Here is a 44,419-nt window from a genome sequence, read left to right as displayed (position 1 = left end):
CGGTCCCCAACCCGAGACGGTTCACCGGCCTGCCGTCTTGATACGAGCGACGTGTGACACAGGCGTGATACAGAACCGCTCACCAGTTCGGCCGGAGCGCTCCACCGCAGGTCAGAGGCCTAGCCCGGGGTGCTCCGGCCAGCTCTGTAAATCCGTCGCGTGAGCTACGAAGGTTCGAATCCTTCACCTGCCACCACAAGCACAAAATGGCCCCTGACCAGCGGATAAGCTGGCAGGGGCCTTTTCTTCGCCGTGTCAGACGCTTGCCGTGAATGGCCGTCGATTACCGGCCTTCCGTCCGCTCAGCCTTCCGAGCGCAGGGCGCCGTAGTAGCGCATACCCATGCCTTGGAGCGGGCGCAGGCCCAGGCGTTCGTAGTAGGGCCGAAGCTCGGGATCACAGGCGAGGTCGACGGAGTAGAACCCGGCGGCTTTGGCATGCGCGAGGATGCGGCGCATCAGCTCCGTGCCGATGCCCTGGCCCTGGTAATCCGGGAGCACTTCTAGCCACGGGACGAAAGCCGTCAGCACTCCGTCGCTGATCAGGTTGACGAAACCGACGACCCGCCCGGTGACGGAGTCGCGCGCGAGCACGGCTTGGTGGCTGCCGCGCAGAGCCGCCAGGTGCTGCGCCGCGCTTGGAGGTGTGGGCCAGCCGACGAAGAAGCCCTGCAGCGAAGAGACGTCCAGACCGACGAGATCGGAGTCGTAGGCGATCACGGCGACATCATGTCACCCGCCCGCGCTCTACCTCTCCTGTGCAGCTGCACCAAGATCGGTGACAAGGGAGCGACCTAAGGATTTTCGCGAACCTCGTCAGGTCGAGGGCGCGGTGATCGGATCGGGTCTATGCGTGCGGCGGCATATTCAACCTCACGGGCGGTAGATGCCCACGACGTTGCCGATCGGGATGGCGCCCTGGTTCGGGTCCTCGAGGTGGTAGCGGCAGTCGATCGCGATATCGCGATGATCGCCGAGCAGCCAGAGGCAGTCTGCCGGGACCTTCACGTCGAACGGGAGCTGGCTGGAGGCGTCGCCCTTGTGCAGGTACGGCTCCTCTAGGGCGACACCGTTGAGCATCAGCGGACCGTAGTGGCAGGACACTGCGTCGCCTGGTATGCCGATGACCCGGCGGATCATCAGTTGTGTCTGTTGCATCCCTTGATACTCGACAGTCGGGTGGACGGCCACGATGTCTTGGCGGCGCGGCTTGTAGGTCCCAGGGATCACCTCGTCGACGGTGATCACCTGCCCCGTGACCATCGTCGGGGCCATCGAGTCGGAGCGGACGTTCAGCCGGCGAGTCATTGCGGAACCGGCGGTGGCCTCGGGCTTGGCCGCGGAACAACCCGCAAGGGGAACGCTCAGCAGCATCGAGGCCGCAGCTGTGAAGGCTGCGCGCCGCGTCACACCGATTGTCCCGGCGCACGCGCTGCGACCTTGCTTGGTCAAGTTCGCCTGCGCCGCTGAAGCGCATGCGGCCAATGGAGGAAAGCTATCCACCGCCGCATGATCGCAGTCGCGATATCGCGCGTCTAGCGGCGTCCTAATCGTCAGATGCGCTTGGCTGAGCGCAGATCGCGGGCGTAGAGGCCGCTGCCGGACAGGACGCTGCGGCCCCAGGCGTCGCCGAAGGTCGGGCCATTCGCGCCCATCCGGCTGGACAGGAACCGCGGATTGCCGCTCTGGTCCAGGCCGAGGTAGATCCCCGCGTGATCGATCGTGCCCGGGGTCGACTTGCCCTCCGCGAAGAAGAGCAGATCGCCTGGCTGGAGGCGGTCCAGATCGGCGGTCTGCGGTTGCTGCGCGCCCGCGTTGAAGATCTGGACGCCCGGGCCGAGCGTGGCCATCCCCCAGGAGTGCCGGGGGAGGGCAGTTGCGGAGCGCTCGTCGCCCTTGAGCAGCGGAAAGCCCATCCGGTAGCCGAACAGGATTCTGATGAAGCCGGTGCAGTCGAGATCCCCGTACCAGGCCGGGTTGGGCTTCGCGGTGCCGTCCTGGAACGTGTAGCTGGTGCCGAGGTAGTCGTAGAAGTCGGCCCGGTCGTCGCGCTCGCCGAGCGGGTTCTGGTAGGCGGCTGTACTCGAGGTGACCGGGCCGAACTTCGCCTCACCGGCGAAGCGGACTCCTGATGAGTTCTGCTCGTTCGGCGCTCCGGCCATGTATTGAGTGGCGAGCGCGAACAGGTCCGGTGTCGTGGATCCAACCTGCTTCGGGAACCAGCTCTGGAACCAGGCCTGCGTCTGCGCGCCAGCCGTCCAGGCGTGCGGCGCCAGCCGGACCCACACTGATGTCGTCACGGTCGCGGCGGTCGTGGCCGGCTCTGAGAACGTGCGCTTCGGGCCGGTGATCTGGACCGTGCGCGCGCCGTCGGTGAAGACCGCGACGAGTGCGTTCGATGCGCTGAAAACCTCGGTGCGGCTTGGTTGGGTGGCCCGCTTGTAGGTGTAGGGGCCTTCGAGCGAGCCGGGTGAGATGGGGACGGTCGATGCGGAACCGCCGGGCGCGGCGCTGCCGGAGGGGGCTTGGACGACCGGGGAGTTCGTCGTGCCCGCCGCCGCGGCTTGCGCGGGGCCGGGTTGCTCGGCGCGCCAGATCGCGAGTCCGGCGGCCGCGACGACGATCGCTCCCACGACGCTTCCGACGATGACGCTGGTGTTGGACCAGTGTCGGACGTCTCGTTGGCGCACCGCGGCCTCCTTCGGGTTATTGCGTGCTCGCTTTGCCGAATCCTCGACTCAGTTCGTGGGCAGGGCGCCCAGCAGTATTCCGCTCGCCAGAACTACGTAGTTCAGGCCGGTCACCGCCGTGATGGCGATGACCGTGGCCCGCACCGGCTGCCGCAACAGCTGATACGCGATCAGGCCCGGCACCACGAAGCCGAGCGTCTGTGCGGTGAACAGGAATGGATAATCCTGCTGGATCAGGATGTACACCGTAGCGCTCAGCAGCACGCCCAGCAGCACCACCGCCGCGAAAAGCCGCTTGCCGTAAAGGATCACGAACCGCTGCAGGATCTTGACGCCGAAGAAGGTGGCCACCGTCACCGCGGCGACGATAGCCGCGTGCCGGATGTCCTGCACCAGGATCAGCGCGAGCCAGCCGGGGGTGATCATGCCGCCCGGCGAGAGGTTCGTGGTCAGGTAGCACACCAGCGAGAAAGCCAGGCCGATGGCCAGGCCGAGCGTGGCGACCTGCGAGGTCAGGGTGGTGGTGCTGATCAACGGTGGCTCCTCGCCGCGCTCGGCTGCGTGCGCTGTGCGGGCACCGCGCGGGACATTGCTTCCAGGTGTTCCAACAGCCGCTCGCCTTGGCCGTGAATGTTGCCGATGGCCACCAGCGCGCCGCCGGCCGCCGCGCTCGCGATGCGGTGCGCGATCTCCTCGACGGGTCGTTTGTCGCCGCCGAGGTCGACGATTTCGCCGCGCCAGGACTCGGGAATCGCGTCGATCGCGCTCTTGGACGGCTCACCGATCACGAACACGGTCTCCGGGTCGATGCTCGGGATGATCTGGCCCATTTGACCGTTGCGCTCGACGCGGTCCGGGCGGCAGTTGATCACCACGTGCAGCGGTCGCTCGATGGCGCCCCGCGAAAGCAGCTGCTCGACGTTCATCAGGGTCGAGTTCGGGTCGTTGGCGGCGAATACGTTGGCGAGCGCGATCTTGCCCTGCGGGAGGGAGTATTTCTCTACGGACAGCACGCCGGGATCGGGTGGGGCCTCGTACATGCCGCGCAGCGCGTTGGCGCGGCTGATCCCGAGCAGGTCGGCCACGGCGAGCGCGATCGCGACGTTCTCCTTGAAGGTGATGAAGGAGAATCCGAGCATCTCCTCATCGCTCACCGACTCGGGATCGACCACGACCAGCAGGCAGTTGCGCTTCGCCGCCTCCTCGCGCAGGATGTGCGCACGCTCGTGCTCCGCCGTCACGCAAATTCCGTCCAGCGGCATCGAGCGCGACAGTGAGCGGGCCACGTCGTCCAGCGTTGGGCCCATCTCGGCGAGGTGGTCCTCGCGCACGTTGCACAGCACGCCGATGGTCGACCGGATCAGCTTGTTCTGGTTGATCTCCTGCAGCGCCGGCATGACCGCCATGCACTCGATCACGAGGGCGTCCGGCCGGTATTCGGCCGCGCGCGCGACGATGCCGATCTGCTCGACGACGTTGGCGATGCCGAACTTCCGGTACACCGGATCCTCACTCGCGTCCGGTGCGATGAAGCGCGCCGCGGTGCCCGTGGTCTTGGCGACGGTGACCAATCCGCCACCGCGCAGCGCCCCCGCGGTAAGGCGGGTGATCGATGACTTACCGCGGATGCCGTTGACCAGCACACGCACCTGAATGCGGTCCAGATTCGCGAAGTGCCGTCGCTGCTCGATCACGCCTGCCGCGAGCAGCGAGGCGCAGATGATCAGCAGCACGAAGAAGAGAAAAAGCATCCCGGCCCCTCTACCGCCGCTGTCGCATGTGGTCGGTGTCGTCCGGCTTCGGCTCGCGCAACACGGGCATGATCCACGTCTCGTCCCACGCGGACGGGCGGGCCGTGTCGGCCTGCGTAAGCCGTTGCCTGCCTTCGGTCATCGCTTGCCGCAGCAGGTCGAGGCTTCGGGCGATCGCTCCGATCTCGTCCTGACGGCGGGCCAGGATCGGGGTGTCGTGGTCCCCGGCGGCGAATCGGCGCGCCTCGGCGGCCACCAAACGCAGCGGCATGAGGAGCATCAGCCAGATCCAGCCGCCGAGCAGCACCGCCCCGGTGACGCCGAGCATGCCGAGCAGTTGAGCGCGGTGGCGAAGCTCGGTGCCAGGCAGGTCGAGGGTGTCGGTGGACCGGACGCTCGTCACCGAAAGCGTGAGCCGGCCGTGGCCGCTGCCCGCGTGCACAGTCGAAGCCTCAATCAGCATGCTGCCACTGTCGGCGGACCCTGATTTCGCGGACAGCGCGGCGTCCGGTCCTGCGGGAAGCGGGTCGAACGCGGTGAAACTGCCGGTGGCGGCGAGAATCCGGCGTCGGAAGTCGGCCAGGCACACCGTCCCGAGGCCGGATCTGCTGATCGACGAGATCAGATATCTCGAGTCGAACTCGGCGATCACGGCGCCGCCGTCAGGGAACGGCATCGAGCCATAGAGCACCGCCTTGGTGCCGCTGTCGGCGCCCAGCGCGATCGTCGGAGTCTTCGGGGCCGAGCCGAAATGTGCCTTGGGCTGCGCGCCTGCCCCAGCGATACGCGTTCCGTGCGCGTTGACCACGTACACGGCAGCGAACTGCGGATGCGTCTGCACGATCGCGTGCAGCAGGCTCTGCAGATGCTCGGCGACCGTGTCAGGGAGCATCTTCGATGTCGGGCCGGGTGTGCCGGAAGGCCGCGCGGCGCTCGGAGAGGGCGTGCCCGCATGCGCCGGGGTGGGGCTCGCCTTCGCGGTCGGCTTGGCGGTCCCTGTCGGTTTGGCGGAGCCGGTCGGTTTCGCCGTCGCGCTGCGCTTAGGCGAGGGTGTGGCTTGCGCGAAGCCGACGACGCTCGCCAACGTGGAACTCGCCGCGGAGCCCTTCATATCCATGTTCACGGGCGTGGCCGCGAGCGCCGCCATCGGGGCGAGCGCGTCGAACGAAGCTTCCAGGCGCGCGGCGGTGGCCTGCGCGACGGCGCTGGTGCGCGCCTTTTCGTCCGTGTTCACCTGAAGCGGCACGATCACCGGCGCCGATCGGTCAACGGCGAAAGGCGTGGCCGCCGACCACAACAGCACGCCGCTCATCGCGAAGCCGAGCATCACGGGGGTGGAGATCTGTATCGGGTGCCGTCGTTTGCGTGGCTGTGGCGACTCGGTCAGTGTGAGCACCGAGGTATGTACGATCTCGCCGATGCGATGGCACTCGGCGGAGTGCCGCGGGATGTCCATCGCGGTGCGGAACCCACCACGGGCGGCCTCGCGACAGGTGCGGGCGAGGCGGGTGATCGGTCCGACGATGCCGAAGTACAGCAGCAGCCCGTCCGCGAGCGCTATCGCCGCCATCGCCACGCCCGCGAGCAGGGCCAGATGTAGCTGCTCTGCGCTAGAGACCACGGTGGTGGCCTGCGGTACGACCGCGCGCTCCACCGCGATCGCCAGGTGCAGCGAAGGCAGCGTGTCCGGCTCGATGACCGGTGCGTACGAGGCGACCACCGGGGCGCGCTCGTTCTGATCGTCGACCATCGCGCCAGCGGTCTGCGACGCGGCGGCGGAGACGATCCGGGCGCGCGGTGACTGCATCGCTCCGGGCGCCGTGCCGTCCGTGGCCAGGACCGTCCCGTCGCCGTTGACGAGCAACGCGAGGGTGCCCTTGGCCGCGGCGAAGCCTAGCGACACGTCGCCGATCAGGAACTGGGCTGTGTTGGGTACCGGTGCCAGCACGCGTATTCGGATCGGAGAACCGATGATCAGATCCCGGGTCACCCGGCTCGGCCTAGTCTGGCCGGCAACGGCTGCGGGCAGGGCCGGGCCCGCTGCGGCGAGCTTGACCTTGTTGGTCGCGTCGACGAGCACCAGCGAAGACCAGACGTGTGGCGCCGAGCTGAGCCGGGTGAAGTAGGCCTGGGCGGAGACATCCGGGGTCTCGCCGAGTTGCTGGGCTATCTCATCGACGTCTGCGGCGGCTTCTGCCATCCGGTCACCGATACCCAGTGCCGCGTCACGAGTCAGGTCGCGTTGCGAGTTGACCACTGCCGTCGGCACCCGGCTCGCCGAGAGCGGCCGTCCTAGCGCTGCCAACGCGCCGAGCGAGAGTAACGCGAGATAAACGACGGCGGCTATCCAGGGCGCGCGCACGCCACCGAGGACCTTGGCCGGCGGTGGCGCGGGCTGGGTCCTGACGGGCCTGGATTGGGGCGGCACGATGCTCCGGGGCGTGTGGGCGGGTAAGGCTGTGGTTTGGGTCGGATGGATAGGGTCGGCGCAGGCGCGGATGCGTTACGACGTAGTCGGCCGGCAGTCGTAGAGCTGGAGCATCACGTCGGTCTGCTCGCGGTAGAAGTGCGGATCCACATGGATGCAGTTGGACTTGATCCAGCCGACCGCCGCGTTCGCGCGCTTGTTCTTGGCGAGCAGGGCGAAGCGCACCTCGCCGTCCGCGACGAGGGAGGCGAACTGCGGGCTGGTCGGGAACGGGGTGAGTCCGGTGAATCCGCCCATGATCAGAATCGATCCGGCGGCGTCGCGCAAGAGCGGTTCGGCGGGTTCCGCGCTCTGGGTCGCTACCAGGTACTTCTCGGTGCCGTGGTGCTCGCGCAGGTAGGTGAGCAGCTTGCCGGAGCGCCCGGACAAGTGATTGAAGTTGATCGGCGCTGGAAGCTTTTGATGCTTGAGTACGACCGACCGGTACACGGCGCTGACCGGGCCGGCCAGCGGGACTCCGCCGCTCGATGCGTACGCCGGATTCAGTGAGCTGATACCCCAAGCCGCGGGGGAGAGCAGCAGCGCGACGCACGCGACGGCCATCGCGGTCAGGACGCTGATTCCGGCGCGTATCCCAGGCCGGGTGCGTTCTTCCGCTATGACCGCGTTCTCGATGCCGCCCCGCCCCGAGGCGGACATGCCGCGCCGGCCGACTAACAGCATGATCGCCGCGCCGAGGCCGAGCACGACGACCAGCGGCGGCAGCCACGGCAGGAAGCCGCGATAGCGCAGACCCAGATAGACGGCCCACCCCGTGCTCACCGCGATCGCGGCCGGCAGGAGCCACCAGGCGTAGCGGCTGTTCGCATAGATGGTCCACAAATGGACGACGCCGGCGCCGGTAAGCGCGGCGATCGCGGGTGCCAGGGCCGCGGTGTAGTAGCCGTGGAAGGTGCCGGTGGTGGAGAAGAGCACCAAGTAGACCAGCAGCCAGACGCCCCACAACACGTAGCCCGCGCGCACCTGGCTGGTGCGCGGCAGGCGCGTGCGCTGCTGGATCCCGGTCACCAGGGCGATCAACGCGAAGGGCAGGAGCCAGGTGATCTGCGGTGCGTAGGAAATGGAAAGCAGGGTGCGCCAACCCAGTCCGTCGGCCGGCGCGCCCGCGGTGATGATGGCCGCCTCGCTGCCCCCGGCCGAACCGAATCGGCCGAAACCGTTATAGACCAACACCATCTGGAACGGGTTGTTGTCTACCGTCGCGTCCGTGTAGGGCCGGTCCGCGACCGGAGTGAGCCACACCATGAGCGTCCAGCTCAGCGATATCGCGAGCGCCGACAAGGTCGTCAGGCCGACGTGCGCCCATCGCTTGGCGGCCGTGAGCGGCGCCGCGATTAGGTAGGGCAGCAGGAAGGCGGGCAGCAGGAGCCACGCTTGCACCATCTTTGCCTGGAAGGCCAGGCCCACCCACACACCGCAGAGCAGAAGCGTCCGCAGCTGGCCAGTACGCATGGCCTTCAACGCGGCCTCGGCGGCGAGTACCAGAAGGAGAATCAGCAGCGTGTCAGGCAGGTCATCCCGGTTGAGCACGACGACGATCGGTGTCAGCGCGAAAGCCAGCGCGGCGATGGTGGCCGCCGCGTAGCCGATCCATTCGCGCACCAGCCGGTAGAGGACGAGTACCGTGCACACGCCCTCGATCACCTGCGGCAGCTCCGCGGCCCACACGTGCACCCCGAACAGTCTCAGCGCGAGCGCCTGGAGCCAGAACGAGCCGGGGATCTTGTCCATGGATATGGAGCCCGAGGGGTCGATCCCGCCGAAGATGAAGGCACGCCAGCTGCCGGCCATGGAGCGCACCGCGGCCGAGTAGTAGGGCTGGAGCGCGCCGTGCCGCATGCCCCAGCCGTAGAGCACCGCCGCGATGATCGCGATCGTGGTGGGCACGGCGCGACGGCGCGACTCGCGGGTGGCGGCACCGGACGCCTGGCCTGTGGCAAGGGCGAGCCGCGGTCGCATCGTGGCGGGCGCCATGCCTCGGACTCCCTCCTCGGAGCAGCGCGAGCGCCCGCTCTACGGACGTCCTTCGACACCGGCAGATCAATAACCATACGAAAGCGTGCGGTAATGCCACTGAACCATAACGCATGAATCGAGCCGGTACTCGATAACCCGGAATTCCTCGAACAGGCGCTCGACTGCTCGCACATTCAGTAATCGACGACGGTCAAATGAGTGACGTAGCCGATGGCGGATAGCTCCGATGTATCGCAGTAATGTGCGATCGGCAACGCAGCGAGCCTCTGACGCGGACAGTGCGTCAGAGGCTCTGGTGCAGGTGTGATTGGCGTGTGCCGGATCAATCCATCGCGACGAGGACCGACTTCGTCTGGAGGTATTCGTCCAAGCCCTCGGGACCGCCTTCGCGACCGTAGCCCGACTGGTGCACTCCGCCGAAGGGCATCGCCGCGTCGAGCAGCGCCCAGCCGTTGACCCACACGATTCCGGCGCGCAGCCGGTCGGCGACGCGGTGGGCGCGGGCGATGTTCGTGGTCTGCAATCCAGCGGCCAAACCGTACGCGGTGCCGTTGGCGAGCCGGATCGCGTCCTCTTCGGTGTCGAAGGGCTGAACGGTCAGCACCGGCCCGAAGATCTCCTCCTGTACGAACGCGGAGTCCTGATCGACGTCGGCGAGGAGGGTCGGGGCGGTCCAGAAGCCGCCGGACAGGTCCGTCGACAGCTGCGGCTCGCCGGCGCAGATGGCCTTGGCCCCGGCTCCGGAGCGGTCCACCTGATCCAGGAACGAGCGCACCTTGGCCAGGTGGCGAGGACCGGTCATCGGCCCGATCACCGTGCTCTCGTCGAAGGGATCGCCGAGCGGGACGTGGCCGATGGCGCCGGACAGCGCGCCGAGTACGTCCTCGTAGACCGGGCGCTGCACGAGAAGCCGGGTGCCAGCCATGCAGAACTGGCCGGTGTTGAAGACGAAACCGGCGATCGCCGTGCCGATCGCCTTCTCGATGTCCGCGTCCGCGAAGACGATGTTCGCGCTCTTGCCGCCGAGTTCGACCGTCACGTGCTTGAGCGTCTGCGCGGCGCTCGCGGCGATCGCGCGGCCGATCGCCGTCGAGCCGGTGAACGCCACCTTGTCAACGCGCGGGTCGCGCACCAGGGCCTCGCCGACCTCGCCGCCGCCCGGCAGCACGTTGAACACGCCGTCCGGAACCCCAGCCTCCTGCAGGACTTCCGCGATGCGCAGCGCCGTCAGCGGCGTTTCCTCGGCCGGCTTGTGGATGACGGTGTTCCCGGCCGCGAGCGCCGGGGCGATCTTGATCGAGGAGAGGATCAGCGGGAAGTTGAACGGGGTGATCGCCGCGACCACGCCGAGCGGCTCCCGGCGCGTGTAGGCGAATGCCGGGGCGCCGGTGCGTCGCGTCGCGCCTTCGATGCCCGCCGCCAGCGCGCCGTAGTACTCGATCTGGTCGATGGTCGTGGCCACGTCGACCATGCGGCTGAAGGTGATCGGCTTGCCGGTGTTGAGCGATTCGAGCCGGGCGAACTCTTCGGCGCGCCCACGCAGGATCTCGGCCGCCCGTAGCAGGATCCTGCCACGCTCGCGCGGCGCCATCGTGCTCCACGGCCCCTCGTCGAAAGCCCGGCGCGCGGCGGCGATCGCGCGGTCGGTTTCGGCCGGACCGGCTTGGGCGACCGCCGTAATGACCGCGCCGGTTGACGGGTCCAGGATTTCCCGGTGGTCAGCCGCGGAATCAATCCAGGCGCCATTGATGAACAGCTCGCCGGACGGCGGGTTTATCTCAGTTCTGATAGCGGACAACGGCTTTTCCTCTTCCTGCGAAGCGACGCGCGAATCAGGCGTAGTGGCGGTAGACCGCCTGGGCGACGCAGGCCGGTTTCGGTGCGCCCTCGATTTCGACGGTGAAGGTGAGCTGCATCTGCACGCCGTCTCCGGCGACCGGCTCGACCGAGTCCACGGTCCCGAGCAGCCGGATCTTCGCGCCGACCCGCACCGGGCTCGGGAAGCGCACCCGATCGAGGCCGTAGTTGAGGCTCATCGAGGTGCCGGTGATCTCAAGCAGCTGGTTGAACAGCGGGATGATCAGCGACAAGGTCAGATAGCCGTGCGCGATGGTGCCGCCGAACGGACCGGTCGCGGCGCGCTCAGGATCGACGTGTATCCACTGGTGGTCGTCGGTGGCGTCGGCGAAGGTGTCCACCCGGTCCTGCGTGATCTCAAGCCAATCGGTGTGGCCGAGGTCGGTGCCGGCCAGGGCGCGAAGCTCGTCGAGTCCGTTTGCGGTGCGGGGCATGGGGTGGGGCCTTCCTGGGGATCGAGTGAGCCGGGGTGCGGCGGCTCGTCGTGGGGTGGTGGCGGTGACTAGGCGGCGCCGTGCGTCTCGCGGAGCCGGGCCTTGATGACCTTGCCGGCGCCGGTACGCGGCAGGGACTGCGTGAAGACCACTGACTTGGGGATCTTGTACTTCGCCAGCCGGCCGACGAGGTGGTCGAGCAGCTCCTTGGCGGTCGTCTCGTCTCCCGGTACGCCTTCGCGCAGCACGACGATCGCCCGGCCGACCTCGCCCCAACGCTCGTCCGGAACGCCGATCACCGCGCACTCGGCGACGGCGTCGTGACTGTAGAAGACCTCTTCGACCTCGGCCGGGTACACGTTCTCGCCGCCAGAGATGATCATGTCCTTGACGCGGTCGACGACCTTGACGTACCCGTCGCCGTCTACGATCGCCACATCTCCGGTGCGCAGCCAGCCGTCGCGCAGCGCCTGCGCCGTGGACTCGGGATTACCCCAATAGCCGCGCATCACGTTCGGGCCCTGTACCTCGATCTCGCCGCGCTCGCCGGCCTCAGCTGGCTCGCCAGTCAGGGCACTGACCCGGACGTCGGTGAAGAAATGCGGCACGCCCGCGGTGCCGGCTTTGGACAAGGCATGGTCACCGTCGAGCAGCAGCACACCCGGAGATGCCTCGGTAGCGCCGTAGCCCTGGATGAACGACAGCCCGCGGTCCAGATACGTACGGATGAGCGGTTCGGGGACCGGTGCGCCGCCGCATAGAAGGCTTCTGACACTGGACAGATCCGCGGTGGCGAAGGCGGGGTCCGCGGCCACGGACTGGTACATGGCCGGCACGCCGAACATGACGGTCACCCGGTGCCGCTCGACCAATTCCAGCGTGCGCGCCGGATCGAACGCCGCCTCCACGACCACCGTGCCGCCCTTGAGCAGCGTCGGCAGGCAGGTCATGTTGAGCGCAGCGGTGTGGAACAGCGGCGCCGTCACCAGCGTGACCTCGTCGTGCGCGAAGTCGGTGTCTACCAGGACGTTGATGCTGTTCCAGGTGATGTTGCCGTGAGTGAGCTGCGCGCCCTTCGCCCGGCCGGTGGTGCCCGAGGTGTACATGATCAGGCACGTGTCCTCGAGCGAGATCGGCTCGTCGATCGGCTCCGGCCGCGAGCCAGCGCCGACGACACGCTCGTAGTCCTCGTCGATCGGGATCGTCACTCGCAGCGTCGGGACCTGGCCCGGCGCGACGGAGGTACACGAGGCGCTGTGGATCAGGATGCTGGCTCCGCTGTCGGAGACGCAGTGGTCAAGTTCACGCGGGCTGAGCCGGGTGTTGAGTGGCACGAACACGGCACCGAGCTGGCCGGCGGCGAACAAGGCTTCCAGGAAGGCCGGATGGTTCGGCGCGATGAACGCGACCCGGTCGCCGCGGCGGATCCCGAGCGCACGCAGGTGATGGGCGAGGCGGGTTGCCCGCTCGTGCAGCTGCGCGTAGGTGTATCGGGTCTCCTCATGGACGACGGCCAGCGCGCCGGGGGTCTTGCGCGCGCGCCGCGCCGTCCAGGAGCCGAGTCCTTGGTTCCGCATGGTGATGGGCTCCTTCGCTCATCTGCGCGGGCGACGGGAGGTCGCAGTGATCAGGGCTTTGCGAGACCGAGCAGCCGGGCGGCGTTCTGCTTGAGGATCAGTGGTCGCACTTCGTCCTTGATCGGCAGCTTGGCGAAGTCGGCCAGCCACCGGTCCGGGGTCAGCAGCGGATAGTCGGTACCGAACAGCACCTTCTCCTTGAGCAGCGTGTTGGCGTATTGGACCAGCTGCGGCGGGAAGTACTTCGGCGACCAGCCGGACAGGTCGATGTAGACCTGCGGCTTGTGCGTGGCTACCGCCAGCGCCTCGTCCTGCCACGGGAAGGACGGGTGCGCCAGGATGATCGGCAGATCCGGGAAGTCCGCGGCGACATCGTCCACGAACAACGGGTTCGAATACTTCAACCGGATGCCGCCGCCGCCCGCGGCGCCGGCGCCGATCCCGGTCTGCCCGGTGTGGAAGACCGCGATCGCCCCGGCCGCCTCGATCGCTTCGTAGAGCACGTACGCGTCACGGTCGTTCGGGTAGAACGCCTGGACGTTCGGGTGGAACTTGAAGCCGCGCACGCCGTACTCCTCGACCAGGCGCCGCACCTGCCGCGCTCCGGCGCGTCCCTTCGCCGGATCGATCGAGGCGAATGGGATCAGCACGTCCGGATGCCTGCGCGCCGCCTCGGCGATCTCCTCGTTCGGCACGGCCGGCGTGCCGGTCGCCGCCTCGGCGTCCACGGTGAAGACCACCGCCGCGATTCGCCGCTCCCGGTAGTGCGCGGCGATCTCGTCGAGCGTCGGCTTGCGGTGCCCCGAGTCGACCTTGAAGTACGACGACGAGGCCTCCTCGAGTTCGCGGGAGAGCGAGCCCGCGCCGGAGTCCGAGACCTCGGCGTGCGTGTGCACGTCGATCGCGACCAACTCGTCCAGATTCAGCATGCTGCTGCCCTCATTCCGGTGCCCGTCCCAGCGATCCCAGCTGCGGTGCCGACAATCACGTGTTCACAGCTGCGGGGCGGGGATGCCATAGGTCTGCGGGTCGCGGCCGACCGACACCGGCCACGCCGCGGCGATGGCGTCCGCGCTCCAGCCGCCGTCCGCGTAAGCGACGCTCACCTCCTGCGGGTGCGACCACAGGGCGAGCTTGTCCCCGCCGATACCGATGCACTGCCCGGTCACCGCGGCCGAAGCGTCCGAGGCGAGATAAACCACGAGCCCCGCGACGTCCTCGGCGGTCCCGAAGCCCTCGCCCTTGCGCAGCGCGTCCGGCAGCGGCGTGCCCTCGCGCTCCAGCGCGTCGACATGCGGCGCGAAAACCGGGATCGTGCGGGTCATCGCGGTCGCCGCGACGGGGATCACCGCGTTCACGGTGATCTGCGCCTTGGCCAGTTCCATCGCCCACGTGCGGGCCATCGCCGCGATTCCGGCTTTCGCGGCGGAGTAGTTGGTCTGGCCGAAGTTGCCGCGCTGCCCGGCCGGGGAACCGGCGACGATCACGCGCCCGCCCCCGCCCTGCTCGCGCATCCGGTTCGCCGCCGCGCGCACGCACGTGAAGGTGCCGCGCAGGTGCACGTCGATGACGGTGTCGAAATCGTCGTCAGACATCTTCCACAGCACGCGGTCGCGCAGCACACCGGCGTTGGTGACCATCACGTCCAACCGGCCGAAGGCGTCGACCGCGGTGCCGACCAGCGCCTCAGCGGTCTCGGTCGGGCCGACCGCCGCCGCCAGCGCCACCGCGCGGCCCCCAGCGTCCGCGATCTCCTTCGCGGCGGTCTCGGCCGCCTGCGCGTCCACATCGTTGACCACGACCGCCGCGCCGGCCGCGGCCAGCGCCTTCGCGTAGGCCAGGCCGAGGCCGCGCCCGCTTCCGGTCACCACGGCGACCTTTCCGGTCAGGTCCGTGTGCTTCTCCGTTTGCGTCGTCACCCTTGCCGCCTTTCGCAGTCCCTCGTCGCTGCCGTCCGTCAAAGCCCGCAGCCGCGCGCTCGCGCGCCGCGCCGGCCTCATTCGAAGTTATGCACTATTTCTATCGCAGTCAATGGTGTGCATAGCTTTTGCCTGCCAGGGTACCTTGTGCAGCGTGGATGCAGATTCCGCGCAGCCGGGCACCGCGCTGCGCCCCCAGTCGCTCATGCTCACCTTCCTCGGCAACTACGTGCTCGGCCGGAACGTGTGCGTGTACTCGGGCAGCGTCATCGACGTGTTCGCCCGCAACGGCGTGGGCGAGCCCGCGACCAGGTCCACCCTCGCGCGGATGGTGAACCGCGGCCTGCTGAGCCGCCAGCGCGAGGGCCGGAAGATGTACTTCGGGCTGACCGCGCGCTCGACCGCGATCCTGCGCGACGGCGAGGAGCGGATCTGGAAGGCCGGTCCGGTCAACCGGGACTGGGACGGCACCTGGACCCTGCTCGGCTTCTCGCTGCCCGAATCCTGGCAGCGGCAGCGGCATGATCTGCGCTCGCAGCTGACCTGGGCCGGTTTCGGCCCGCTGTGGGGCGGGGTGTGGATCGCGCCGGGCCGGGCCGAGGTCGCCGAGATCGTCGCGGGCCTCGGACTCGAGGCCCACGTGAAGGTCTTCCGCTCCACTGCTGAACCGGGCACCGACATCGGCCGGATGATCGAGGAGACCTGGGACCTGCCCGCGCTGGCCGCGCGCTACGCGGACTTCCTCACCCGCTGGCGCCCGTTCGCCGAGGCGAAGCAGCAGCCTGATGTCAGCGATCCGCTCAGCACCAAGCTGCTGCTGTTCACCGAGTGGCTTCAGATCGTGCGCGCCGATCCGCGCCTGCCCGCGGCGCACCTGCCCGAGCAGTGGCCGGCCGCCGCCGCGGAGGACCTGTTCCGCGCCGCCAACGAGCTGGTGGACGAGCCCGCGCGGCGGATGGCCGAGCAAATGCTGGATACGGTTCCGGATGTGACTGCGCCGGAAGTTCAGGCAGCGCTGGATGTTCACAGTTCGTCTTAACTCGTCATGACGCGTTAAGCCAGCGCTAGACATTAAAAAAGCCCAGCACCTCTGCGACCAGCTCCTGCGGCCGCTCGAAAACCACGAGATGGCCGCTGTCGATCTCGGCGAACCGGCTGCCGTCGATGGCCTCGTGTACCTTGTGGGCCTGCTCCACCGGCACGACCTGGTCCCGGGTCAGCCCGATCACCAGGGTCTCGGCGGTGATCTTCGGCAGTAGATCACGCAGATCGGCGCGGCCGTCCAGGTCGATGTGGCGGCGCATGCCCTCGGTGATCGGCGGCGCGTTCGCGATCAGCTGCGCCACGCCCTCCTCGCCGATCGCGCTGAGGAAGGGAGCGCTAAAGCAGGTCAGCTGGAGGAATCGGCCGAACAGGTCGTGATCGGTCCGCTCCAAGCGCTGCCAGACTTCGAAGCCGAGCTGCTGGCGAGCGTCGTGCGGGCCGGGCCAGCCGGCGACCACGACGAGCCGGCGCACCAAGTGCGGATGCAAGGCCGCGACGGCAGCGGCGATGACGGCGCCGAGCGAGTAACCGAGCAGGTCGACCGGCTCGCCGCCGGACTGCCGCACCGCTTCCTCGGCGACCGCCGCGATCTGCCCAGCCAGTAGCTCCACGGTCAGCGGGCCCTGTGGCTCGGTCGTGAGTCCGCTGCCTGCGTAATCCGGCAGGTAGACCGTGTGGCTTGCGGCGAAGGCATCGACGAGGTGACCGAAGTTGAGCTGTGCGTCGAGGCCGGTGCCGGCGACCAGCACCAGTGCGGGGCGCTGGTCGTCGGCGGTCCGCGGCGTGGCGGTGTAGTGCACGGTGGCGCCGTCGGCGGTGACGGTCGGCATGATCAGCATCCTTAGAAGGTCAGCACGGGCTTGATGGCGGTCCCGGCGGCCATGTCGGCGACGGCGGTGTTGATGTCCTCGAACTTGTAGTGCCGCACCAGTCGCTCGACTGGCAGCCGCCCGGCCGCGACCAGGTCGACTAGGGTCGGCAGCAGCGTCTCGGTCTCGCTGTCGCCAAGGGTCAGGCCGGTGATCGTGCGTCCCGGCAGCAGGAAGTTGACATCTACCGGGACCTGCGTGCCGAACGCGGGTGCGCCGACCACGACTGCGCAGCCACGCACCGCGAGCGCGCCGATCGCATCGGCGAGTACCTGCGCGTTCCCGGTCGTCTCGATGACGCCGTCGGCGCCGCGACCGCCAGTGAGGTCCGCAAGCGATGCGGCGAGGCCGGCACCCGAGCCGAGATCCGAGGTGTTGAGCGTGTCCGTGGCCCCGAGTTCGCGGGCCAAGGCGAGGCGGTCCGCGACCCGGTCGACGGCGATGATCCGCGTTGCCGGGGTCAGCCGTGCGGCCATTACCGCCGACAGGCCGACCGCGCCCGCGCCGGTGACGACGATGGTGGCACCGGGCTGTGGGCGCAGCACATTGATAACCGCGCCCACTCCGGTCTGCACGCCGCAGCCGAGCGGTGCGAGCAGGTCCAGCGGCGCGCCCTCGGGCACGCGCACCAGGCTGCGCTCGTCCACCACGGCGAGCCGGGCGAACGAGGACTGGCCGAAGAAATGGCCGCCGAGCGCGGCGCCGTCCCGGCGGATCGTCACCGAACCGTCGGCGCGCGCCCCGCCGAGCAGGTTCAGCGGCAGCCAGGTCAGGCAGTACGCCGGATGCCCGTCGCGGCAGTTGGCGCAGCGCCCGCACGAGGTGAACGACAGCAGCACGTGGTCGCCCGGCTGCACGCGGGTGACCGCGGCGCCCACCGCCTCGACGATCCCCGCGCCCTCGTGGCCGAGCACGCCCGGCAGCGGGAACGGCAGCGCGCCCGCGGCGACGCCCAGGTCGGTGTGGCAGATCCCTGCGGCGGTGACCCGGACGATCACCTCGTCGGGCCGGGGATCGTCGAGTTCGACCTCGGCGAGGCAGAACGATGCTCCGGCGGTCTCGACGAGGGCGGCGGTGGTGGTGAGCGGCATGAACTGGTTTCTCTCTGTTCGGCTATTACGCGGCTCTTGCTGCGGTCGCCTGCTACTCGGCGAGGGATTCGGCGGTGATCTGCGCTTCGTGGCTGTTGCCGCCGAGGCCCACCGCGGCCAGCAGCGCGGCGGCCAGCGCGCAGAGGCCGCAAACCAGGTAGCCGATCGAGTAGGCGTGGTCGAGAGCGTGGAACGCGGTGTCCTTGAGCGGGTTGAACGGCACGATCTGGCCGTTGGGCAGGGTGATGCTGCCCGGCACCGCGTTAGCGCCCAGCGGCCCGGAGTTCACCGCGCCGATCGCGGCCTCTAGTTGCGGCTTCTGCGCGGCGGGCGCCGCGGCCGCGGAGCCGTTGAACGCGGCGAGCGACTTGGCGAGCGCGGCATTGCTGCTGACCTTGCTCGAGATCTCGGCGGCGGCCCGGCTCAGCGCGATCGCGCCGACGACGGCGGGGCCGAGCGTGAAGCCGAAGTCGCGCAGCATGCTGGTCGATCCGCTGGCCATTCCGGCGAGGTGGTTCGGCACGGTGTTCACCGCGACGGCGGTCACCGAGGACAGCGCGAGCGCGAAGCCCACGCCGACGAGCAGCAGCGGAACCACGACCGGCGCGACCGACAGGTTGCTGGCCGACAGCGAGGTGAGCCAGAAGTCGCCGCCGGCGATCAGGACGAAGCCGATGCCCAGGGTCCAGCGCGGGTTGTAGTGCTCCAGCACCCGCGAGGTCAGCGGCACCATGAGCAGGGCCATGCCGTTGAGCAGCAGGAAGGCGATCGAAGTCTTGAGCGGGGTGAAGCCCTGGATCGCGGAGAGCCGGATGCTGGTGGCGTACGCGGTGCCGAGGTAGGCGAACATGCCGACGACCGTGGCGATCGAGGCGATCGCGAAGGCGCGGTTGGCGAACAGGTCCAGGCGCAGCAGCGGCGCGGCCCCGCGCAGTTCGGCCGCGATGAAGAGCGCCAGGAAGACGACCGCGAGTATGAACCCTGCGATCACCCCGCCGCTGCCCCATCCGCTCGTCGGGCCCTGAATGACCGCGTAGAGCAGGGCGAACATGGCGACCGCGATGGTGATCTGGCCGGCCCAGTCCAGCGAGCGCCCGGCCGGAGCCGAGGAATCGCGCGCCCACACCGCGCTGACCGCGGTGCTGATCGCCGCCAGCACGATGACCGCGACGAAGGCCCAGCGCCAGCTGGCGAACTCATCCGAGCCGAAGTGGAAACGGGCCAGCCAGCCGCCGAGCACCGGGGAGACGAAACCGCCGGAGGAGAGGGCCGCGGCCCAGATCGAGATGGCCCGGGACCGGTCGCGGGCGGTGTGCGTGCCCGCGGCCACCATGGCCAGGCTGGTCGGGAAGATCGCCGCGGCGCCGAGTCCGGAAAGGATCTGGCCGGTCCACAGGACCAGCACCCGGGTGCCGGTGGAGCTCGCCGCGCCCGGGGTCAACACGCTGACGAGCTGGCCGATCATCAGGAGCACGGTGCCTGACACCAGCAGCCGCTTGCGCCCGAACAGGTCGCCGAGTACGCCGAAGGTCAGCTCAAGCAGCGTCACCGGGACCAGGAAGGCGTCCGAGATCCAGGTCAGCTGCGCTGAGCTGGTGCCGAGGTCCTGCTGGAACAGGCCGTTGAGCACGGCCGGGATGGCCAGGGCTACCTGGGCGACGCACACCGCGATCGCGGCGGCGGCCAGCGTGCCGGGGTTTAGGCGGTGCGGGTGTTCGGTGGAACCGAGGGTGTCGAGTCGCACAGGGGTGGACAACGGTGGCCTCCTGCGTCCGGGTGGGTTGCGTCCTTGGGGCGAGGGTGCCACAAGCAACCCGAGACGTACAGGTTTCCTGATGATTTATTTTTGACAGGGAACCTGATCATCGCTGGGCCGAAACCGGTGCGGCTCTGGGCTCAGTGCGGGAGATGACCCGACAGCGCCGCGCGGCAAGACAGCAGGCTGGCTCGCAACTGCATGATCTGATGATCGGTGAGACCGGCAAGCATCCGGTCCTCCAGCGCCGCCACCTGATCGCGCAGCCGGCGCAGCAGCCTGCGGCCCTGCGGGGTCAGCGCGAGCACAAGGCGGCGCCGGTCCTGCTCGTCCCGGTGCCGCTCGATCAACTCGCGCTCCTGAAGCGCCGCGACCATGTCCGCCATGGCCTGCGCCGTCACGAAGGAATTGCGCGCCAGCTGCGCGGAGGTCAGGTTCGGATGCCGCTCGAGCACCGTCAGCGCGGTGTACTGCAACGCGGTCAGGCCGGCCGGCCGCGCAAGCTCGTCGAGTTCCGCGCGCACCGCGAGCTCAACCTGTTTCATCACGTACAGCAGTGACGGCTCGCCCTCCGCGGTGGCGCGGGAGAGCATCGGGCGCGCATCGCCGTCCGTGTGTGCGGCGCGTGTCGGCACCGGCGGCCTCCCTCGATCCGGCGGGCCGGGCCCGCGCTGCGATTGTTACGGCTTCCTGATCACCTTCGGCAATCAAGTCTGCCAGGACGCCGAGCTGCTGACGCACCGAGGTACCCGGGCGCCGCACTGAGCCCGGGCGGGTGCGGCCGTTCAGTCCCCGGCGTGTTGGTGCGCCACCACGGCCAGTTCCACCCGGGAGGTCAGATTCAGCTTGGCCAGGATGCTGGAGACATGGGACTGCACCGTGCGCCGCGAGATGAACAGCCGGGAGGCGATGGCAGGGTTCGAATTGCCCTCGGCGACCAAAGCGGCGATCCGGCGCTCGGTCTCGGTCAACGACGCCCAGCCGCTCTTCGGGCGCAGCGGCCGCGTGCCCTGTCCCGACCGGCGCACCCCTTCACGGCGCAGCCGCTGCTCGGCGCGCGCGAGATCCCAGCGTGCCTCCAGACCTTCGTAGACCTCGGTGGCAGTCGCCAACTCGGCGCGCGCCTCCGGCAGCCGACCGTCCCGCGCGAAGAGCGCCGCGGCGTTCTCGGCGGCATAGGCCTGATACAGCGGCCGCGCCGCGGCGAGGTAATCCTGTTCCGCCTGCCGCATCAGCTCCGGATCGTCCTGCGCCAGCGCCCGGCACAGCCGCGCCGTCGCGCGCATGCTGGGCACCGGTTCGGCGCCGGCGAGCAGTTCGACATCGTCAGCCAACTGCCGCCCGCGCTGCGTGTCGCCAAGGGTCGCGGCCAGGCGCGCCATATCAGGGCACACATAGTGCAGCCCGCGGTGCCGGCGCAGCTCGCCCGCCTTCTGCCAGGCTTCGAACAGCAGGTCCAGTGACGCGAGTGGCTGATCCTGCGCCTCATAGACCAGGGCCTCGGCCCACAGCCGCAGGTATCCGTAGAAAGTTTCGCGGCGCACCGGCTCGTCGGCGTGCAGCAGCCCGACGGCGGTCTCGAGGTCGCCGCGATGAGCGGCCAGCAATGCCTGCTGGCTGCGCAGACCCCAGCCGCTGTTCAGCCCGCGCGGACCGAGCGCCTCGGCGGTGTCCAGCCCCGCCTTGATCTCCGCGAGCGCGTCGTCCCAGCGGCCGGCGAGCACGTGCACGCCGGCGGTGCCCATTCGGTACCAGGACCAGTAGAAGCTGCCGTGCGCCTCGGCCCGCCGGGTACCCGACTCGAACGCTTCGGCGGCTTCGGGCAGCCGGTCGAGCTCGGCAAGACAGATCGCCCGGTTCAGCTCGTTGCCCGAGGTCCACTCCGGTAACGCGTCGCGCTCGGCGATGGCCATGCGCGCCTGCTCGACCAGCTCAAGCGCCTCGGCGTAGCGACCGGTCATGAATCGCAGACAGCTGAGATAGTTCAGGCCGTACGCGCGTACTTCGCCGTCGTCGACCGCCATCATCCGGCGCGCGGCGGGCTCCTCGGCCGGATCGAGTCCGCCCACGGTCAGCCGGCACTGCATGGCCAGGAACTCGAACCGGGTGGCCTGCGGGACGGTCAGGCCGGGTAGCCGCATCGCCTCCTGCGCCTCGGCGCCGGCCAGCCTGATCCGGCCCTGCTGGAAGCAGGCGTGGATGAGCAGTTCCCGCAGCGCCACCTCGGCGTCCCGGTCGTCGTCCTTGGCGAGGCCGGCGCGCGCGGCCTGCTCGGCCCGGTAGGGCTCGCCGACCCACAGCAGTGCCCGGACCAGTTGACGGCAGAACACCGAGTTGCGCGGATCGCTGGGCTCTACTCGAGTGCGCGCCCGCTTCAGCAGCTCGACCGCGGCCCGTGGCGCCCGCACCACCAGCGCATCGGCCGAGCCTGCGAGCCAGTCGAGCATGCGCGAATCGAGCGCGGTGTCGTCTGAGAGATAACGCACCACGCGCTCGACAGCCGCGCCCGAGTCCGCGAGCGCGTGCGCGGCCTGCGTGCGCAGACCGTCTTGTACCGTCGCGGGCAGGCTCTCGCTCAGCGCCTGCCGGATGAGATCGTGCCGGAACACCAACTCGCCGGCGCCGTCGATGAGCAGCCCGGCTCGGACCGCCTCCTCGATCATGGCGTAGAGCTCGACCGGCGATTTGCCGAGGATCACCGCCAACTCGGCGACGTTCAGGCCTTCACCGAGCGCCGCCGCCAGCTGGAGGGTCGAGCGGGCGGGGCGGGACAGGAAGTCCAGCCGGCGCAGGATGATCTCGGCCAGGGTCCCGGGCAGTTGCGCACGCTCGCGCGGGCCGGGGTCGGCGCCGGTGGTCGCGGTGATGTCGGCGTCATAGCTGGCCGCGCCCCCCGCGATCCGGATCCGTCCTTCCCGGCTCAGCGCCGCGACCAGCTCGGTGACGTACAGCGGATTGCCCGCGGCGCCGGTCACCAGTTGCAGCAGGCCGCGATCTGGCCGGGCGCCGAGCAGCCGCTCGATCAGCTCGGCGACCTGCGGCGCTGGCAGCGGTCCGGGATGTAACGCCTCGCCGCCTTGGCTCTCCAGGTCGTCGAGGAGTTGGACCAGGTCCTCGTTCTGCGGGACCGCGCGAGTGGTCAGCCCGATCGCGATGGGGTGGTGACCGGCCATGGAGCCGATGCGGCCGAGCGCCAGCAGGCTCGGCCGGTCGGCCCATTGCGCGTCGTCGAGCAGGATCGCGACCGGACCGGCGGCGCACCACTCGTCCACCGCGCCCAGGATCGTCTCGATGATCACGAGCTCCCGGTACGGCGCGAAGGAGGACTCCTCGGGGCTTTGGCCGGCCCGCAGCGCTTCGCCGACCCGCGACGCGGCGGCGGGCGGATCGCGACCGTCGATCCCGAGGCACGATCCGATCGCGGCGAAGGGCAGGCCCGCCTCCAGCTGCCGGGCGGCGCCGCGCAGCACGCGGAAACCACGCCCGCGGCCGTCCTGTTCGAAGGCGTCGAGCAGGGCGCTCTTGCCGATGCCGGGCTCGCCCACGATCCACAGGGCGCCGCCGTTGCCGCGCTCGGCATTTTGAATCAGGCTTCGAATACTCTGGAGCTCGCGTTCCCTCCCGGCCAATGGTGCCGGTGCCTGCGTCATGCACCAAGGGTATGTCGTGACCGTGTCAAGGCGCGCGGAATCGGCGCGAAGTGCGTGGCGGCGCGCCGCAGTGCGGCGAGCGCTCTTCGCGCTGTGCGGTGTGGCCGGTGATCGGCTACCGGGCTGAGCAGCGGGTCAGTGGTCGGTGGTGTTTAAGCGGTGGCTGAGATACGGCTGACTGCCGCGGGTCTCAGACCTCGCCCTTCACGACACACCAGACCACCTTGCCGCCGGTCGGCGGCAGGTAATAGCCCTGCTCCTCGCTCAGGTTCGCGATCAACATCAAGCCACGTCCGCGCTCGGTGTCGTTGAACTCGGTCTCGTCAAACGCCTCGTCGAATGCCGCCTCCCCAAGTGCGCCGTCGTTGAATGCCGCAGCGAGCGCGGCCGTGTTGAGAGTGTCTGTGTCGAATGTGTCGGTATCGAGTGGATCGGTACCCAATGAGCCGGTTTTGAACGACTCTGCGTGGAACACGCCCGCGTTGAACGGCTCTGCGTCGAAGGATGATGCCGTGCCGAACGACGCCGCGCCGAAGCCCTGCGGGCCGAACGTTTCTTCCGCACGCCGGGGCGGGAGGATCGCTGCGTCGAAGACCTCGATCAATACCCCGCCCGGCTCCTCGCGCAGGTTCAGGCAGAGCTGCCCGCCGCAGTGGGCACAGCGCGCCGGCGAACCGGTCGCGGTGGCGGCGGACAGGCCGTGTAGCAGGGCATTGGTAACCAGCTCGGAGATCAGCAGGCTGACGACGTCGGCGGTGTCCGGGTGCAAACCGCGCGCGGCGAGCAGTTCGACGGCGCGCCTGCGCGCCCAGCCCGCGGCTACGGGCACGGCGGGTAGCGGGACGTGGTCGCCCGGGCGGTCCGCCGTCGTGGTGGCCAGGCCGGCGGGCCTCGCGCCTGGTCCTGGACGGCGCGGGCGTAGCCAGGGATCGGCCGGTTCGAGCATTGTCATCGCCGCCCGGAGGCGGTGGGTCTGTACATCGCGATCGGCTCCACTAGTCCGGTATGCCGTCGCCGCCGGGAGTACGGTCCACACGGAGGTGGCCGCCCTTTTCGGACGGCTGGACCGTGATCTGGCGGCGACGACGGCAGGCTCCAGAACTATCGGAGGCGCGGGGGCATAGTCATCCGCCACATGGCGGAGATTGGCTCTTGCGCGTGCTGCCTGGTCGCGGCGGTTCCGGAACAGGCGGCGATATCCGCCAGGTGGCGGATGACTGGCCGGGACCGAGGGGCGAGTGTGGGAACCGCCGTCGCTACCGCGACAGTCCACCGGCCGCGACCACGGTTGGACCGCCGCGGTGGCGGCGGAGCAATTCGCACCACTGCACCACTGCACCACCGCACTACAGCACTACTGAACAAGCTGTGTTACCGCACGAAAATGCACCACTGCACCAAATCGCACAACCGCACAACTGCACCACCGTGCTACCGCACTATGCACGACAGCACTACCGCACAAACTGCACTACCGCACTCTCTGCACGTCGGTGGCGGCGGCCGAACTTCTGGCCGCCGCCACCGGGGCTTTTCGGCTATGGGTGGTAGCACTTGTTGGTGCTGGAGTTGTACAGCGCGGTCGTGTCGACGGGCTCGTTGCTCGGCGGGTTGACGATCACCGACGCCGAGTCCTGCGTCAGGTCGTCCTCGCAGCTGATCACCTTGCTGGAGTTACCGCCCTTGCCGCCGATCCACAGGTCGATGTGGTACTTGTGCGGGCCGCCGTCCGGGCCGTGGCCGGTCCAGTCCTGGTCGCACTCGACGCAGTCATCTTCCATGATGAAGTAGCGGTGCAGGTACGGGTAGTACACCTTGGTCCCGATGGGCAGCTCGGACTTGTCCGTGGCGTACGTGATCGGGTTCGAGTACGTGCCGGTGCCGCCGGCCGAGTTGTGGATGGTGTGGTTGCCGTCGCTCTTCGGGTAGGCGATCGCGTTCCCGGGCGGGGAGTTGTCCGGCCAGCCGTAGAGCGTGACCAGGAAGTTGCGCGTGGTGCTGGCCTGGGCGGCGGACGCGGAGGCGAACAGGCCGAACCCGGCCAGCGCGATCGCGAGCAGGCCGCCGATCAGCGCCGTCAGGCGCGTCTTGGTCAGTCGCATGGTGGGTATGTCTCTCCTCTTATTCGTGGGTCCTTGGGTTCCCTTCCAGCCGTGCGCCGCCGGTGTGGTCGCCTTGTGGGCGATTATTACAGTTAGTCAACTTTCCTAACTAGCGCCGGTAGAGTACGGCGGGGTGCGAGGAGGGTCAAGGGGTTCGGCGGAACTTGTCCGTCAGCGATTCAGCGCCGGGTGAACGGCTCGAAAGCGTGGCTGAACTGCCACGTGCTCTGCGCGATTCCGGAACAACTGTCGCTGCCGCCGGTGCCGACGCAGCCGCCGTTGTCCCGCTCCAGCGCCCAGAAGGAGAGTTCGGCGATGCCGATCGATCGCGCCCAGTGCTCGACCATCGCCGCGTCAGCGGTGGTGAAGATCTCCGGCGGGCCGTAGTCGTCGATGCCGAGCATCTCGGTGATGCCGAGCATGTGCCAGAGTTCTGTCTCGCTCTTGTGTGGGTAGACGGTGCGCAACTGCTCAATGACCGCCGTGGCCGCGGTGACCGTGTCCCGGGCCATTTCGTGCGGCGCGCCGTCATAGTAGTCGAACGTCATGATGTTGACGATGTCGATCCGGGCGTGGTTCGTGACCGCGTTCTGCAGAATGCTGATTCCGTCGGGAACGTCAAGGCCGGTCATGTTGGTGCCGATGGTGTACACGAACTGCACGGTGCGGCCGTGGCAGGCGGCCCACTGCTCGACGAGCCGGATCGCCTTGTTGCGGCGGTCGATTCCGGCCGGGTTGGTCTGCGAGTAGTCCTCGACGTCGAAGTCGAGCCGGGTGACGTTGTAGGTGGTGATGACCTTCTCGTAGTCGGCTGCGATCTTGGCTACGTCGGTGCAGCTGTCAGCGATCTCCTCGCCCGCGTGGTCGGCGCCGTACCCTCCGAAGGATGGGATCACGTCGCCGTGGGCGGCGCGCATCCGGGCGATCGCGTTGCCGTACGTCGACCAGGCGATTGGGGTCGCGACGTTACCGTTCCAGTCGATGTCGCACGAACCGGCGGCCGGGGTCTGGATGAAGGCGAGGGTCAGGTACTTCGCGCCGGACGCGGCCGAGAGCATCGCCGGGTCGTCGCTGGTGTAGCCCTCGAAGTAGGGCGCGAAGATGTGCTGAGGCAGCGGTTTCGCAGCGCCGGTCCGCAGCGCGGAGGACGCCGAGGCGGGGGAGTGCGCCGACGCGGACGCCGGGGTCGTCGCTCCCGTCGCGACGAGGGCGCAGGCCGCGAAGGCCGCACTGGTCCATCGAACTTTCGTCATCGCTCGCTCCTTCGCCGGTTTGGCAGCCGGCGCTTCGCCGTTAAGTTAGGAAAGTTGTCTAACTGACGGCGAAGATAGGGCGGCGCTTATGGCCCGTCAAGCAGGCGCGACTAACCGGTCGGCCTGAGGAGCTGGTCGAAGGCCCTAGAAGGCGCGGGGGTTGCCGCCGGGGCTGGCGCGGCGCAGTTCCGCACGCATCATGCGGCCGAGGCGGCGGGTTTCCCGGCGGTTGGCCAGCGCACCGGCGGCCGCGCCGCTCAGCAGCGGACCGAGCGAGAGCACACTGCGACCGGCCCGCCGCGCGAGCCGACGCGATAGCCGCCTGCGCAGCGCCGGACCCACCGCGAGCACCAGGTTTCCCGGCGCGAGCACCACCCCGCGCCGATCCGCCCAAGCTGCCGTGTACGCGGTCATCCGGTCCACTGCCGAGCCCGGTGCCCGCAGACCGTACACCTCATGTAGTTCGGCGATCAGCTTGATCTCGATCCCCGCGACCGCAAGGGTTTCGGCCGCCACCTCGACCGCGAACAGCGGCGCGATCGGCAGCAGCGCCCACACGCCCACGGCAGCGCCCACCGCGGCGCTGGCCTTTGTCGCGCCGTCGATCAGCGCGTCCGCCACCTGATCCGGGCCACGGCCGGGGAACTGCTTGCGCAGGGTCGCCAGGTCACGTACTGGCAGGCGCGGTGCCACGGCCAAGACCTCGTCGGCCATGCGCTGCCCGAAGGAGCGAATCCCATAGCCGCGACCTTGTCGCTGCCGGCGCAGAACGCCCGCCAACGTGGAGATCAGTCGACCGGAACGTTGCTGGGTCGGATCGCCGCGCACGATCTCGCCGACGATGGCGGCGATGTCACGGCCACTCTTCGGTGAGCCGGCGGCCGACGGCTCCACGTCCTCGGTTTCCTTGTCCGCGCCGTGTCGGTGTAGGTCCATGGGACCGCAGTACCCGCGTGAGCGAGCGGGACACGGTCGAATGACCGGGAGATGTGCGGATGCGTCGTGCGGATGAGCGGGATGCGGGCGCGGAGAAGGGGACGAGGCCCGGCGTACGGACGCGCGTGTCAGCAGTCGTGGTCGTGGGCGCGGGACTCGCGGTGGAGGATGCGTGCGGCTTGGCCGACGAGTCGTCGCGGGGAACGGCGGGCGCGCGAGACGGTGACGCAGTCCCGGCAGGCGGTCAGTGCCGGCGAGGCGAAGGCCAGGCAGCAGGTATCGCGCCACACGGTGTCGTCTTCACCGACCCCGGCCAATCCGGGCACGGGCAGCAGCGCGGTGAACCGGTTGGCGTCGGCGGCCGCGGTGACCGAGATGTCGGCGAAGGCATAGGCGAACGCCGCGGCGGCCTGGCCCCAAAGCGTGCGCTCGCCGATCTTCCTGGTCGCGGTCGTGTTTCGCATCAGCGGGACCAAGTGCTCTTCGATCAGGGTGCTGCGAAGAAAGTCAAGTTGCCGCTCCTCGTCGGGCAGCACCACCGCGCCGTCCGAGCGACGCGAGGCACTGGTGGGCAGCACGGCCGTGGTGGCGCGCCGCAGCCCGATCGAGATATACGGCTGGTTGGGCAGCAACTGGAACATGACGTTGTCCGCCGAAAGCAGCGGGATTTCACGAGCCATGGTCCAGGCCGCCGCCAACGGCTGCGCAAGGCGGTAGGTGTACGTCTTCCACGCCAGCGTGACGGCGGCATGCGGGGGAGCGGCCCAGAGCCGATATGGCAGCTCGAACAGCACATCCAGGCAAGCACCGCTGGTCAGCTCGGTGGCGGGGATCCAATTGCTCGGGTCGGTGACGATCAGTGGATTGACGATGAACTGCGGTCTGGTATCGCAGCTTAATGATTCGTCGGGGTATGGCGACTGGATCGGCATGGCCCGGTACACGCGCGCCGCGTCGGATTGGTTCAGTGCCGGCGTCCGGCCTCCGCGCACCGTAGAGCGTTCAACTTTTACGCCCGCGCGGTTGAACCGCAGCGCCGCGCGCATCGTGCGTGCCCTACACGAGTCACTTAGGCGAAGCCGCCTTCTTCGCCCTCGTACTCCTCCCGGAGGCACGTTGCCATCCACGCGCTACCGCGGCCGCCCCCACCAGGGCGCCGCGATCCTTGCCCTCAGTAACAGTCGCCTTGTCCTCCTAGACGCGATGCACGCGGAATCGGATGCAAGCGTTGCCTCGCAGGTCTGCGGCCAGGCGACGTCGGCACTCGGGCCCGCCGCCAAGCAGGAGCGGCCCGGCCTCAAGGAGGAAAGATGCTGACCGAGACCGCCCGCGCGGTCCGCCCGGCCGCGTCGCGAGCCTGTCTCGCCCGAAACGCTCCGCGCGCCGATCTCGGCGCCGGACCCGAGCCGTCGCTCGCGGCCGACGGCGCGACCATCGGCAATCTGTTGCGTTGCTGGGTGCGCGAGCAGGCGATCCCGGAACCCGCGGACCGGATACTGCGGCTGACGCTGGCGAACTCCGACGTGCGTATCGAGGTGCCGGTGACTTATTGGTCGCCGGTCGGCTGGCACCGCTTCGGTCCTGCCCGCCTGGTCGACACAGGGTACGTAGATACCGGGTTCGTCGACTCGGTGAATGCCGGTGACCGGTACGCCGACGACCAGCATTGGGGCCCGGGGGTGGATCCGGTGCACAAGCCGGTGGACCCGGCGACGCTCGCCGCCGTGCTCGCGCTCGAAGCGACCGGCGGCGACCAGCAGGACTTGGCCGCTCAGCTGGTCGGTCGGGTCGCCTACTCGGCGGCGAACACGGCGCGGTTTCTGGCCGAGCGGTGGAATCGGCCGGTCGATCCGGCCGGCACGACGATCTTCCTGTCCAGCGAGCAGGCGCTGATCACCGGCCACCCGCTGCATCCCGCGCCCAAGAGCCGCGACGATCTGAGCTCGGCGGAACTTGCGGCGTACTCGCCGGAGCTGCGCGGCCGGTTCCCGCTGCACTGGTTCGCCGTCTCGCCGCAGCTGGTGTCGAGCGACAGCGCGCGGTCCGCGTCCGCCGAGACCATCCTGGCCGCGATCGCCGGCGCCGACCTCGACGTTCCCGCCGGAATGGTGCCGATCCCGGCGCATCCGTGGCAGGCGGGCGTACTGCTCGGCAATCCCTCGATTCAGGCGCTGCTCGGCTCTGGACAGTTGCGCGATCTCGGCCCGGCTGGCCAGATGTGGCATCCGACCTCGTCCCTGCGGACCGTGTATCGCGCTGACAGCCCCCTGATGCTCACCCTCCCGCTCGCGCCGCGAACCAGCGGAGAATATCGGGAGGGCACGCGCGCGCAACTGCGCCGCGGCGTGGAGATGCACCGCATTCTCGAGGCCGGGCTCGGCGACGAAATGGCCGCCGCGCACCCCGGCTTCGATATCGTGCGCGACCAGGCCTGGCTCGCCGTCGATCTGCCCGACGCCGCTAACGCGAGCACCGGACTTGAGGTGACGCTGCGGGAAAACCCGTTCGGTCCCGGCGATCTGGTGCACTGCCTGGCCGGGCTGGTGGCCGAGCGTCCGGGCGCCGATCCGTCGATGCTCGCCTGTCTTATCAAGGGCTTGGCGGTCCGCTCGCGCCGGCGGGTGCACGAAGTGTCGCGTGAGTGGTTCGGCCGATACCTGGAGACCGTGGCGGAGCCGATTCTCTGGCTCTACGCCGAGCACGGCATCGCGCTGGACGCTCACCAGCGCAACACGCTCGTGGCCGTCAACGCTGGCGGCTGGCCGGTCGGCGGACGTTACCGCAGTGATCAGGGGGCTTACTTCGCCGCGTCGCGCGCGGAGCGGTTGTCGCGATGGGTGCCGCGCGCAGGGCAGGACAGCGAGGCGATCGTCGAGGACGCCGTCGCGGACGAACGGCTGGGGCATCAGCTCGGCGTCGAGAACCTCATGGGTCTGATCGGGGCATTCGGATCGCAGCGCCTGGCCGACGAAATGGTGCTCCTCGACGAGCTTCGCAGCTTCCTGACCCGCTTCGCGCGCCGCGCCGGGACGGTGCCGCAGCCGGTGACCACGCTGCTTGAGGCGGACACGCTGCGGTGCGCGGCGAACCTGCTGACCGCAATCGGCGGGAGCGGAGCCGAGGCAGGGAACGGGGCCGCCGGGTCGGCTGACCGATCCGTCTACATCGACATCCCGAACCCGCTGGCGCGCATCGGCGGGCGATGACCGAGTTCGAGCCGCTGCGATGACACCACGGGCGCGCGATCTCGCCGCTCAAGCAAAGCTGCTGATTGAAAGCAGGCAGGAGAGTTCGATGTCTTACTTCTTTGGGGGATGAGCCGTGTCCATGCCGACCTTCGCACCTGACGGCTCCTACCCGCCCGGCATGGCGCCGTCCGCGTCAGGGACGTCGTCGCCGCTCTACGACGAACTGTTGCGATCGAGCGGCGGCTGGCCGACGCTACCGCCGCAGAATCTGCAGCCCACCGCGACGCAGGTCATGCCGCCGATGCCGCAAGGCATGATGCCGCCGGGCGTCATGCCTATGGCCGGGATGATGCCGCCGAGTGCGCCGCCCATGCCGGGACCGCCCGGGTATCCCCCGCAGGCCGCACCGTCCTGGCCCGGCGCCCAGACCCAAACGGCGCCGCCGCAGCAGTCGATAAACCACTTGAGCCCGGCCACGCTCGCGCTGCTGCGCCGGCTGCCGCCCCCACCGCCCGAGCCGCGTTACTTCGGCCGCAACCGCTCGCCTTCCGACGAGCACCGGGACGTGACCGGCGGTTGGCTGCGCGCGGCGGTGTTCGGCGCGATGGACGGCGTGGTCACCAACGCCTCGCTGATCGCCGGCGCCACCGGAGCGCACGCCACGAATCACACGATCCTGCTGACCGGGCTGGCGGGTCTGGTCGCCGGCGCGTTCTCGATGGCCACCGGCGAGTACATCTCGGTCACCTCGCAGAACGAGGTCACCAGCGCGGAGATCGAGGCGGAGCGGCGTGAGCTGGAGCGCAATCCCGGCCGGGAACTGGCCGAACTGGCCGAGGTGTTCATGGGCAAGGGTCTGGAGCCCACCCTCGCGCTCGAGGTCGCCCGGCAGCTCTCTGATGATCCGGAGCAGGCGCTGACCGTGCACGCGCGCGAGGAACTGGGCATCGACCCCGATGACCTGCCCTCGCCGTGGACCGCGGCCAGCGCCTCGTTCGCGGCCTTCACCGTCGGCGCGCTGACGCCGCTGATTCCCTATCTGATCGGCGCGGCTTCGTTCAAGGTGTCGCTGATTCTGGCCAGCCTGTTCGCGTTCGGCGGCGGCGCGGTCGTCGCGAGGGCCGCCGAGCGGCCCGCCGGGATGGGTGGTTTCCGGCAGTTCGCGCTCGGTGCGCTGGCTACCGGCATGACCTTCCTGGTCGGGCATCTCGTGGGCGCACAAGTCCAATAGGCGCACACGTCATGCCGTTGTGCGCATTGGGACCACTGTGAGTGGGGTGGGGTAAGAACACCACGCGGCGCGATCCGAGTTTTTCTCGGATCGCGCCGCGTAGGTGTGCGGTCGGGTCGCGGGCTCGTCAGTGCACGAGGTTCAGTGCACGAGGTTTAGTGCACTAAATACCGGCCCACCATGCCGCCGGCCATGTGGTCGGTGACGTGGCAGTGGTAGAGCCAGTCGCCCGGATTGTCCTCGGTGTATTCCACCGTCAGCGTCGTGGACGGCCCGAGGATCTGCGCGTCCACGAACTGGCCGCTGCCGTCGCGCCAGCGGTGTCCGTGCACGTGGAAGACGTGGAACTCCTTGCCGAGGGCGGCGATCCGCCACCGCACCCGCTCGCCGACCCGGGCGGTGAACGTCGGGGTGTTGCCGAGATACGCCGCGCCGTTGAAGCAGTCATAGTCCTGAGAAAGCGAGGACACGTCGTCTTGGTAGAGATCGTGGAAGAAGAGCACGAATTCGCGGTCCACGGTGGGCGTGTGCCGGTCGGTTATGGCGACGATGCCGAGCAGTCCCAGTTCCGCGCCGAGCTCCATGCCCGGTCCCATCGAGCCCATGCCCTGCGCGGCCGAGTGGTCGTGGTAAGGCCAGGTGCCGACCGAGGATTCGACCGCGGTCCACGTGTACGTGTAGCTCTCGCCGACCATCACCGCTCGTCCCGGCAGCTTCGGCTGCGTCGCGATATAGGCGCCGTCGCTGGCCGGGGAGTATCTGAAGCCGTGCGTGTGCATGCTGTGCGGCCAGCCGTAATGCGTGTCGTTGTTCCGGAAGTGGACCACGACCGTGTCCCCGACCTCGGCGCGGATGGTCGGGCCGGGAATGCCGGTGTTCGGGCCGATCTGATCATCGCCGGGCAGCACCTGCTTCCAGCCGGGCGAGTAGGCGCGGTAGCCGATCGCCCAGAACGTCGAGTCGGCGGCCTTGAAGGTGCTTCCCATCATCAAGTCGCGGCCGGTGGGGACCAGGTTGTGCTGGAAGCTGTCGGCGGAGATCCAGTACTCGCGGGTGCGGCCCCGGTGCTGCGGCGCGGTCGCCGCGTCTGCCGCCGGGGTCGTGGCGAGAGCCGTGCCGGCCAGCGTCGTGGCGGCGCCGGCTGAGAACAGCGTGCGCCGGCTGAGCCTGAATCGGTCGGTGGTCATGGAGAACCCTCCAAAGCTGCATGGGTGCGTGGTGCCGCGGGGGGCGCACAGACGGAAGACAAGCGCCGAATCGCCCAGGCTCCTTGGTTTGGTTAGCCTTACCTAAATAAGCGCGGCGCTGCGCCGAGGTTAAGGGTGGCGCGTCGGCGGCGTCAAGGTTCGATCGTCGAGAAATTCAACCGGGCCAAGGATTGAACCGAACCTGTGACGCGGTCGTGTTCAGCCTTCGAAAGTCGGGCTGTACCAACGCGGTCCGGTCGGCTGGGCGTGCAGCTCAGCCGACCGGAGCATCGATTCACGCATCAGGAATCGATGACGCGCGCCCGAATTTCGGTCGCGATTTCGAGGTCTGCGAAAACCGCCGGAGAAATGCTCACCGGGAGGCTTGCGCGAAGTCGGATCGCAAGTAAGGTTAGGCTAACCTAACTGAGGCGACCGAGCCTCAGTCGGGAGTCTTTCCGCCCACCTTTGCCCTGGAGTAGCCGATGCGCCGCACCACCCTTCTGATCGCCGCCCCTCTCTCCGCAATAGCCCTCGCGGCCACGGCCAGTGGGTGCAGCACTCTGGGCGGCACCTCTGCGACGGCGGCTCAGGCCAGCGGTACCACCAATCTGGTGCTGTACAGCGGCCAGCATGAGCAGACCACCGCGCTGCTGGTGTCCGCCTTCGAAAAGCTGAACCCCACGATCAAGGTGACCGTCCGCAGCAATGACGAGGGCTCACTCGCCCAGCAGCTGCTGCAGGAGGGCTCGAAGTCCCCGGCTGACCTGTTCTTCGCGGAGAACTCGCCCGCGCTTGAGCAGGTGCAGGAAAAGGGCCTGCTGGCGAAAGCCCCGGCCGAAGCGCTCGCCGCGGTGCCGGCGCAGTATGACTCCCCGCAGAGCGACTGGGTCGGTATCACCGCCCGAGTGACCTGCCTGGTGGTGTCCAGCAGCGTGCCGGCCTCGCAGGTGCCGACCTCGGCGCTGTCGCTGGCTGATCCGAAGTGGAAGGGCAAGCTCGCCTTCGCGGGCAGCGAGACCGACCTGCAGCCGATGATCACCGCGCTGGCCGGGAAGTACGGCACCAAGGCGGCGACGGACTGGCTCAATGGACTCAAGGCCAACGCGGCGGCGCATCTGCTGCCTGACAACGAGACGGTCACCAAGGACGTCGACTCCGGCCAAGTGCAGATCGGCGTCGTCGACAACTACTACTGGTACCGGCAGGCGGTCGATGACGGCGGCTTCGACAAGGCGCACTCGCGCATCGGCTACTTCGCGGCCGGCGACCCCGGTTACGTGCTGAGCGTCTCCGGCATCGCGACGCTGGCCTCCAGCAAGCACAAGGACGCGGCCGCCTCGTTCATCAAGTTCCTGGCCTCGCCCCCGGCGCAGAAGATCATCGCCGACTCGGACAGCTTCGAGTACCCGCTGCTGCCTGGTAGCGCCGCCAACGCCGCCATGCCGGCGCTCTCCACGCTCAAGCCGGGCACGATCGCGATCGACCAGCTCGGTGATGGTTCGACCGCCGTCTCGCTGCTCCAGCAGGCGCAACTGCTGTGAGCGCCCCGACGATGCAGGAGGGCGCCCTCGCGGCGCCCTCCTCCCCCTCCCTGACTCAGCCTTCTGCCGCTGACGTCGCCGCACTGGTCGCCGCGCGCGGGGCCCGCCGCCCGCCGGTATTGATCGGCCTGTCGCTCGCCGCGACCGCGCTGGTGCTGCTGCCCATGGCCTTCCTGGTCTACGAGGCCGCGCAATCCGGTTGGGCTCCGCTGCAACACCTGCTGTTCCGGTCGCTGACCGCGCATCTACTGGCGAACACGGTCGAACTCGCGATCTGCGTCACCACGCTGTGCGCGATCATCGGCACCGCGGCGGCCTATGCGACCGAGCGCACCGATCTGCCGTTGCGGCGGATGTGGTCGGCGCTGATCGTGATCCCGCTGGCGATCCCGGACTTCATCGTCGGATACACCTGGTCCTCGCTGTGGCCCTCGCTGCACGGGCTGACCGGCGCGGTGCTGGTGATGACGCTCAGTCTCAACCCCCTGGTTTACCTGCCGGTGAAGGCGGCGCTGCGCGGAGCCGATCCGGGTCTGGAAGAGGCCGCGCGTTCGCTGGGCCTGAGCCCGTTGGCGACGTTCCGCCGGGTGACCCTGCATCAGATCCGGCCCGCGCTCATCGGCGGCAGCCTGGTGGTGTGCCTCGCGCTGCTGGGCGAGTTCGGTGCCTTCGAGATCCTGCGCTTCCAGACCTTCACCACCACGATCTTCACCGAGTTCACCGTGGCCTTCTCCACCTCCGCGGCCAGCGCGCTGGCGATGGTGCTGGTGCTGCTCGGCCTCGGCGTGCTGGTCGCCAGGCACTTCGCCGCCGGGCGGCACGGCCGGGTCTCCCGAGCGGGCGGCGGCGCGCGCCGTCCCCCGATCCGTCACCGGCTCGGCCTGCGGGTCATCCCGGTGACCGCAGGTTGCCTGGCGCTGACCGGGCTCTCGCTCGGTGTGCCGATCTCGACGCTGGGCTACTGGATGACCCGCAATCAGCCGACCACGCTGCCCGCGGTCGCCCCGGTGCCGACCGCCGCCGAGACTACGGTGCTGTACGCGGTGCTCGCGGCCGCCGGGGCGATCATGCTGGCGCTGCCCGTCGCCCTGCTGGTCGAGCGACACCCGGGTCCGTTCTCCAAGGTGCTGGAATCGTTCACGCTCAGCGTGCAGGGCCTGCCGGGTCTGGTGATCGCGATGGCGCTGATCTTCTTCGCGGTGCGGTTCGCCTTCCCGCTGTATCAGAGCCCGATCCTGATGGTCGCGGCGTACTCGGTGCTGTTCTGCCCGCTCGCCCTGGTCTCGGTGCGCGCCTCCCTGGCGCACGCCCCGGCCCGGCTCGAGGAGACCGCGCGCTCGCTGGGCAAGCGGCCGCTCGCCGCGCTGGTGCGGGTGACCCTGCCGCTGATCGCGCCGGGACTGGCGGCCGGGTTCTGCCTGGTGTTCCTGTCCGTGGTCACCGAGCTGACCGCGACCCTGCTTCTGCTGCCCTCCGGGGTCAAGACGCTGGCCGCTCAGTTCTGGGCGTTCCAGAACGACCAGTCGTACGCCGCAGCGGCCCCCTACGCGACGGCGATCGTGGCCATCGCGGTCGTGCCCGGCTATCTGCTGGGTGTGTGGTTCGACAAGAAACGAGGAGCCTGAGAGCCATGACGCAGATCGCTGACCTCCCCAAGGGTTCATCACAGCGCGGTCCGAAACAGGGCGGCGCGTCAAAACGCGACATCGTGACGCGCTCACCGCTTCGGGTGTCGTCCGTGACCGAATCCACCAGCGCGATCGGGACCGTGGCGGCGTCCGCCGCAGCCCCCGCGGCGTCCGAAGCCGAGGCCCCGGCTTCGCTCGTGCGTATCAGTGGTCTGCATAAGTCTTACGGCGTGACGCCGGTACTGCGCGGCGTGGACCTGACCATCCACACCGGGGCGCTGACCGCGGTGCTCGGACCGTCCGGCAGTGGCAAGACCACGATGCTGCGCCTGCTGGCCGGATTCGAGCGCGCCGACCGCGGCCGGATCGAACTCGGTGACCGGACCGTGGATAACGCACGCAACGCGGTGCCGCCGGAGAAGCGGCGCATCGGCTATGTACCGCAGGATGGCGCGCTCTTCCCGCATCTGACGGTGCGTGACAACGTCGGATTCGGTCTTCCGCGAGCGCTACGTAAGTCCGGCCGCATCGAGGAACTTCTCGAGCTGACCGACCTAGCCGGCATGGCCGGCCGTTATCCGCACCAGCTCTCCGGCGGCCAGCAGCAGCGCGTCGCCCTGGCTCGTGCCCTCGCGCCGCGCCCTGATCTGGTGCTGCTCGACGAGCCCTTCTCCGCCCTGGACGCTGCGCTGCGTGCGACGGTCCGCGCCGAGGTCCTGTCGATCTTGCGCGCCACCGCGTGTACCGCGGTCCTGGTCACCCACGACCAGGACGAGGCACTGTCCATGGCCGACCGCATCGCGGTCCTGCGCGAGGGCCGGGTCGTGCAGCACGGCACCGCCCGCGAGTTGTACGACACACCCGCGGACCCGCAGCTCGCGTGTTTCCTCGGCGAAGCCAACCTGCTCGACGCGACGCTCACTCCGCGCGGCGCCGACCTTGGACCGCTCGGCCTACTGGCGGTGCTGCCCGAATGCGGCGCCGGATGCGGCGAGAGCGGGAGCGACAAGGGCGGCGCGACCGCGCTGATCCGCCCCGAACAGTTCGCGGTCGACGTGTGCGACGACAAGGCCGCCGCCGACTCGGCCCGCGCCGGCATCCCGGGCCTCGTGGAGCGGTGCGACTACTACGGCCACGACACGATGCTCACCGTGCGGCCGCAGGGCAAGTCGGCCGACAATGTGCGCCCGCTGCCGGAGAAACTGCTCGTCCGGCTGCCCGCCGGCGGACAGCTCTCGGCAGGCACGCTCGTCAAGCTCACCGTGCGCAGCCCGATCGCGGTCTGGCGCGCGCAGGAGGTTCCCGCCGCCGCGTGAGAGCGCTGGCAGCGAGGAGGCAGCGGCGACGGCACAGCGGACGGCGATCCGGCCCGGTCGCGTACCCAGCGAAGCGCGCCCGGGGCACCGGAGAGCACCGAGCTGTGTCCGTCGCCAGTCTGCCTGCCTAGGCGCTAGGTTGATGGGCTGACGGTCTGCGTTGGACAGCCGGCGAGCGAGCTGGAGGCGGCTGATGGCTGATGGTGGCGTGCACTTCGACCCAGAGGTGACGGTGCCCAACCCGGCGCGGGTGTACGACTATTGGCTCGGTGGCTCCTCGAACTTCGCGGTGGACCGGGAGCTGGGCGACCGGATGATCGCCATCGACTCGCGCGTGGTGCCGATGGTGCGGGAGAACCGGCATTTTCTGCGCCGCGTGGTGACCTGGCTGTGCCGCAACGGCGTAACCCAGTTCCTCGATCTTGGCTCCGGAATTCCGACCGTGGGCAATGTGCACGAGGTAGCCGCCCGGGTCACGCCGGAGGCAAAGGTCGCCTATGTCGATAGTGAGCCAGTCGCGGTCGCGTACAGCGCACGCATTCTCGAGGGCAACCAGAACGCGACGATAACGCACGCCGATCTGCGCGACGCCGAGACTGTGCTGTCCGCGCCGACGGTCGCCGGGCTGCTGGATTTCAGCCGGCCGGTCGCGGTGCTGGCGCTCTCGGTGTTGCAGTACTTCGGCGACCTCGAGAATCCGGCCGCGATGCTGGACCGCTATCGCAAAGTGCTGGTTCCTGGCTCGTATTTCGCGATTTCGCATATCAGCGCGGACGACTCAGACGTCGACATGGACGGGCTCGCCGACGCGACGAAGCAGGCCACTGTCAGCGCGCATCCACGCACCCGAGCCGAGGTGACCGCGTTGTTCGGCGACGCCCAGTTGGTACCGCCCGGGCTGGTGTGGGTCGGTGGCTGGCATGCGGAACCCGGTTCGGCCGAACCGGTGCCGGGCATCCTCGGCGGCCTCGGCCGGGTGGGTTGACTGACGTCGATGTAGATCGGCAGAACATTGACAACCAGCAGGGCCGCGCCGCGCGGACGCTTGCATGCGCCCGCGCGGCGTAGCCCAGCGCTTTTAGCCGCCGAGACGGAACTGTTGTGCCGCCGAGCCGTTGCAGTCGTAGATCTGAAGCAGGTCGCCGGAACCCTCGTTGTTGTTCGGATCGTCGAGGCAGCGTCCTGATTGCGGATTGAGCAGCGCGCCGTTGGACTGGCTCACCCAGGTCTGCGATCCGGTGCCGTTGCAGTCGAACAGGTCGACCTGCGTTCCATTCGCCGTGGCGCCATTGCGCACATCGAGGCATTTGCCGAACACGCGGATTGTGCTGTCGCCGGGCGCATACCAGCGTTGCGCATCACTCTGGTTACAGGTGTAGAGCTGCACGGCGGTCGCGTACGACGGATCGGCGCCGGCCACGTCCGCGCACAGCCCGCCGGGGCCGTTGATCGGGCCGGGAGGCAGCTTCCAGGCCTGCGCCGCAGAGCCATTGCAGTCGTAAAGCTGCAACTGGACCGCGCCCGGTGTGGTGTTCCCGTTCGGAACGTCGAGGCAGCGTCCTGATTGTGGATTGAGCAGCGCGCCGTTCGTGCTGGCGATCCAGGTCTGGGAGGCGGTGCCGTTGCAGTCGTAGAGCTGCACGAGCGTCCCATTCGCCGTGCCGCCATTGGCGGCGTCGAGGCATTTGCCGAGTACCTGCACGCTATTCGCAGCCGTATACGTGGTCTGCTGTGAGCCGCTGTGGTTGCAGCCATAGAGCTGGAGCGGTGTGCCGTTCGCCGTTGCCTCGCCGCGCACATCGAGGCAAAGACCGCCATCGCCGATGACCTCTCCGCCGGGCGGATTCGCGGTCGCGCTGCCGGTCAACGCGATCGTGTGCGCCGAACTGACCGGAAGCGCCGCGGTGACGACGGTCGTCACGCGCTGATTCGGGTTGTAGGACCACGCGGTCTCCGGGACTTGCACGCCATCGACGAACACCGCCGTCGGCGCGGTCGCGTTCGACAGCCGCAGGGTGTAGGACCGCTGTGTCGCGGCGCCGCTGAAGCTACCGTTGTCCGCTCCGATGGTGAGCGTCCGGGAGGCGTCGCTCCACGAGATCGACGTGGTCGTCGATTGTCCGCTCTGGTAGCCGCTACCTTCGCCGGCGTCTTGGTAGAGCGGGAGTGAGCCGTCCGCGCCCGCCGCGACCGAGAGCGTGAGTTGAGTCAGCGGTTTCTGCGCGGCGTCCTGGACGTAGTCGGTGCGCGCCGGCATGATTCCGCCGCTCTTGATCAGGACCGGCATCGCGGAAAGCGGATCGGTGATCGTGACCGTGGCCGGCCCGGTGTAGCTGGTGCCGGTGAAGTAGTCGGTCCAAGTACCCGGCGGGATCCACGCGTTGACCGAGCCGTTGCCGTTGGCGTCACTCGGCGAGGTGATCGGAGCGACGAGGACGTTATCGCCGTACAGGTATTCCTGGTTATAGGTGTAGGCCTCGCTGCTGCCCGGATAGTCGAGATACAGGGGCCTGATGATCGGTACGCCGGTCGCATGCGCCTGCTCGGCCAGCGTGTACGTGTACGGAACCAGTGCCTCGCGTAGGCGCAGGAACCGCTCGGCGCTCGCGTCAGCGGCCGCGCCGTAGTTCCAGGGCAGTCGGTCGCCGTGGTCGGAGTGCAGCCGATCGATCGGCTGGAAGGTGCCGAGCTGCACCCAGCGCGCGTACATGTCGTCGGCCAGGTGGTTGCCGTGGAAGCTGCCGATGTCGTTGCTCACGTTGGAGATTCCGGCCGCGGCCTCATCGCCGGCGAAGTGCGCTTCGAGCGACATCATCGCCCAGGTGGCCTCGGTGTCGCCGGTGAACTGCATCGTGTTGCGCCGCTCGGACCACGGTCCCAGCGCGTATGTGCCCAAGTCCCCGGCCTGTTCTGAGGAGCCGATGCGGCCGAAGGAGAATCCGCGCAGCCCGCGGGCCGAGCCGTCCTGCGCGTAGGCCTGGTTGATGAAGTTGTCCGGCGCGACGTGCAGATCGCTCGCGGTCGAGTTGCCGCAGCCGCCGCAGTAGTCAAGCCACCATTCGCGCACGCCCTGTTGCTCAAACGGCTTGTGCAGGTTGAAATAGGCGGCCAGTTGGTTCGGGTTCGACCAGTCGAACTCGTAGTCGCCGGAGCGCGAGGGATCGGGGGACAGGCCGCCGGCGGTGGAGTTCGCGGCGGGGAACTGCGGGTCGTTGCCGGCGATGCCCACGTGGATGTTGAGCGAGGTCTCGAGGCCCTGCTGCCGCGTCCAGGCCATGAAGGCGTTCGGATCCGGGAACAGGGCACTGTTCCAGTTCCAACCGTCCCACTGCGACGGTGACTTCCAGTCGGTGTCGACGACCAGCCAATCGAGCGGAGTGAAGGTGCTGCGGAAGGTGGGCAGCACAGTGTTCTCGTAGTCGGCCGCGGTGTAGGCGTAGTAGCGGGAATACCAGATTCCGTAAGCGGATTCAGGCAGCAGATTCGCGCCGCCGGTCAGCGCATTGAGATTGGAGAGACCTTGTTTGAAGTTCGTGCCGTAACCGAAGAAGTAGCCGTCCTCGTACGGCTGGGTGCCGTGGGAGGGCCGGTCGGTGACGGTGCCGTTCGTGTTCAGCAGCGCCGAGCGCGAGTCGTCGAGCAGGTACCAGCCGTCGCGGTCCAGGATGCCCGGATGCTCAAGAGATGTCGCAGGGCTTTGATTATCTAGGGAGCTGGCCCAGCCGCCGAGTGTGTCCTTCGGTCCCGCACCGTACGCGGTGGTCAGCAGCGAACTGGAGGCTCCCGGCGGCGGATAAGCGGCGCCCGAGATCGTGACGGCGAGGCTGTCGAGGTTGACGTTGCCGCTGTCGGACGGATTCTGCACGATGCCGACCGCGTTCACGCCAGCCTTGAGGCTGACCGGCACGGATACCGTTGACCAGGTGTCCCAGGACGCTGTGATCGGAAGGGTGAGTGTCGGGCCGGGAATTCCGTTGATGGTCGTCGATAGGGTGCGCGTGGTGTCCTGTCCATCGCCTCCGGTCGCGTTGGCATATCGAACGCTGAGTTGGTAGGTGCCGGAGGAGGGAACGGCCGAGACATCCTGCTGAATCCCGCTGTGCGCCTGGTTGAATCCGGCTACGAAGCCGGAGCCGGTGTAGCCGCTGTGGTCGTACGCAGTCGATGCGCCCCAGCTGAGCAGGCTGTTTTCCGCCTCGCAGGCGGTCCCGTAGGCACAGTAGGAGGGGAAGGACGGCGCGGCAGTGGCGTTCGTCCCCGAAACGGCGATCGAGGTGTTCGCCGCGGTGAATGGACCGCTGCCCTCCCGGTAGCGAAGAGTGAGCGAGCCGGTATCGATCTCCCGGTAGCCGCCGCTGACCGAGGTTGTGAACGGCACAGCGACGAACGAGCGGTTCACCGCATTGAACGTCGCAGCGTCCTGAAACTTGCCGTCCCCGGCGTATTCGAGCCGGATCAAGGTCGGAGTGAGCACTTCGAAGCGGGCGTTGCCATCGGTGACGGCGGTCGAAGCGGCGGTTGCGCGAGCGGATTTGGCGATCGCCGCAGGAGAGGAAGTGACGACTGCGGTGCCGAGGAGGGCGACCAGCGCGGCCGCTGCGGTCAGCCTGCGGGACGAGGTAGCAGAGGTGGTGCGTGGCGAGTGTGGGTACATGCCTGCTCCACAATGAGGCGCGAAAGGCGACAACGTTGTCAGTTTGCTGTTTAGCAGACACCAAGCGACCGAACAAGGCTGGTCAGGCCAGGGCCAATAGCAACAAATGCCCGCCCAATTTCCCCCAGCATGAACAAAATCAGGAAGGGGCGTCCGTAGCTCAAACGGCACGCGTGAGCGCAGGTGCCGTGCGGCGAAGGCGACCGCAACGGCGCCGACCGCGACCCAGCTCTCATCAGCGCCGATGGACCGCACGATCGGGAGTTTGTCGCCTGGCCGAAATCAGACCCTTGGCCCCAGCAAAACACCGCGAGAAGCGCCAATTCGCGCCGCCGCCTTCTCGAACCCTGAGCTGCGGCGGAGCGGATTAGTCGCGCGGCGTCTCGCTGCGATAGGAGTGACCGAGCTGCGGCCCGAGGCCGAAGTAGTGGCGGAAGTTGTAGATCAGCGGGCTCCATCGCTGCGGATCGATGTGCTGCGTCCCGGGGACCACGATGCGCGGGTCGGCGTGCACCATCCGCACAACCGCCTCGACGATGACGAATGCTCCGGAGACGTCCGGCCCGATCCGGGCAGCGCTGGCCTCCAACTGCAGCGGGCACTGCGCGACGCGCGGCGGTCGCACCGTACGCGAGGGCTCGGGGCGAAGTGCGGCCGCGCCGAACTTGTCCGGCTCGAAGCGGCAGCCCGCGTGCTTCGACGCGGGGACCGGGTCGCGGCCGGTCAGCGGGGCCAGCCGCTCCACCTCGCGCCATTGCGCCGGAGCTGGAAGGTTGATCACGAGTTCGGGCCGCGCAGCCAGATTGCGCGCGCTCTGCCCGTCGCGGCCGAGGCCGAGCACGATCGTCTGGCCGAGCGCCCAAGCGGAGGACATCGGCGCGAGGTTCGCCGAGCCGTCCTCGTTCTCGGTGGAGAGCAGGACCACCGGCGTACCGAAGTACAGGATGCTCGGCGTGATCGTGACATGCTCGGCCGCCACATCCGACCTGATAGCAGCAGTAGTTGGCGCGGTGATCGGTGCATTCATGATTGTGAGCGTAGGCAGCGGATAGTTCGGCACTGGCCGAAGTGTGCGGGACCACAATGGAAGGTATGAACGCCAAGTTCGTGCACGTGACCACCGGCGCCAGCGCCAACCCGGATCTCGCCCTGGTAGCCAGGCTCATCGGCGACGACACGCGCGCCACGTTCTGCCTGGCGCTGCTCGACGGCCGGGCGTGGACCGCGACGGAACTCGCGCGGCATGCGGGGGTCGCGGCGTCGACGGCGACCGAACATCTCAACGCGCTCGTCGCCGGGAACCTGTTCGCCGAGGAGCGCCAAGGCCGACACCGCTATGTGCGGCTGGCCAACCAGCAGGTCGCCGAGCTGATTGAGAACCTTGCCGCGATCGCGCCGGAACGCGCGGCGCCGGTCAGTTCTCTGTCGGCGGCGAATCGGCGCAACGCGCTCGCGCACGCCCGCACCTGCTACGACCACCTCGCCGGAGTCGTCGGCGTGGCGATCACGGAGGCGATGAGCGAGCGCGGGCTGCTGGACTGGGGGCGTGGGCTCAGACTCACCGGCGCTGGCGCGGCGTGGCTCGCCGACCTGGGCATCGAGGTGCAGGCGAATTCCCGCCGCCCGGCGGTGCGCGCCTGCCTCGACTGGACGGAGCGTCGTCCGCATCTGGCCGGGGTGGTCGGCGCCGCAATGTGTCACCACGCGTTCGAACATGGCTGGATCAGCCGCGTCGGCTCCACGCGCGCGGTGACCATCACCGACGCCGGTCGCAAAGTGTTGTCGAGCGGACTCGGCCTGCCGGAGGAGATCCTGACGCGGCGTCATTCCTGATCCAGGACAGAGCCCGGTCGACCGTTGTCCGTTTGAGCGGGACAGATCTCGACTCGACACGTGTCCGTTTCAGCGGGACAGGTCCCGGCCCAGCACGTGTCCGTTTGAGTGGGACAGGTCCCGGCTCAACACTTGTCCGTTTCAGCGGGACAACCTGCCTCGACACATCGAGTGCTTACATGCCGCCTGACCGTCCTGCGTGCGAGTGCCGTCGCGCGCAGGACGGTCGTTCGTGCGGTGCTGACTCAGCCCAGCTCAGCCGCCGAAGTCCTCGGCGACTTCACGCACATGGGCGTCCGAGCTCTTCGCTGCCGACTGGATCAGCGCAGCCAGCGCGGCGTCGAGGCCAAGGAAGGCGAGCAGTTCCGCCATCCTGCGGTGCGCGTCGTCGTCCGGCGTCTTGCGCAACTGGACCTGGACGGCCGCCGGGACGGACTTCCGGGCG

General features: G+C 68.8%; 33 protein-coding genes and 1 pseudogene. 8 read left to right on the top strand and 26 right to left on the bottom strand.

Going from position 1 to position 44,419, the window contains the following annotated elements; all coding sequences use genetic code 11:
* Positions 1 to 302: 302 nt before the first annotated feature.
* The 12 genes and pseudogenes from VN779_RS23165 to VN779_RS23110 all read right to left on the bottom strand — a co-directional run bounded on the left by VN779_RS23165 (position 303) and on the right by VN779_RS23110 (position 14,692).
* Positions 303 to 719, bottom strand: a complete 417-nt coding sequence (locus VN779_RS23165) for a GNAT family N-acetyltransferase (RefSeq protein WP_325726842.1) — start codon at positions 717 to 719, stop codon at positions 303 to 305.
* Between the two features lie 153 nt (positions 720 to 872).
* Positions 873 to 1,307 (bottom strand): signal peptidase I, encoded by a 435-nt coding sequence (lepB, locus tag VN779_RS23160; protein WP_325726839.1) that lies wholly within the window; start codon positions 1,305 to 1,307, stop codon positions 873 to 875.
* A 245-nt stretch (positions 1,308 to 1,552) separates the two neighbouring features.
* Entirely contained in the window at positions 1,553 to 2,689 is a 1,137-nt protein-coding gene (locus tag VN779_RS23155) for an NlpC/P60 family protein (RefSeq protein WP_325726837.1), read from the bottom strand.
* 48 nt (positions 2,690 to 2,737) lie between these two features.
* Positions 2,738 to 3,220, bottom strand: a complete 483-nt coding sequence (locus VN779_RS23150) for a poly-gamma-glutamate biosynthesis protein PgsC/CapC (RefSeq protein WP_349260907.1) — start codon at positions 3,218 to 3,220, stop codon at positions 2,738 to 2,740.
* A gap of 17 nt (positions 3,221 to 3,237) precedes the next feature.
* Positions 3,238 to 4,440, bottom strand: a pseudogene (gene pgsB / locus VN779_RS23145) (poly-gamma-glutamate synthase PgsB); the annotation flags it as partial.
* Between the two features lie 10 nt (positions 4,441 to 4,450).
* The gene (locus VN779_RS23140) at positions 4,451 to 6,802 is read right to left on the bottom strand and encodes a HAMP domain-containing protein (RefSeq protein ID WP_325726831.1); all 2,352 of its coding nucleotides are present in this window, start codon (positions 6,800 to 6,802) and stop codon (positions 4,451 to 4,453) included.
* 141 nt (positions 6,803 to 6,943) lie between these two features.
* Positions 6,944 to 8,902, bottom strand: coding sequence for an ArnT family glycosyltransferase (locus VN779_RS23135; RefSeq protein ID WP_325726829.1), 1,959 nt, complete (start codon positions 8,900 to 8,902; stop codon positions 6,944 to 6,946).
* Positions 8,903 to 9,227: 325 nt separating this feature from the next.
* Complete coding sequence (locus tag VN779_RS23130) at positions 9,228 to 10,703, bottom strand: aldehyde dehydrogenase family protein (protein ID WP_325726827.1); 1,476 nt, start codon at positions 10,701 to 10,703, stop codon at positions 9,228 to 9,230.
* A 34-nt stretch (positions 10,704 to 10,737) separates the two neighbouring features.
* The gene (locus VN779_RS23125; protein WP_325726825.1) at positions 10,738 to 11,196 is read right to left on the bottom strand and encodes a MaoC family dehydratase; all 459 of its coding nucleotides are present in this window, start codon (positions 11,194 to 11,196) and stop codon (positions 10,738 to 10,740) included.
* Positions 11,197 to 11,264: 68 nt separating this feature from the next.
* Entirely contained in the window at positions 11,265 to 12,773 is a 1,509-nt protein-coding gene (locus tag VN779_RS23120; RefSeq protein ID WP_325726823.1) for a long-chain fatty acid--CoA ligase, read from the bottom strand.
* 50 nt (positions 12,774 to 12,823) lie between these two features.
* On the bottom strand, positions 12,824 to 13,702 hold the full coding sequence (locus VN779_RS23115; RefSeq protein WP_325726821.1) for an amidohydrolase family protein: 879 nt from the start codon (positions 13,700 to 13,702) through the stop codon (positions 12,824 to 12,826).
* A gap of 63 nt (positions 13,703 to 13,765) precedes the next feature.
* A complete protein-coding gene (locus tag VN779_RS23110; RefSeq protein WP_325726819.1) occupies positions 13,766 to 14,692 on the bottom strand; it encodes an SDR family NAD(P)-dependent oxidoreductase in 927 nt (308 codons plus the stop codon).
* A 154-nt stretch (positions 14,693 to 14,846) separates the two neighbouring features.
* Here VN779_RS23110 and VN779_RS23105 point away from each other — a divergent pair, with 154 nt between their 5' ends.
* Positions 14,847 to 15,731 (top strand): PaaX family transcriptional regulator C-terminal domain-containing protein, encoded by an 885-nt coding sequence (locus VN779_RS23105; protein WP_325726817.1) that lies wholly within the window; start codon positions 14,847 to 14,849, stop codon positions 15,729 to 15,731.
* Between the two features lie 25 nt (positions 15,732 to 15,756).
* Here VN779_RS23105 and VN779_RS23100 read toward each other — a convergent pair whose 3' ends face one another.
* From VN779_RS23100 to VN779_RS23055, 10 genes are all read right to left on the bottom strand, one after another.
* Positions 15,757 to 16,566, bottom strand: coding sequence for an alpha/beta hydrolase (locus tag VN779_RS23100; protein WP_325726815.1), 810 nt, complete (start codon positions 16,564 to 16,566; stop codon positions 15,757 to 15,759).
* Positions 16,567 to 16,577: 11 nt separating this feature from the next.
* The gene (locus tag VN779_RS23095; RefSeq protein WP_325726812.1) at positions 16,578 to 17,696 is read right to left on the bottom strand and encodes an NAD(P)-dependent alcohol dehydrogenase; all 1,119 of its coding nucleotides are present in this window, start codon (positions 17,694 to 17,696) and stop codon (positions 16,578 to 16,580) included.
* Between the two features lie 52 nt (positions 17,697 to 17,748).
* The gene (locus tag VN779_RS23090; protein ID WP_325726810.1) at positions 17,749 to 19,452 is read right to left on the bottom strand and encodes an MFS transporter; all 1,704 of its coding nucleotides are present in this window, start codon (positions 19,450 to 19,452) and stop codon (positions 17,749 to 17,751) included.
* 140 nt (positions 19,453 to 19,592) lie between these two features.
* Complete coding sequence (locus VN779_RS23085) at positions 19,593 to 20,045, bottom strand: MarR family winged helix-turn-helix transcriptional regulator (protein ID WP_349260906.1); 453 nt, start codon at positions 20,043 to 20,045, stop codon at positions 19,593 to 19,595.
* 192 nt (positions 20,046 to 20,237) lie between these two features.
* A complete protein-coding gene (locus VN779_RS23080) occupies positions 20,238 to 23,102 on the bottom strand; it encodes an ATP-binding protein (protein WP_325726806.1) in 2,865 nt (954 codons plus the stop codon).
* Positions 23,103 to 23,292: 190 nt separating this feature from the next.
* Positions 23,293 to 23,871, bottom strand: a complete 579-nt coding sequence (locus tag VN779_RS23075) for a hypothetical protein (RefSeq protein ID WP_325726804.1) — start codon at positions 23,869 to 23,871, stop codon at positions 23,293 to 23,295.
* Positions 23,872 to 24,640: 769 nt separating this feature from the next.
* Positions 24,641 to 25,204: a hypothetical protein gene (locus tag VN779_RS23070; protein WP_325726802.1), complete on the bottom strand. Its 564-nt coding sequence runs from the start codon at positions 25,202 to 25,204 to the stop codon at positions 24,641 to 24,643.
* 179 nt (positions 25,205 to 25,383) lie between these two features.
* Positions 25,384 to 26,457: a chitinase gene (locus tag VN779_RS23065; RefSeq protein WP_325726800.1), complete on the bottom strand. Its 1,074-nt coding sequence runs from the start codon at positions 26,455 to 26,457 to the stop codon at positions 25,384 to 25,386.
* A gap of 144 nt (positions 26,458 to 26,601) precedes the next feature.
* Positions 26,602 to 27,393, bottom strand: coding sequence for a hypothetical protein (locus VN779_RS23060; RefSeq protein WP_325726798.1), 792 nt, complete (start codon positions 27,391 to 27,393; stop codon positions 26,602 to 26,604).
* A gap of 128 nt (positions 27,394 to 27,521) precedes the next feature.
* On the bottom strand, positions 27,522 to 28,337 hold the full coding sequence (locus VN779_RS23055; RefSeq protein WP_325726796.1) for an IucA/IucC family C-terminal-domain containing protein: 816 nt from the start codon (positions 28,335 to 28,337) through the stop codon (positions 27,522 to 27,524).
* 366 nt (positions 28,338 to 28,703) lie between these two features.
* Here VN779_RS23055 and VN779_RS23050 point away from each other — a divergent pair, with 366 nt between their 5' ends.
* Both VN779_RS23050 and VN779_RS23045 read left to right on the top strand, forming a co-directional pair.
* Complete coding sequence (locus tag VN779_RS23050; protein WP_325726794.1) at positions 28,704 to 30,599, top strand: IucA/IucC family protein; 1,896 nt, start codon at positions 28,704 to 28,706, stop codon at positions 30,597 to 30,599.
* 352 nt (positions 30,600 to 30,951) lie between these two features.
* On the top strand, positions 30,952 to 31,812 hold the full coding sequence (locus VN779_RS23045) for a VIT1/CCC1 transporter family protein (protein WP_414639743.1): 861 nt from the start codon (positions 30,952 to 30,954) through the stop codon (positions 31,810 to 31,812).
* Positions 31,813 to 31,967: 155 nt separating this feature from the next.
* Here the strand turns inward: VN779_RS23045 and VN779_RS23040 are convergent, their stop codons facing one another.
* Positions 31,968 to 32,999: a multicopper oxidase domain-containing protein gene (locus VN779_RS23040; protein ID WP_325726790.1), complete on the bottom strand. Its 1,032-nt coding sequence runs from the start codon at positions 32,997 to 32,999 to the stop codon at positions 31,968 to 31,970.
* A 485-nt stretch (positions 33,000 to 33,484) separates the two neighbouring features.
* Between VN779_RS23040 and VN779_RS23035 the strand changes: the two genes are divergently transcribed.
* From VN779_RS23035 to VN779_RS23020, 4 genes are all read left to right on the top strand, one after another.
* On the top strand, positions 33,485 to 34,543 hold the full coding sequence (locus tag VN779_RS23035; RefSeq protein WP_325726788.1) for an extracellular solute-binding protein: 1,059 nt from the start codon (positions 33,485 to 33,487) through the stop codon (positions 34,541 to 34,543).
* Positions 34,540 to 36,168 carry an iron ABC transporter permease gene (locus VN779_RS23030; protein WP_325726786.1) on the top strand — a complete coding sequence of 543 codons (1,629 nt, stop codon included), beginning with the start codon at positions 34,540 to 34,542 and terminating at the stop codon, positions 36,166 to 36,168. Before VN779_RS23035 ends, VN779_RS23030 begins: the two co-directional genes overlap by 4 nt.
* Before the next feature lie 113 nt (positions 36,169 to 36,281).
* Positions 36,282 to 37,487, top strand: coding sequence for an ABC transporter ATP-binding protein (locus VN779_RS23025; protein WP_325726784.1), 1,206 nt, complete (start codon positions 36,282 to 36,284; stop codon positions 37,485 to 37,487).
* A gap of 193 nt (positions 37,488 to 37,680) precedes the next feature.
* A complete protein-coding gene (locus tag VN779_RS23020) occupies positions 37,681 to 38,472 on the top strand; it encodes an SAM-dependent methyltransferase (protein WP_325726782.1) in 792 nt (263 codons plus the stop codon).
* 93 nt (positions 38,473 to 38,565) lie between these two features.
* Here VN779_RS23020 and VN779_RS23015 read toward each other — a convergent pair whose 3' ends face one another.
* Together VN779_RS23015 and VN779_RS23010 are read right to left on the bottom strand one after the other, a co-directional pair.
* Positions 38,566 to 42,141 (bottom strand): ricin-type beta-trefoil lectin domain protein, encoded by a 3,576-nt coding sequence (locus VN779_RS23015; RefSeq protein WP_325726780.1) that lies wholly within the window; start codon positions 42,139 to 42,141, stop codon positions 38,566 to 38,568.
* Between the two features lie 367 nt (positions 42,142 to 42,508).
* Entirely contained in the window at positions 42,509 to 43,168 is a 660-nt protein-coding gene (locus VN779_RS23010) for a flavin reductase family protein (RefSeq protein WP_325726778.1), read from the bottom strand.
* Positions 43,169 to 43,233: 65 nt separating this feature from the next.
* On the opposite strand from VN779_RS23010, the gene VN779_RS23005 reads away from it, so the two are divergent.
* Entirely contained in the window at positions 43,234 to 43,974 is a 741-nt protein-coding gene (locus VN779_RS23005) for an ArsR/SmtB family transcription factor (RefSeq protein ID WP_325726776.1), read from the top strand.
* A 255-nt stretch (positions 43,975 to 44,229) separates the two neighbouring features.
* On the opposite strand, the gene VN779_RS23000 is transcribed toward VN779_RS23005, so the two are convergent.
* On the bottom strand, positions 44,230 to 44,419 hold a 190-nt coding region (locus VN779_RS23000; RefSeq protein ID WP_325726775.1), incomplete at its 5' end, for a hypothetical protein.

Origin of the sequence: Actinocrinis sp., from assembly GCF_035605935.1 — a bacterium.
Lineage (GTDB): Bacteria > Actinomycetota > Actinomycetes > Streptomycetales > Catenulisporaceae > Actinocrinis.
This window is presented reverse-complemented; position numbering and strand designations above follow the sequence as displayed.

What these genes read in the sequence shown, in the direction of transcription:
- lepB (WP_325726839.1), bottom strand. Translation starts at nt 1,307, where the DNA reads ATGACTCGCCGGCTGAACGTCCGCTCCGACTCGATGGCCCCGACGATG.
- VN779_RS23135 (WP_325726829.1), bottom strand. Translation starts at nt 8,902, where the DNA reads ATGGCGCCCGCCACGATGCGACCGCGGCTCGCCCTTGCCACAGGCCAG.
- VN779_RS23125 (WP_325726825.1), bottom strand. Translation starts at nt 11,196, where the DNA reads ATGCCCCGCACCGCAAACGGACTCGACGAGCTTCGCGCCCTGGCCGGC.
- VN779_RS23120 (WP_325726823.1), bottom strand. Translation starts at nt 12,773, where the DNA reads ATGCGGAACCAAGGACTCGGCTCCTGGACGGCGCGGCGCGCGCGCAAG.
- VN779_RS23115 (WP_325726821.1), bottom strand. Translation starts at nt 13,702, where the DNA reads ATGCTGAATCTGGACGAGTTGGTCGCGATCGACGTGCACACGCACGCC.
- VN779_RS23100 (WP_325726815.1), bottom strand. Translation starts at nt 16,566, where the DNA reads ATGCCGACCGTCACCGCCGACGGCGCCACCGTGCACTACACCGCCACG.
- VN779_RS23095 (WP_325726812.1), bottom strand. Translation starts at nt 17,696, where the DNA reads ATGCCGCTCACCACCACCGCCGCCCTCGTCGAGACCGCCGGAGCATCG.
- VN779_RS23085 (WP_349260906.1), bottom strand. Translation starts at nt 20,045, where the DNA reads ATGCTCTCCCGCGCCACCGCGGAGGGCGAGCCGTCACTGCTGTACGTG.
- VN779_RS23080 (WP_325726806.1), bottom strand. Translation starts at nt 23,102, where the DNA reads ATGACGCAGGCACCGGCACCATTGGCCGGGAGGGAACGCGAGCTCCAG.
- VN779_RS23070 (WP_325726802.1), bottom strand. Translation starts at nt 25,204, where the DNA reads ATGCGACTGACCAAGACGCGCCTGACGGCGCTGATCGGCGGCCTGCTC.
- VN779_RS23065 (WP_325726800.1), bottom strand. Translation starts at nt 26,457, where the DNA reads ATGACGAAAGTTCGATGGACCAGTGCGGCCTTCGCGGCCTGCGCCCTC.
- VN779_RS23060 (WP_325726798.1), bottom strand. Translation starts at nt 27,393, where the DNA reads ATGGACCTACACCGACACGGCGCGGACAAGGAAACCGAGGACGTGGAG.
- VN779_RS23050 (WP_325726794.1), top strand. Translation starts at nt 28,704, where the DNA reads ATGCTGACCGAGACCGCCCGCGCGGTCCGCCCGGCCGCGTCGCGAGCC.
- VN779_RS23045 (WP_414639743.1), top strand. Translation starts at nt 30,952, where the DNA reads ATGCCGGGACCGCCCGGGTATCCCCCGCAGGCCGCACCGTCCTGGCCC.
- VN779_RS23040 (WP_325726790.1), bottom strand. Translation starts at nt 32,999, where the DNA reads ATGACCACCGACCGATTCAGGCTCAGCCGGCGCACGCTGTTCTCAGCC.
- VN779_RS23035 (WP_325726788.1), top strand. Translation starts at nt 33,485, where the DNA reads ATGCGCCGCACCACCCTTCTGATCGCCGCCCCTCTCTCCGCAATAGCC.
- VN779_RS23020 (WP_325726782.1), top strand. Translation starts at nt 37,681, where the DNA reads ATGGCTGATGGTGGCGTGCACTTCGACCCAGAGGTGACGGTGCCCAAC.
- VN779_RS23015 (WP_325726780.1), bottom strand. Translation starts at nt 42,141, where the DNA reads ATGTACCCACACTCGCCACGCACCACCTCTGCTACCTCGTCCCGCAGG.
- VN779_RS23010 (WP_325726778.1), bottom strand. Translation starts at nt 43,168, where the DNA reads ATGAATGCACCGATCACCGCGCCAACTACTGCTGCTATCAGGTCGGAT.
- VN779_RS23005 (WP_325726776.1), top strand. Translation starts at nt 43,234, where the DNA reads ATGAACGCCAAGTTCGTGCACGTGACCACCGGCGCCAGCGCCAACCCG.